Annotated in this window: 53 protein-coding genes (2 of these 53 running past the window's edge); 22 read left to right on the forward strand and 31 right to left on the reverse strand. The window is 69.9% G+C overall.

The features are described from left to right. A protein-coding gene (locus ACIBG8_RS18965) for an MFS transporter (protein WP_397344132.1) crosses the window boundary here: on the reverse strand, positions 1–615 show its start. The gene continues 678 nt to the left of window position 1, outside the view; 615 of the gene's 1293 nt are visible here — the first part of the coding sequence; it begins with the start codon at positions 613–615; its stop codon lies off the left edge, out of view. 104 nt (positions 616–719) lie between these two features. Between ACIBG8_RS18965 and ACIBG8_RS18970 the strand changes: the two genes are divergently transcribed. Beyond that, positions 720–1457 carry an SAM-dependent methyltransferase gene (locus tag ACIBG8_RS18970; protein WP_397344133.1) on the forward strand — a complete coding sequence of 246 codons (738 nt, stop codon included), beginning with the start codon at positions 720–722 and terminating at the stop codon, positions 1455–1457. Here the strand turns inward: ACIBG8_RS18970 and ACIBG8_RS18975 are convergent. Beyond that, a complete protein-coding gene (locus ACIBG8_RS18975) occupies positions 1395–1727 on the reverse strand; it encodes an ArsR/SmtB family transcription factor (RefSeq protein ID WP_397344134.1) in 333 nt (110 codons plus the stop codon). The genes ACIBG8_RS18970 and ACIBG8_RS18975 overlap by 63 nt on opposite strands. 65 nt (positions 1728–1792) lie before the next feature. Between ACIBG8_RS18975 and ACIBG8_RS18980 the strand changes: the two genes are divergently transcribed. Beyond that, entirely contained in the window at positions 1793–2788 is a 996-nt protein-coding gene (locus ACIBG8_RS18980; RefSeq protein WP_397344135.1) for a zinc-dependent alcohol dehydrogenase family protein, read from the forward strand. Here ACIBG8_RS18980 and ACIBG8_RS18985 read toward each other — a convergent pair. From ACIBG8_RS18985 to ACIBG8_RS19015, 7 genes are all read right to left on the reverse strand, one after another. Further along, on the reverse strand, positions 2785–3369 hold the full coding sequence (locus tag ACIBG8_RS18985; RefSeq protein WP_397344137.1) for a GTP-binding protein: 585 nt from the start codon (positions 3367–3369) through the stop codon (positions 2785–2787). The two genes, ACIBG8_RS18980 and ACIBG8_RS18985, sit on opposite strands and share 4 nt — an antisense overlap. Next, positions 3350–3712, reverse strand: a complete 363-nt coding sequence (locus ACIBG8_RS18990) for a DUF742 domain-containing protein (RefSeq protein ID WP_397344138.1) — start codon at positions 3710–3712, stop codon at positions 3350–3352. Before ACIBG8_RS18990 ends, ACIBG8_RS18985 begins: the two co-directional genes overlap by 20 nt. Positions 3713–3727: 15 nt before the next feature. Beyond that, complete coding sequence (locus ACIBG8_RS18995) at positions 3728–4141, reverse strand: roadblock/LC7 domain-containing protein (protein ID WP_397346142.1); 414 nt, start codon at positions 4139–4141, stop codon at positions 3728–3730. A 76-nt stretch (positions 4142–4217) separates the two neighbouring features. Next, positions 4218–7082: a nitrate- and nitrite sensing domain-containing protein gene (locus ACIBG8_RS19000; RefSeq protein ID WP_397344139.1), complete on the reverse strand. Its 2865-nt coding sequence runs from the start codon at positions 7080–7082 to the stop codon at positions 4218–4220. A 197-nt stretch (positions 7083–7279) separates the two neighbouring features. After that, positions 7280–9508 carry a [protein-PII] uridylyltransferase gene (locus tag ACIBG8_RS19005; RefSeq protein WP_397344140.1) on the reverse strand — a complete coding sequence of 743 codons (2229 nt, stop codon included), beginning with the start codon at positions 9506–9508 and terminating at the stop codon, positions 7280–7282. Further along, entirely contained in the window at positions 9505–9843 is a 339-nt protein-coding gene (locus tag ACIBG8_RS19010) for a P-II family nitrogen regulator (protein ID WP_397344141.1), read from the reverse strand. The genes ACIBG8_RS19005 and ACIBG8_RS19010 overlap by 4 nt, the downstream gene beginning before the upstream one ends. After that, entirely contained in the window at positions 9840–11192 is a 1353-nt protein-coding gene (locus tag ACIBG8_RS19015) for an ammonium transporter (RefSeq protein ID WP_397344142.1), read from the reverse strand. Before ACIBG8_RS19015 ends, ACIBG8_RS19010 begins: the two co-directional genes overlap by 4 nt. A 264-nt stretch (positions 11193–11456) precedes the next feature. Between ACIBG8_RS19015 and ACIBG8_RS19020 the strand changes: the two genes are divergently transcribed. After that, positions 11457–12380, forward strand: a complete 924-nt coding sequence (locus ACIBG8_RS19020) for an ABC transporter substrate-binding protein (protein ID WP_397344143.1) — start codon at positions 11457–11459, stop codon at positions 12378–12380. On the opposite strand, the gene ACIBG8_RS19025 is transcribed toward ACIBG8_RS19020, so the two are convergent. Next, positions 12377–13123 carry an MOSC domain-containing protein gene (locus ACIBG8_RS19025; protein ID WP_397344144.1) on the reverse strand — a complete coding sequence of 249 codons (747 nt, stop codon included), beginning with the start codon at positions 13121–13123 and terminating at the stop codon, positions 12377–12379. The two genes, ACIBG8_RS19020 and ACIBG8_RS19025, sit on opposite strands and share 4 nt — an antisense overlap. Then, positions 13120–13695 carry a CGNR zinc finger domain-containing protein gene (locus ACIBG8_RS19030; protein ID WP_397344145.1) on the reverse strand — a complete coding sequence of 192 codons (576 nt, stop codon included), beginning with the start codon at positions 13693–13695 and terminating at the stop codon, positions 13120–13122. The genes ACIBG8_RS19025 and ACIBG8_RS19030 overlap by 4 nt, the downstream gene beginning before the upstream one ends. 55 nt (positions 13696–13750) lie before the next feature. Between ACIBG8_RS19030 and ACIBG8_RS19035 the strand changes: the two genes are divergently transcribed. The 7 genes from ACIBG8_RS19035 to ACIBG8_RS19065 all read left to right on the forward strand — a co-directional run bounded on the left by ACIBG8_RS19035 (position 13751) and on the right by ACIBG8_RS19065 (position 19429). Then, positions 13751–14104, forward strand: a complete 354-nt coding sequence (locus ACIBG8_RS19035; protein WP_397344146.1) for a nuclear transport factor 2 family protein — start codon at positions 13751–13753, stop codon at positions 14102–14104. A gap of 131 nt (positions 14105–14235) precedes the next feature. Continuing rightward, positions 14236–15357, forward strand: coding sequence for an extracellular solute-binding protein (locus ACIBG8_RS19040; protein ID WP_397344147.1), 1122 nt, complete (start codon positions 14236–14238; stop codon positions 15355–15357). Then, positions 15354–16211, forward strand: a complete 858-nt coding sequence (locus ACIBG8_RS19045) for an ABC transporter permease (protein ID WP_397344148.1) — start codon at positions 15354–15356, stop codon at positions 16209–16211. Before ACIBG8_RS19040 ends, ACIBG8_RS19045 begins: the two co-directional genes overlap by 4 nt. Next, complete coding sequence (locus ACIBG8_RS19050) at positions 16208–17005, forward strand: ABC transporter permease (RefSeq protein ID WP_397344149.1); 798 nt, start codon at positions 16208–16210, stop codon at positions 17003–17005. The genes ACIBG8_RS19045 and ACIBG8_RS19050 overlap by 4 nt, the downstream gene beginning before the upstream one ends. Continuing rightward, entirely contained in the window at positions 17002–18015 is a 1014-nt protein-coding gene (locus ACIBG8_RS19055; RefSeq protein ID WP_397344150.1) for an ABC transporter ATP-binding protein, read from the forward strand. Before ACIBG8_RS19050 ends, ACIBG8_RS19055 begins: the two co-directional genes overlap by 4 nt. Then, on the forward strand, positions 18012–18767 hold the full coding sequence (locus ACIBG8_RS19060; protein ID WP_397344151.1) for an inositol monophosphatase family protein: 756 nt from the start codon (positions 18012–18014) through the stop codon (positions 18765–18767). The genes ACIBG8_RS19055 and ACIBG8_RS19060 overlap by 4 nt, the downstream gene beginning before the upstream one ends. Further along, positions 18764–19429, forward strand: coding sequence for a glycerophosphodiester phosphodiesterase (locus ACIBG8_RS19065; RefSeq protein WP_397344152.1), 666 nt, complete (start codon positions 18764–18766; stop codon positions 19427–19429). Before ACIBG8_RS19060 ends, ACIBG8_RS19065 begins: the two co-directional genes overlap by 4 nt. Here ACIBG8_RS19065 and ACIBG8_RS19070 read toward each other — a convergent pair. Both ACIBG8_RS19070 and ACIBG8_RS19075 read right to left on the reverse strand, forming a co-directional pair. Further along, positions 19347–19838, reverse strand: coding sequence for a methyltransferase family protein (locus ACIBG8_RS19070; RefSeq protein ID WP_397344153.1), 492 nt, complete (start codon positions 19836–19838; stop codon positions 19347–19349). The two genes, ACIBG8_RS19065 and ACIBG8_RS19070, sit on opposite strands and share 83 nt — an antisense overlap. Continuing rightward, a complete protein-coding gene (locus tag ACIBG8_RS19075) occupies positions 19831–20622 on the reverse strand; it encodes an alpha/beta fold hydrolase (protein ID WP_397344155.1) in 792 nt (263 codons plus the stop codon). Before ACIBG8_RS19075 ends, ACIBG8_RS19070 begins: the two co-directional genes overlap by 8 nt. 78 nt (positions 20623–20700) lie before the next feature. Here ACIBG8_RS19075 and ACIBG8_RS19080 point away from each other — a divergent pair, with 78 nt between their 5' ends. Then, positions 20701–21267: a TetR/AcrR family transcriptional regulator gene (locus tag ACIBG8_RS19080; RefSeq protein WP_397344156.1), complete on the forward strand. Its 567-nt coding sequence runs from the start codon at positions 20701–20703 to the stop codon at positions 21265–21267. Positions 21268–21379: 112 nt separating this feature from the next. Here ACIBG8_RS19080 and ACIBG8_RS19085 read toward each other — a convergent pair whose 3' ends face one another. From ACIBG8_RS19085 to ACIBG8_RS19105, 5 genes are all read right to left on the reverse strand, one after another. Then, positions 21380–22315: an RNA polymerase sigma factor RpoD/SigA gene (locus ACIBG8_RS19085; protein ID WP_397344157.1), complete on the reverse strand. Its 936-nt coding sequence runs from the start codon at positions 22313–22315 to the stop codon at positions 21380–21382. A gap of 122 nt (positions 22316–22437) precedes the next feature. After that, the gene (gene hutI / locus ACIBG8_RS19090; protein ID WP_397344158.1) at positions 22438–23586 is read right to left on the reverse strand and encodes an imidazolonepropionase; all 1149 of its coding nucleotides are present in this window, start codon (positions 23584–23586) and stop codon (positions 22438–22440) included. A 5-nt stretch (positions 23587–23591) separates the two neighbouring features. Next, positions 23592–24929, reverse strand: coding sequence for a formimidoylglutamate deiminase (locus ACIBG8_RS19095; protein ID WP_397344159.1), 1338 nt, complete (start codon positions 24927–24929; stop codon positions 23592–23594). Continuing rightward, positions 24920–26077, reverse strand: a complete 1158-nt coding sequence (locus ACIBG8_RS19100) for an allantoate amidohydrolase (RefSeq protein WP_397344160.1) — start codon at positions 26075–26077, stop codon at positions 24920–24922. The genes ACIBG8_RS19095 and ACIBG8_RS19100 overlap by 10 nt, the downstream gene beginning before the upstream one ends. 26 nt (positions 26078–26103) lie before the next feature. Next, complete coding sequence (locus tag ACIBG8_RS19105; RefSeq protein ID WP_397344161.1) at positions 26104–26922, reverse strand: helix-turn-helix transcriptional regulator; 819 nt, start codon at positions 26920–26922, stop codon at positions 26104–26106. An 88-nt stretch (positions 26923–27010) separates the two neighbouring features. On the opposite strand from ACIBG8_RS19105, the gene ACIBG8_RS19110 reads away from it, so the two are divergent. Together ACIBG8_RS19110 and ACIBG8_RS19115 are read left to right on the forward strand one after the other, a co-directional pair. Next, positions 27011–28597 (forward strand): MFS transporter, encoded by a 1587-nt coding sequence (locus ACIBG8_RS19110; RefSeq protein WP_397344162.1) that lies wholly within the window; start codon positions 27011–27013, stop codon positions 28595–28597. Further along, on the forward strand, positions 28594–29112 hold the full coding sequence (locus ACIBG8_RS19115) for a cupin domain-containing protein (RefSeq protein WP_397344163.1): 519 nt from the start codon (positions 28594–28596) through the stop codon (positions 29110–29112). The genes ACIBG8_RS19110 and ACIBG8_RS19115 overlap by 4 nt, the downstream gene beginning before the upstream one ends. Here ACIBG8_RS19115 and ACIBG8_RS19120 read toward each other — a convergent pair. Beyond that, a complete protein-coding gene (locus ACIBG8_RS19120; protein WP_397344164.1) occupies positions 29102–29779 on the reverse strand; it encodes an SDR family oxidoreductase in 678 nt (225 codons plus the stop codon). The genes ACIBG8_RS19115 and ACIBG8_RS19120 overlap by 11 nt on opposite strands. Before the next feature lie 56 nt (positions 29780–29835). Between ACIBG8_RS19120 and ACIBG8_RS19125 the strand changes: the two genes are divergently transcribed. From ACIBG8_RS19125 to ACIBG8_RS19135, 3 genes are read left to right on the forward strand one after another with little or no spacing between them, the layout of a single operon-like run. After that, entirely contained in the window at positions 29836–30366 is a 531-nt protein-coding gene (locus ACIBG8_RS19125) for a PadR family transcriptional regulator (protein WP_397344165.1), read from the forward strand. Positions 30367–30384: 18 nt separating this feature from the next. After that, a complete protein-coding gene (locus tag ACIBG8_RS19130) occupies positions 30385–31329 on the forward strand; it encodes an ATP-binding cassette domain-containing protein (RefSeq protein ID WP_397344166.1) in 945 nt (314 codons plus the stop codon). Continuing rightward, positions 31326–32075 (forward strand): ABC transporter permease, encoded by a 750-nt coding sequence (locus ACIBG8_RS19135; RefSeq protein ID WP_397344167.1) that lies wholly within the window; start codon positions 31326–31328, stop codon positions 32073–32075. The genes ACIBG8_RS19130 and ACIBG8_RS19135 overlap by 4 nt, the downstream gene beginning before the upstream one ends. Here the strand turns inward: ACIBG8_RS19135 and ACIBG8_RS19140 are convergent. Genes ACIBG8_RS19140 through ACIBG8_RS19150 form a run of 3 tightly spaced genes read right to left on the reverse strand, consistent with a single transcriptional unit; the run spans position 32064 to position 36270 of the window. Next, positions 32064–32858 (reverse strand): MurR/RpiR family transcriptional regulator, encoded by a 795-nt coding sequence (locus tag ACIBG8_RS19140; RefSeq protein ID WP_397344168.1) that lies wholly within the window; start codon positions 32856–32858, stop codon positions 32064–32066. The genes ACIBG8_RS19135 and ACIBG8_RS19140 overlap by 12 nt on opposite strands. Positions 32859–32882: 24 nt before the next feature. Beyond that, positions 32883–34532 carry a urocanate hydratase gene (gene hutU, locus ACIBG8_RS19145; protein ID WP_397344169.1) on the reverse strand — a complete coding sequence of 550 codons (1650 nt, stop codon included), beginning with the start codon at positions 34530–34532 and terminating at the stop codon, positions 32883–32885. Positions 34533–34587: 55 nt separating this feature from the next. Beyond that, positions 34588–36270 (reverse strand): ABC transporter ATP-binding protein, encoded by a 1683-nt coding sequence (locus ACIBG8_RS19150; RefSeq protein WP_397344170.1) that lies wholly within the window; start codon positions 36268–36270, stop codon positions 34588–34590. Between the two features lie 311 nt (positions 36271–36581). Here ACIBG8_RS19150 and ACIBG8_RS19155 point away from each other — a divergent pair, with 311 nt between their 5' ends. The 3 genes from ACIBG8_RS19155 (at position 36582) to ACIBG8_RS19165 (ending at position 41664) form a co-directional block, all read left to right on the forward strand. Further along, positions 36582–37973: a DUF4331 domain-containing protein gene (locus ACIBG8_RS19155; protein WP_397344171.1), complete on the forward strand. Its 1392-nt coding sequence runs from the start codon at positions 36582–36584 to the stop codon at positions 37971–37973. A 533-nt stretch (positions 37974–38506) separates the two neighbouring features. Further along, positions 38507–39733: a tetratricopeptide repeat protein gene (locus ACIBG8_RS19160; RefSeq protein ID WP_397344172.1), complete on the forward strand. Its 1227-nt coding sequence runs from the start codon at positions 38507–38509 to the stop codon at positions 39731–39733. Continuing rightward, entirely contained in the window at positions 39730–41664 is a 1935-nt protein-coding gene (locus ACIBG8_RS19165; protein ID WP_397344173.1) for a nickel/cobalt transporter, read from the forward strand. Before ACIBG8_RS19160 ends, ACIBG8_RS19165 begins: the two co-directional genes overlap by 4 nt. A 430-nt stretch (positions 41665–42094) precedes the next feature. On the opposite strand, the gene ACIBG8_RS19170 is transcribed toward ACIBG8_RS19165, so the two are convergent. The 9 genes from ACIBG8_RS19170 to ACIBG8_RS19210 all read right to left on the reverse strand — a co-directional run bounded on the left by ACIBG8_RS19170 (position 42095) and on the right by ACIBG8_RS19210 (position 52637). After that, positions 42095–42631, reverse strand: a complete 537-nt coding sequence (locus tag ACIBG8_RS19170) for a hypothetical protein (RefSeq protein WP_397344174.1) — start codon at positions 42629–42631, stop codon at positions 42095–42097. An 864-nt stretch (positions 42632–43495) separates the two neighbouring features. Next, on the reverse strand, positions 43496–44251 hold the full coding sequence (locus ACIBG8_RS19175; protein ID WP_397344175.1) for a hypothetical protein: 756 nt from the start codon (positions 44249–44251) through the stop codon (positions 43496–43498). Positions 44252–44424: 173 nt separating this feature from the next. Continuing rightward, positions 44425–45021, reverse strand: coding sequence for a hypothetical protein (locus tag ACIBG8_RS19180; RefSeq protein ID WP_397344176.1), 597 nt, complete (start codon positions 45019–45021; stop codon positions 44425–44427). Positions 45022–45384: 363 nt separating this feature from the next. Further along, positions 45385–47463, reverse strand: coding sequence for a right-handed parallel beta-helix repeat-containing protein (locus ACIBG8_RS19185; RefSeq protein WP_397344177.1), 2079 nt, complete (start codon positions 47461–47463; stop codon positions 45385–45387). 21 nt (positions 47464–47484) lie between these two features. Further along, positions 47485–48441 (reverse strand): hydroxyacid dehydrogenase, encoded by a 957-nt coding sequence (locus ACIBG8_RS19190; protein WP_397344178.1) that lies wholly within the window; start codon positions 48439–48441, stop codon positions 47485–47487. Positions 48442–48482: 41 nt separating this feature from the next. Beyond that, complete coding sequence (locus ACIBG8_RS19195; RefSeq protein WP_397344179.1) at positions 48483–49316, reverse strand: carbohydrate ABC transporter permease; 834 nt, start codon at positions 49314–49316, stop codon at positions 48483–48485. Continuing rightward, the gene (locus ACIBG8_RS19200; protein WP_397344180.1) at positions 49313–50182 is read right to left on the reverse strand and encodes a carbohydrate ABC transporter permease; all 870 of its coding nucleotides are present in this window, start codon (positions 50180–50182) and stop codon (positions 49313–49315) included. Before ACIBG8_RS19200 ends, ACIBG8_RS19195 begins: the two co-directional genes overlap by 4 nt. Before the next feature lie 16 nt (positions 50183–50198). Beyond that, positions 50199–51497: an ABC transporter substrate-binding protein gene (locus ACIBG8_RS19205; RefSeq protein WP_397344181.1), complete on the reverse strand. Its 1299-nt coding sequence runs from the start codon at positions 51495–51497 to the stop codon at positions 50199–50201. A gap of 96 nt (positions 51498–51593) precedes the next feature. Further along, positions 51594–52637, reverse strand: coding sequence for a substrate-binding domain-containing protein (locus ACIBG8_RS19210; RefSeq protein ID WP_397344182.1), 1044 nt, complete (start codon positions 52635–52637; stop codon positions 51594–51596). A 147-nt stretch (positions 52638–52784) separates the two neighbouring features. On the opposite strand from ACIBG8_RS19210, the gene ACIBG8_RS19215 reads away from it, so the two are divergent. From ACIBG8_RS19215 to lanKC, 3 genes are all read left to right on the forward strand, one after another. Next, positions 52785–54500: a DUF2264 domain-containing protein gene (locus tag ACIBG8_RS19215; RefSeq protein WP_397344183.1), complete on the forward strand. Its 1716-nt coding sequence runs from the start codon at positions 52785–52787 to the stop codon at positions 54498–54500. Between the two features lie 25 nt (positions 54501–54525). Continuing rightward, a complete protein-coding gene (locus ACIBG8_RS19220; protein ID WP_397344184.1) occupies positions 54526–55218 on the forward strand; it encodes a sensor histidine kinase in 693 nt (230 codons plus the stop codon). Positions 55219–55381: 163 nt separating this feature from the next. Further along, positions 55382–55751 carry the 5' portion of a class III lanthionine synthetase LanKC gene (gene lanKC / locus ACIBG8_RS19225; protein ID WP_397344185.1) on the forward strand. It continues 2117 nt past the right edge of the window, so the window shows 370 of its 2487 coding nt (coding positions 1–370); its start codon is at positions 55382–55384; its stop codon lies beyond the right edge, outside the window.

Consider the following 55751-nt stretch of genomic DNA (forward strand, 5'->3'; position numbering starts at 1 on the left):
GCTCGGCGACAGCGTGAACCGCAGCGCCAGCGCGCCGAGCAGCACCAGGGCGGCCACGACGAGGAACCCGGCGCGGGCGGCGGCCGTCGGGTCCATGCCGCCCTTCTCCAGCATGTTGGGCAGCCTGACGAGCACCAGCACGGCGATCATCGCGCCGACGCCGCTGAACAGGCCCAGCCAGCCGTACGCCTTGCCGCGGGCCGGGTCGCGCACGTAGTCGGCGGTGATGGCGGACATCGTGACGTGCAGCGCCGCGATGCCGAGCGCGAACACCACGCGCAGCGCGATGAGGACGACCGTGTTGCCGGCGAACGGATAGAGCGCGGCGCCCACCGCGCAGAGCACCAGCCCGGCGACCGCGATGGGCCGCCTGCCGATGCGGTCGGCGAGCGCGCCGTACCACAGGAGGCTGAGGATCAGCGCGACCTCGGCGGCGATCTGCAGGGTGCCCGTGGTCCTGCCGAGCTCGTCCGAGGACAGCCCGAGGACCTCGCTCAGGATGTACGGCTGGCCGGCGGGAAGAAAGGTGATCACCGCGGTACCCAGGAACCCGAGCCCCATACAGGCCCAGAGGTTGGTCTTGCTGATGCCGGGTGCCGCGTGGAGACCTAACATGCCTGCGATCATCGCAACACAAGCTATAGATCGTCTAGGTTTGCCCCATGACCTCCGAGCGAGTGCCTCCGGGTATCAGCGCCTCTGTGCCCAATGTGGCGCGAATGTACGACTATTACCTGGGCGGCAAGGACAATTTCGAGGTGGACAGGCAGGCGGCGGAACGCGTCCTGTCCCTCATCCCCGAGGTCCGGGGCGACGCCAGGAACAGCAGGGCCTTCCTGCAGCGCGCCGTGCGCCACCTCAGGACCCTCGGCGTGGACCAGTTCCTCGACATCGGCTCCGGCCTGCCGACCGCGGGTCACGTGCACGAGGTCATCGAGGGCTCGAAGGTCGTCTACGTCGACAACGACACCGTCGTGCTGACCCACTCCCGCGCGCTGCTCGGCCACTCCCCCGACGTCACCGTCCTGGAGGGCGACCTGCGCGAACCGGAGAAGGTCGTCGCGCAGGCGGCCGAGGTGCTCGACCTGACCAGGCCGGTGGCCCTGCTGGTCGTGTCGCTGCTGCACTTCATCACCGACCTGGAGGACCCTGCGGGCCTCATCGGCCGCTACCGCGACCTCCTGGCGCCCGGCAGCTACCTCGTGGTGACCCACGTGGCGCCGGACACGATGCCGGAGAAGGCGGACGCGGTCAGCGCCGTGTACCAGCGCGCCACCTCACCGTTCATCCCGCGCCGCAGGGCGGTGTTCGAGCGGTTCCTCGACGGGTTCGAGCTGGAGGAGCCGGGGATCGTCAACACCCGCGAGTGGCGTCCCGACGCGACGACCGACGAGTCACGCATCGAGGGCGACTACCACCTGTGCGCGGTCGGCCGCTCGGGTCAGCGCGTCCAGTAGGCCGGGGAAGGCCTCGTCCATCTCGGCCCTGCGCAGGGAGTTCATCCGCGAGGTGCCCACGTAGTGCTGCCTGATGAGGCCCGCCTCGCGCAGCACGTTGAAGTGGTGGGTGGCGGTGGACTTGCTGACCGGGAGGTCGAAGCCGCCGCAGGCGATGTCCTGGCCCGAGGCGTCGAGCTGGTTGACGATGCTCCGCCGTACGGGGTCGACGAGGGCCTCCAGGACACGCTGGAGGTCGAAGTGGTCCGGGTGAGCCGGCGTGCGTCCCATGGACCAAGAGTACGACACTCATCGAAGTTTGACAGCCATCGTACTTCTTCGCCACAGTGGACCACATGACGAAGACTGTGCGGTTCCACGAGCTCGGCGGCCCTGAGGTGATGGTTCTGGAGGACCTGGAGGTCGGCGAGCCGGGACCAGGCGAGCTGCGCATCCGGGTGGAGGCGATCGGGGTCAACCGGGCCGAGGCGCTCTTCCGCAGCGGCACCTACATCGAGGAGGTCAGGAGTTTCCCCGCCAAGCTGGGCACCGAGGCCTCAGGGGTGGTCGAGGCCGTCGGTCCGGGCGTGACCGGGTTCGCGCCGGGCCAGGCGGTGAGCACCGTGCCCGCCTTCTCGCAGAACGACTACGGCGTCTACGCGGAGCGGGCGATCGTCCCCGCGGCCGCCGTGCTGCACCGGCCGGACGGGGTGGACGCGGTGTCCGGCGCCGCGGTGTGGATGCCCTACCTGACCGCGTACGGCGCGCTGGTGGAGGTGGGCGGGATGCGCGCGGGCGACACGGTGGCGCTGACCGCCGCGTCCAGCAGCGTCGGCCTGGCCGGGATCCACACGGTCGCGCGCGCCGGCGCCACGCCGATCGCGATCACCCGCACGGCGGCGAAGAAGGAGCAGCTCCTCAAGGAGGGCGCGGCCGAGGTGATCGTCTCCGACGAGGAGGACGTGCCGTCCAGGCTGCTCGACCTGACCGGCGGCCGGGGCGTCGAGCACGTCTTCGACGCGGTCGCCGGGCCTGGGGTGACCGGGCTGGCGCGGGCCGTGGCCCCCGGCGGCACCCTGTTCCTGTACGGCGCGCTGAGCGGGCAGCCGACCCCGTATCCGGGGTTCGACCTGGGCATGCCCGCCCTGAACCTGCGCACCTACACCGTGCTGGAGACCACCAGGGACCCGGAGCGGCTGCGCAGGGCAGCGGCCTACGTGGCCTCTGGCCTGCGCGCCGGAGCGTTCCGGCCCGTGGTGGACCGGGTGTTTCCCCTGGAGGAGATCGTGCGCGCCCACCACCACATGGCGTCGGGCACGCAGATCGGCAAGATCGTGGTCACCGCCGGCTAGGCCGGCGCCCCGTAGGTGGCGCGGATGCGGACGACGTGCTCCACCAGCGCGATCAGCGTCGCCTTGACCGAGTCCCTGTTGCGCGCGTCGGTCCGCACGATCGGCACGTGCGCGGGGAGCGCCAGCGCCTCCCGCACCTCGTCCTCCGAGTGCGGGAACTGGCCGTCCCACCCGTTGACGCCCACGACGAAGGGCAGCTTGGCCTCTTCGAAGTAGTCGATCGCCGGGAAGCTGTCGGCCAGGCGGCGCGTGTCGAGCAGCACGACGGCGCCGATGGCGCCGCGCACGAGGTCGTCCCACATGAACCAGAACCGGTGCTGTCCGGGCGTGCCGAACAGGTAGAGGATCAGGTCACGGTCGAGCGAGAGCCGGCCGAAGTCCATGGCCACGGTCGTCGTCTGCTTGTTCGGCGTGAGGCCGAGGTCGTCGATGCCGGCCGAGGCATCGGTCATGACGGCTTCCGTGGTGAGCGGGAGGATCTCGGACACGGCACCCACGAACGTCGTCTTGCCGACGCCGAAGCCACCCGCGACGACGATCTTCGTCGACGTCAAGCCGGGGCTAGAGCCTGCGAAGTCCACTGAGCACCCTTTCGAGCATGTTGAGGTCTGGCTGTCCCTGCTTGAGCTGCGGCTGGTGCAGGCGGACAAGTCCTTCGTCGGACATGTCCGCTACGAGCACGCGCGCCACGCCCAGCGGGACCCGCAGAAGGGCCGAGATCTCGGCAACCGACCGGAAGGTACGGCAGAGCTGCATGATGGCTTCCTGCTCGGGGGTGAGCAGGGCCAGCTCGTCGTCAGGGATCGACATCGAGGAGACCAGCGTCTCCAGCGCCAGGTGGTAGCGCGGTTCCGATCGGCCACCTGTGACAGCGTACGGGCGGAACAGGGGCTCGTCGTCCCCTTCACCGCCGTACACGGTCAACGCCCATCGCTAGCATCACCGGGTCCTGGCAGCCTGAAGTTCGGCGCGGAGCGCAGGAGTGAGTGCCTGACCTGCCCGGTCGACGAGCAGCGTCATCTGGTAGGCCACGAGCCCCATGTCGCAGTCGGGCGCGGCGAGCACGGTGAGCACCGAGCCGTCGCTGATCGCCATGACCAGGAGCAGGCCGCGCTGCATCTCGACGACGGTCTGCGTCACAGCGCCGCCCTCGAACACGCGGGACGCGCCCACGGTCAGCGAGAGCAGTCCGGCGGACACGGCGGCGAGCTGGTCGGCACGGTCCGGCGGGAAGCCCTCGGAACTGGCCAGGCAGAGGCCGTCGGCCGAGACGCATACCGCATGGGCCACACCGGGGGTGTTCCTGACGAAGTCAGTGATCAACCAGTCAAACCTATGGGCCTCATGGCTCATGGTCGTCACGCTGCCTCCTCCGTCGGTCGCGTGACGACTATGTCGGCGCGCCCATTGGCTCGCTCGCTGCGCTCACTCACGCTTTGTCCTCCTGTTCACGTACTTCCGCACGTCCGCGGCGCACGCCTTGCTGGTAACTGGCCAGCCGGTTGCGTACCCGTTCCGCCGAAAGGGGCGGTGCCGGGGGTGGCGGCGTTGCCGCCTGCTGGGCCGGCTGGGTGGCCGTCCCAGGCACCAGGTTCGCCTTGGGGGTGCGCTTGGGCAGCCCCGCCGAGGTGATTCCACCCAGGCTGGGGTCCTTCGCGGCATCCGCTGCACGCCAGCCCGCATCGGCCGCCGTGCCCCAGATGTCCTCCCCTGAGGGTACGGCCTGCGCCTCGGGCATGACGTACTTGGGCGGCTCCTCGCCCGTAGCCGCGGGCGGCGGCTCGGCGGCGAGCTTGGCCTCCTGCGGCCGGCGGAACCACGCCGACTCCACCGAGGCGAAGATCGGGAGGAACTCCTCCTGCTCCGGTTCCATCGGCGAGACGTTCACCGACGGCGGCGGCTGCTCGGTGATGGGCGGGCGGCGGAACTGGCCGCTGCCGAAGGAGTCGAACGAGCCCGTGTTGTACGGCGGAGCCGCCGGGGGCGCCGGTGTGGGCGCTGCGAACGTCTCGCGCCTGGGCAGCGGCTTCCGCTCCTGCGACGGCCAGTCCTGCGCCTGGCGGTCCTGCGACGGCCAGTCCTGGCCGGGCATGGACTGCTGCGGCCCGGCCTGCTGGGGTCTCGCCTGCTGGGGCCTCGCCTGCGGGTCGAGCGACGGGAACGACGGGTAGGACCCGGTGTCCGTCGGCCCGACCGGCTCCGAGGTGTAGCCGCCGCCGGTGTCCGCGCTGAACGCGCCGAGCCCCTGCCTGACCGGCCCGGAGTCGGCGCCGAACCCGGCGGAGTCGTAGGTGTCGAAGCTGCCGAACGAGCTGAACTGCCCGTTCTGCGCCGGTGCGCCGAAGGCGGGAGCCGTACCGCCACCGAAGGCGGGACGCTGGGCGACGGGCTGCGGCTGCGTGCCGTCCGGCAGCAGCGCCGGGGGCAGCAGGACCATGGCGATCAGGCCAGCGCCGTCGCCGCGGCGGAGTTGCACGCGGATGCCGTGGCGCAGCGCCAGGCGGCCGACCACGAACAGGCCCATGCGGCGGGAGACCGACACGTCGACGACGGGCGGCTCAGCCAGGCGCCTGTTGGCCTCGCCGAGCTCCTCCTCGGTCATCGAGATGCCGGAGTCGCTGACGGACAGCAGAGCCCCGCCACCTTCGATGACGCTGCTGGAGACGGTGACCTGGCTGTTCTTGGGCGAGAACTGGATGGCGTTCTCGACCAGCTCGGCGACCAGGTGGACGAGGTCGTTGGCCGCGCTGCCGACCACGGAGGTGGCGCGGTGCACCTTGACCTGCACCCGCTCGTACTCCTCGACCTCCGACAGCGCGGCGCGCACGACGTCGACGAGCTTGGCGGGCTGGCTGCGGCGGCGGGTGGGCTCGTGCCCGGCGAGGACCAGGAGGTTCTCGGAGTTGCGCCGCATGCGGGTGGCCAGGTGGTCGAGCTTGAACAGGTCGGACAGCCGTCCGCCGTCCTGCTCGCCCTTCTCCAGACCGTCGATCAGCGAGATCTGCCGCTCGACCAGGGTCTGGGTGCGGCGGGAGAGGTTGACGAACATCGAGCTGATGTTGCTGCGGAGCTCGGCTTCCTCACCGGCGAGCCGTACGGCCTGGCGGTGGACCTCGTCGAAGGCCTGCGCCACTTCACCGATCTCGTCCTTGCCCTGGACCGCGATCGGCTGGATGTCGGGCGCCGTCGCGTCGCCTGAGACGCGCAGCTTGCGCACCACGTCGGGCAGGCGGGAACCGGCGATGTCGAGCGCCTCGGTGCGCAAGCGGCGCAGCGGGGTGACCATCGAGCGGGCGACGGCCACGGTGAAGAGCAACACCAGCAGGAGCAGCGCGAGGATGGTGACACCCGCGACGATCGCGGCCCGCACCTCGGCGTCGCGCAGGTCGCCGGTCCTCTTGAGGACCGCGGCCGACACCTCGTCCTCGACCTTGCGCATGAGGTCGACGGCCTTGGAGTTGTCGTTGAACCACTGGGTGTTGTCCGGCAGCAGGTTCTGGCGGAACGACAGGCCCGCGCCCTGCTTCTTGTCGCCGGCGAGGACGACCGCGCGCTCCTTGGTGAGCGCGGCGCGGTAGTACTCGGTGACGTACAGGGTCGTGTGCAGCTTCCCGGCGAACACGCCGCCGGCCTCGGCGCCGAAGGCGTCCTGCTCGTCCTGCTGCCTGGCGCGGGAGGCGATGAAGTCGGCGACCTGCTGGGCGTTGACGTCGTCCTCGTAGGCGGCCTGCAGCAGCTGGACGCGCTGCTTGGAGACCTCCTCCTTGGCCTTGGCCAGGCGGCTGAGCCCGCGCATCTCGCCCAGGATCTGCGGGTCCTGGTTGATGAGGCTGAGCTCCTCGTGCAGGCGCAGCAACGACTCGATGAGCGGGTCGTACTTGTCGGGGTTGCCCCGCTCGCCGCGGTAGTCGGCGAGGTGCGGCATGGAGCTGGCGGCGAGCTTGACCTGGTCGACGACGCGCTGGCCGTACGACTCGTCCATCGTGGTCATGTCGCTCTTGACCGTCTTCATCAGCACGTCGACGGCGCTCTTGCTCTGGTCGACGTTCTTCTTCAGCTTGGCCTTCGACTTGCCGCTGAGCAGGTCGTACCAGCCGGTCGTGTCACGCTCCAGACCCAACGCCTGCAGCAGGCTCCTGATGTGCGCCGCCTGCTCTGTGGCGACGGCGGAGCGGTCGTAGGCGCCGACGCTGTCGACCGAGGCGACGACGCGCGCACCGGCGAGGCCGACGCCCGCCACCGTGGGCACGAGAATCAGCGCCGTGAGGCGCCATCTGACGCGCCAATTACGCAAGCCGAATCTTGGCAGCGACCGCTTCCCGCGGTCCCGCCTTGCGGCTCGGCCGCCGTCGGAATTCCCCGTAGTCACCGCTGCTCGTAACCCCTCATTCATCCCGTATGAAACGGGTCGTAAGACGTCCACAAGGTATCCGCAGCAACTCGCGTACCAGGCAAAACGGGCGCAATCGTTACAAATGTGACCGCAGTTGGTTATCGCAGCGCTGCAAGCACTTGATCGCGAACTTGGGCTCGCTGCGCGCCGTCGCTGAGGGGGCGTCCGGCGCGGTCTACCACATAGAAGACGTCGACCGCCTCCGCGCCGAGAGTCTCTACGCGAGCGGCTCTCACGTCAAGCCCACATTCACCAAATGCTCTACCAATTCGCCACAATAGCCCCGGGCGGTCGTGCGCGCGTACTTCGATCACCGTGGCCGTCGCCGATGCGTCGTCGACCAGCGTCACCCGGGGCGGCGCGACCGGCACCTTCGACGCCCGCATCGACCGCGTACGGCGGGCAAGCCGCTGCTCGATGTCGAGCCTTCCGGCCAGGACGAGGCGCAGATCCGCCTCCAGGGTCGCCGGATCGGGCGGCGTGCCGTACTCGGGGACGACGGAGAACTCGATCACCGCGGTCGCCCCGGCGGCTGCCGACGAGGCGGAGCGGACGACGAGGCGGTGCGCCGACAGCACCCCTGCCGCGCTCCACAGCAGTCCGGGCCGGTCGGGCGCGACGACGGTCACGCTGGCCCCGTTGACGCGTACAGCCCCGCCCCCGTGCCTGGCCAGCGCCGTGTGCGCGGGCGACAGGCTCGGCGCGTGCGGCGGCGGAGCGCCGGACAGCACCGAGCGGACGCGGCGCACGAGGTCGGCGACGAGCCCGGCCTTCCAGGCGTTCCACGCGGCAGGACCGGTGGCGTTGCCGTCGGCCGAGGCTAGCGCTGCCAGCAGTTCGAGCACCTGGCGCGAGCCGACAGCGCCGGCCACCTTCTCGATCGTGACCGGGTCGTCCAGGTCGCGCCTGGTGGCGGTCTCGGGCAGCAGCAGGTGGTGGCGCACCGCGGTGGCCAGCACCTCGACGTCGGGCGGCGACAGCCCGATGCGCGCGCCGATGTCGCGCACGACGACCTCGCCGGTCGCCGAGTGGTCGCCGGGCCAGCCCTTGCCCACGTCGTGGAAGAGCGCGGCGATGAGCAGCAGATCCGGCCTCGATACCTCCCGGGTGTATGCGGCCGCGTTCGCCGCGGTCTCGATGAGGTGCCGGTCGACGGTGAAGCGGTGGATGGGGTTGCGTTGCGGCCGGTGCCGCACCCGCTCCCAGTCGGGGATGAGCTTGACGAGCAGTCCCGCCTGGTCGAGCTCCTCCCACACGGGCACGGCGGCGCGCCCGGCGCCCAGCAGCGCCACCAGCGCGTCGCGGGCGTCGTCCGGCCACGGGACCGGCATCGGCGGCGACTGCGCGGCCAGCACCGACACCGTCGCGGGCGCCAGCGGCAGCCCGGCCTCTGCGGCGGCAGCGGCGGCGCGCAGGACGAGCACCGGATCGTTGCGCGGGTTCACCCCGCGGGCCAGCACCACCTCGCCGCCGTGCTCGACGACGCCGTCGGCCAGCGGGCGCCGCCCGCGCGGCACCGGGCCTGACAGGAGCCTGTCAACCGTGCGCCAGGTGGCGTCGAACGCGTGCGAGATCGTCCGGCCCGCCTCGGCCAGGAGGCGCATGAGCGCGTCCGCGTCGAGCAGGCCGAGCAGCCCCGCCACCGCGTCCTGCTCCTGCAGCACCAGCCGGTCGGTGCCGCGCGCCGTCACCACGTGCAGTGCGTGCCGTACGTCGAGGATGAGCTCGTAGGCCTCGCGGACCCGCGGGCCCGGCGCCGAGGCCACCCACGCGGCGGCCACCGCCTGCATGGCCTGCACGTCACGCAGGCCGCCGCGGCCGTCCTTGAGGTCGGGTTCGAGGAGGAAGGCGAGCTCCCCGCTGGTCTCCAGCCGGGCGTCCGCCGCCTCGCGGAGCTCGACCAGGCGGCGCCGGGAATCGGCGCGCCACTCGGCCAGCACCGCCTCCCTGGCGCGCTTGGTCAGCTCGGGATCGCCCGCCACGTGCCTGGCCTGGATGAGACCGAGCACCGCCTTGAGGTCCTCGCGGGCGACCTTGACAGCCTCGTCAACCGTGCGCACGGAGTGGTCGAGCCCGACGCCGGAATCCCAGATCGGATACCAGATGCGGTCGGCCACCCTGGCGATGTCCTCGCGGCCCTCGTGCAGCAGGACGAGGTCCAGATCGCTGCCCGGGGCCAGCTCGCCGCGGCCGAGGCTGCCGACCGCGACGAGGGCCACACCTTCTCCTCCCGCGCTCGCCGTACGCAGGAGGTCTTTCAACCATCGGTCGTTCTCCGCGGTCCGTTCCTTGCGAACCGCGGAGTACGAGCGCACCTCAGACCTCACAGGGCTTCTGGACCGCGCTCTCCGGTGCGTACCCGGATCACGGTGTCGACGGGGACGGACCAGACCTTGCCGTCGCCGATCTTGCCGGTCTGGGCGGCCTTCACGATGACGTCGATCACGTCCTCCGCGTCGTCCTCCTCGGTCAGCACCTCCAGCCTGACCTTGGGGACGAGGTCCACCTGGTACTCGGCGCCGCGGTACACCTCGGTGTGGCCGCGCTGCCTGCCGTACCCGCTGGCCTCGCTCACTGTCATGCCCTTGATGCCGAACTGCTCCAGCGCGGCCTTCACGTCGTCGAGCTTGAAGGGCTTGATGACCGCTGTGATGAGTCTCATGCGTCCACCTTCTTGGCCGCGGCCACCGGACCGTTGGGAGAGACCATGCCTGAGGCGTGGACGCTGCCGAGGTCGTAGCCGGTCTCTGCGTGTGCGGTGATGTCGATGCCGGTGACCTCGGCCTCTTCGGCGATCCTGAAGCCCATCGTCTTGTCGATGATCTTCCCGATGATCCACGACATCACGAAGGAGTATCCGCCCACCGCGATCGGGCCGAGCACCTGCAGCCCGAGCTGGGAGAGCTGGCCGCCCTCGAGCAGGATGCCCTTGTTCTGGCCGGGCAGGAACGGGTAGGCGGCGACGAAGCCCAGGGAGACGGCGCCGATGACGCCGCCGACCAGGTGCACGCCGACCACGTCGAGGGAGTCGTCGAAGCCGAGCCTGTACTTGATGCCCACGGCGTACGCGCAGCCGACACCGGCCAGCAGGCCGATGACCACGGCCGCCCAGGGGTCGACGAAGCCGCAGGCGGGGGTGATGGCGACCAGGCCGGCGACCGCGCCGGAAGCGACGCCGAGCGTGGTGGCGTGGCCGTCGCGCAGCTTCTCCACCAGCATCCAGGCGCCGGCCGCGACGGCGGTGGCGATCTGGGTGTTCATGAACGCCAGGCCCGCCGTCTGGTCGGCGGCGAGCTCGGAGCCCGCGTTGAAGCCGAACCAGCCGAACCACAGCAGGCCGGTGCCGAGCAGGACGAGCGTCAGGTTGTGCGGGCGCATGGGCTCCTTGCGCCAGCCCTTGCGCTTGCCCAGCACGAGCGCCAGGGCCAGGGCCGCGGCTCCCGCGTTGATGTGGACGACCGTGCCTCCGGCGAAGTCCTCGATGCCGAGCTGGCCCAGCCAGCCGCCGCCCCACACCCAGTGCGCCACGGGGAAGTAGACCACGGTGGCCCAGACGAGGGAGAACAGCACCCAGGCGCCGAACTTGGCGCGGTCGGCGATCGCGCCGCTGATCAGCGCGACGGTGATGACGGCGAAGGTCAGCTGGAAGGCGGAGAAGACCATGAGGGGGAAGTTGTCGGCCGACGCGGCGACCTTGTCGACGCCGTTGCCCTCGACGATGAGGTTCTCGTAGACGGCGTTGACGACGCCGCTGAGGCCCACGTAGTCGAGCCCGCCGACGATCTTGTTGACGATGCCGGTGCCGTCGCCGGCGGTGTCGAACGCGAGGGAGTAGCCGTAGAACACCCAGGCGACGGTCACGACGATGATGCTGACGAACGACATCATCATCATGTTCAGGACGCTCTTGGCCCTGGTCATGCCCCCGTAGAAGAACGCGAGGCCCGGAGTCATCAGCAGCACCAGGGCGGTGCATACGAGCATCCAGGCGGTAGTGCCGCTGTCGATCATCGAAGCGACCCTCCTTTTAGTGGCGTGTGGCCCGTTGGTACGTGTGGCAGTGATCGCCTCCAGGACTCCGTTGACCGGGCTGCGCACTGACGCTGGTTGGAAGCGTGTTCTTCTGCCGTTTCAGCGCTCGACCGGGTGTGTTTCACATTCGTGAATCTCGCCGGGTGGGTGTTTCGTGCTTGTTTCGGCCAGCTCACTTCGGACCTTTGGCTCATATGGGGCCTATAGTTAGGTTTGCCTTACCTATTCGACGAAGGATCCTGGATGCGCCCGGCTCTCGCCTTTCTCCTGTTGTTCGCCCTCACCGCGTGCGGTTCTTCCGGCACTCCAGCCGCAGACGGGCCGACGCGGACCGTCAAGCACGCCATGGGCGAGACCAAGGTGCCCGAGGCGCCCAAGCGGGTGGTCGTCCTCGACACCGACAAGCTGGACACGATGGTGTCGCTGGGGCTGGCCCCGGTGGGCGCGGCGCAGGCGGGCGAGAACCAGAAGTGGCCCGCGTACCTGGGCTCGTCGCTGTCGGCCACCAAGCCGGTCGGCACCCTCCAGTCGCTCAACCTCGAGGCGATCATGGCGCTGAAGCCCGACCTGATCCTCGGCTCCAAGTTCCGCCAGGCCGCCTTCTACGACAAGCTCTCCCGGATCGCGCCGACGGTGTTCACGGAGAAGGTCGGGGTCACGTGGAAGGAGAACTTCCTGCTGGACGCCGAGGCGCTGGGCAAGAAGGACCAGGCGGCCTCCCTGCTCTCCGCCTACACCACCCGGGCGTCGTCGTTCGGGGCGAAGTTCGGGAAGCTGAAGGTGAGCATCGTGCGCTTCATGCCGACGGAGATCCGGATGTACGGCCCGCAGTCGTTCAGCGGCATCGTGGTCGGGGACGCGGGGATCGGGCGGCCGGAGGTGCAGATGCTGGCGGCGCAGGAGGACAAGCGGTTCGGGAAGCTGTCCCAGGAGAACATCGCCCAGGCGGACGGCGACGCCTTGTTCTACTCGGCGTACGGCGCGGCGGCGGCGGAGTCCCAGGCGACGATCACCGGCGGCCCGCTGTGGAAGAACCTCGGCGCGGTGAAGTCAGGCAACGCCCACAACGTGGACGACGAGGTCTGGATGACCGGCATCGGCGTCACGGCCGCCGGGAAGATCCTCGACGACCTGGACACCAAGCTGACCTCACTGACCAAGGGCTAGAGGAGCACGGGGTCGCCTGGGCGGATGGTTCCGGGGTTCTGTACCCGCGCGTAGACACCGGCGCAAGCGCGCTTGCCGAGGTCGAGAACCTGCACGAGGTTGTGTTTGGCGACCATGCGCAACGCGTCGGTGTCACGGGGGAGGTCGCCGTGGGCCAGGGTCGGGACCGAGCACCGTGGGCTGGGCACGATGACCTCGATGACCAGGTCTTCCCCGATGTGCAACGTCCCGCCCACCCAGGCGTTCTCCACGAAGCCCTCTTCAGGGGTGCGGATCACCAGGTTCGGGCGGTAACGCACGACCTCCACACCCACACTCTCCACGGTGGACGTCGTGATCACGTGCAGCGGCGCGAAGTCGAAGAACGTCCCAGGCGCCGCGGCCCCGATCCGGCTGATCGTCATCCCGACCTCCGCCGCGATCCCCTTCTCCAGCACCTCCTCAGGCACCGACCGCTCCAGCTCCGCCCCCTCCGGCGGCACGTCGGCCAGCCGTACCTCCCGCCCGAACATCCGCGACAGGGCAGCGTCGTCCGGCGGCGCCGTACCGTCGAGCGTCAGCAACCCCGCCCACAGCCGAGGGTTCTTCGCGCTGGCGACCTTGCCCGTCGCCACGTCGATCACGGCCCTGGCCCGGTCGCCCGCCACCCCGCGCTCGCCCACGTCCGCGACCGCGAGCTCCTCCCCCAGGAGAGATTTGACCGGATACCGATAGAGCGCGTCGATCGTCCCCACTTGCCTCACGGGGTGATCGTAGCCCGGCCGCGCCGGGTCTTGAGCTTGCTCCTGTTCCCGCACCGGTCCATCGAGCACCACCTGCGCGCCCCCGGCCTGGACGTGTCGTAGAAGATCAGCGCGCACCGGTCACCGGCGCACATCCGCACCCGGTCCAGCCGCGACCCGCCGAACAGGTCGATCCCGTCCCGCGCCACCGCGGACAGATACTGCGTGGCCGTCACCGGCGACGCCCACCCCCGCCGCAGCTCCGCCCCCAGCACCGGCACCACCGTCGGCGCAGCCGCGAAGGCGTTGAGCACCTCCACCGCCGCCCCGGGGAGGGCTTCGCCAGCGACCGCAGCCTCGGCGAGCGTCTGTACGGCGGAGCGCAGCCGTTTGGCCGCCTCGAGGTCACCCTCCTCGACCGCGACGGGCTCCGTCACCCCGAGGCTCGACCGGCCGATCCACGCCGCCAGGTCGGCCGGCTGGTGCAATTGCTCCCACGGATCCACCGCCCCGCTGAGCAGGAACTCCAGCGAGAACGCCCCGGCGTCGAACCGGAACGTCGGGGTCAGCGCGATTGCGCCGGTCGTCAACATACGCCTAGGGTAACCTGACACCGGTTAAACCGGTGTCAGACGAACAGGAGAAATCATGGACGAGATCATCGAGCTGACCGAGCAGGCCTGGGCCGCCAACAGGAACGGCGACGCCGCCTTCTACGACCGCCTCCTCACCGAGGAAGTGATCAGCGTCTCCCCCTGGGGCGTCATGACCGACCGGGCGGCGATCCTGCGCATGTTCGAGGCCAACGAGAACCCCTACACCCGCACCGAGCAGTCCGGCCACCACGTGCTGCGGCTGACCGACGACGCCGTCCTGCACACCAGCACGGTCGAGATCGACTCCCCCAGGGGCGGCACGATGCGCGTGCTCGCGACGACGTCGTTCGTCCGCAGGGACGGCGCGTGGAAGGCATCCCTTTTCCAGATCACACCCGTGCAGTAACGGAGGTTACGGTCCTCCTAAATCGCGGCGTCCAAACGAGTCAACCTGTGGTGTATATGCCCGTATGTCTGTACATTCGGAGCAAGTCTTGATCGCCACCCTGCTGTTGGCACGTCGCAAGGGGAGCACCGATGACCAAGAAGACCATCCCGTTAGTCGCACTCGCACTCGCCGTGCTCACCGCCTGCGGCGGCAATGGCGGCACCGCGGCGGGCGGCGGAAACACCCTGACCGTCTACGTGTCGGGCGATGTGAACGTTCGCGACCTCTACCAGAAGACCCTGATCCCCAGCTTCGAGAAGGCCAACGCCGACATCAAGGTGAACCTGGTCTTCTCCGAGCACGGCCAGAACGACTCGGCCATGCTCAACCGCCTCGGCGCGTCGGTGAAGACCAACTCCGACGCCCCGTTCGACGTCGTCGACTCCGGCATCGTGAAGAACGCCGCCAGGGGCCAGCTCGCCGACACCCTGGACAAGTCCAAGATCCCGAACCTGGCCGGGGTCAACGAGCAGCTCCTGGTGCCGGTCGACCATCGGGCCATGCCGTACCGGGGATCGTCGGTCGTGCTGGCCTACGACAGCACCAAGGTCGCCACGCCGCCCAAGACCATGGCCGAGCTGCTGGCCTGGATCAAGGCCAACCCCGGCAAGTTCACCTACAACTCGCCCAACACCGGCGGGTCGGGCGACGCCTTCCTGAACACGGTCCTGACCATGCACATGGACCCGGCCGCCGCCCAGAAGTCCTCCCAGGCGTACGACAAGTCGATCCAGACGCAGTGGGACAAGGGCCTGGCCGAGCTCAAGAGCCTGACCCCGATGATCTACCAGAACGTCTACCCCAACGGTAACCAGGAAGTGCTCAATCTCCTGGGCAAGGGGCAGATCGCGATGGCGCCGGTCTGGTCCGACCAGGTGCTCGCGGCCAAGCAGAGCGGCCTGATCGGGGAGAGCGTCAAGCTGGCCCAGATCACCGACCCGCCGTTCAGCGGCAGCCCGACCTACGTGGGCGTCGCGGTCAACAGCAAGCACAAGGACCAGGCGGCCAAGTTCCTCGACCACCTGCTGAAGCCCGAGACCCAGGCCGAGATCGTGCGGAAGATGTCCGGCTACCCGGCGATCGGGGCCGACAAGCTGCCCGCCGACCTCCAGGACAAGTTCAAGGGCCTCGACACCACCAACCTGAGAGCCGGGTTCGAGACGCAGACCGACGCCGACGCCAAGCAGGCGTGGCAGAAGACGGTTCCATGAGGGTTCGCGGCTTCCTCCTGGCGCTCCCCCCGATCCTGGTGATCGCCTTCTTCATCGGCCTGCCGGTGATCGCCGCGGTCGCCTACTCCTTCGGCTACGACGGAAGCATCAACTCCGTCGTGGCCTCGCTGGCCCAGAAGCAGCACCTCGGGGGCAGCCTGGGCGCCTACGAGGACGTGCTCGGCGACCCGTCGTTCCGCACCGACCTGGCGGTGACCGTCGGGATCACCGTGGTGTCGGTCGCCGTGGTGCTGGTGCTGAGCTGGGGCATCGCCCTCTACGCGCGCTTCTCCGACGGGATCGCGGCCAAGCTGGTCACGGTCCTGTCGATCGTGCCGATGTTCATCCCCGTCGTGATCGCCTCGTACGCGATCCTGACGTTCTACTCCACCGACGGCTTCACCAGGACGGTCTTCCACCTGCTCGGCTGGGAGGACTCGCCGGTCCTGGCGTACAAGCTGAGCGGCGTGGTCGTCGGGCAGGTGTGGACGCACCTGCCGTTCGGGGTGCTGCTCATCTCGTCGGGACTGGCCTCGGTGCCCGACACGCTCATCGACGCGGCCCGCGACTCGGGAGCGTCGATGGCGCGGGCCGTACGGAGCATCATGATCCCGATGGCCGCCCTGCCGACGATCATCGTGGCCACGTTCACCGGCATCGGGGTGCTGGGCAGCTTCACCGTGCCGTACCTGATCGGGCCGAACGCGCCGAACATGCTGGGCGTGACGATGACGCAGTATTACCAGTCGTTCAACCAGGCGCAGCAGGCCGTCGTGATGGCGGTCGTGGTGTTCGTGCTCGCGGCCGGGATCGGGTACTTCTACGTCCGCGCCAACGCCAGGTCGGCGCGATGAGGCGGGTCGGGTCGAGCCTGCTCGTGCTGGCGCTCATGGGGTTCGTGCTCGGGCCGCTGGTGTGGTTGTCGCTGCGCGCCTTCGCCCAGTCGTGGGAGTATCCGCGGCTGCTGCCGCAGGAGTGGACGCTGCACTGGTGGCGTACCGTGCTCGACGACGCGCAGCTCGGCGGGTCGATCAGGCTGAGCTTCGTCTTCGCGCCGGTGACCGTGCTGATCTCGTCGGTCATCTGCCTGCCGGCCGCCTACGCGTTCGCGCGCTACGACTTCCCCGGTCGCCGGATCATGCTGCTCTCGTTGTTCGCGACCAACGCCTTCCCCAAGATGGGGCTGTTCGTCACGATCGCCGGGCTGTTCTACAGCCTGAAGATCATGGGGACGTTCACCGGCGTGGTCGTCGTGCATGTGCTCGGCACGCTCGTCGTCATGACCTGGATCCCGGCCGCCGCGTTCGCCGCGGTGCCGCGGAGCTTGGAGGAGGCGGCGCGGGACGCGGGCGCCGGCCCGATCCGCACGTTCTTCAGCGTGACGTTCCCGATCGCCGCCCCCGGGATCCTGGTGGCGATGATCATGGCGTTCCTGGCCTCGTTCGACGAGGCGCAGGGCACGTTCCTGGTCGGGACGCCGACCTACATCACGATGCCGACGGAGATGTACACGCTGGTGCTCAACTATCCGGAGCAGGCGGCGGCGGTGTTCTCGATCATGTTGTCCGTACCGTCGGTCGTGCTCATGCTGCTGGTGCGCAAGCACGTCATGGGCGGCAGGCTAGCGGAGGGTTTCCAACTGAGATGAGTCTGCACATCGAGTCGGTGAGCAAGGTGCTCGGCGGCAGGACCATCGTCGACGACATGGACCTCGTGGTCGAGACCGGGCAGCTCGTCTCGCTGCTCGGCCCGTCGGGGTGCGGCAAGACGACGACGCTGCGCATGATCGGTGGCTTCCTGAAGCCGGACTCCGGGCGGCTCCTGATCGACGGCCAGGACGTCACCGGGATCTCGCCGGAGCGCAGGCCCACGGCGATGGTGTTCCAGAACTACGCGCTGTGGCCGCACATGACGGTGTTCAAGAACATCGCGTTCGGCCTGCGGTTGCGCAAGCTGCCCAAGGCGGAGATCAGGGCGAAGGTGGAGGAGGTGCTGAACACGGTCAACCTCTCGCACCACATCGACAGCTACCCCGGCCGCATCTCGGGCGGCGAGCAGCAACGTGTCGCCCTGGCCAGGGCGCTGGTGCTGGAGCCCAAGGTGCTGCTGCTCGACGAGCCGCTGTCCAACCTGGACGCGAAGCTGCGCGAGCGGGTGCGCGACGACATCAGGGAGATCCAGCAGCGCGTCGGCATCACCACGGTGCTGGTCACCCACGACCAGGACGAGGCGCTGTCGATCTCCGACCGGGTGGCGGTGATGACGGGCGGCAGGATCGACCAGTACGACCCGCCCGCCGTGGTCTACCGGGCCCCGCGCACCAAGTTCGTCGCCGACTTCGTGGGCACGATGAACCTGCTGACGGCGACCGTACACGGGGACCAGCTCGCCGTCGGCGAGGTCAAGGTGGCGTTCCACGGCGAGGCCGAGGACGGCGAGCAGGAGATCGGCGTGCGGCCCGAGGACGTGAAGGTCTCGGCGGACGCGGACGGCCCGGCGACGGTGACGCGGGTGATCCACCGCGGCCACTACACCGAGCTGGTGCTCAGCCTGGGCGAGGAGCGCCTGCGCGCGTTCGTCTCCACCGGGGCCGAGCTGGTCGAGGGTACGGCGGTGCGGGTCGAGATCGCCCGCGCCGCGGTCTGGGAGGCCTCATGAGGTGGGAGACGCTCGCCCTCGACCTGGCCGAGCAGGCCTGCGCCCGCATGCGGCAGGGTTACGCGGCCGGCGAGACCAAGAAGGACAGGGCCGACTGGGTCACCGACGCCGACCGCGAGATCGAGCAGCTCGTACGGCGCAGCGTCCAGGAGGCGTTCCCCGGCCACCGGGTGGTCGGCGAGGAGTTCGGCGCCACCGGGGACGGCGAGGTGACCTGGTACGTCGACCCCGTCGACGGCACCACCAACTTCGTGCACGGCCTCGGCTGGTCCTCGTTCAGCCTGGCGGTCGCCGACCGGCAGGGCGCCGTCGTGGGCGTGGTGGCCGACCCGTGGCGCGGCGAGGTCTTCAGCGCCGTGCGCGGCGGCGGGGCGCGGCTGGACGGCCGCGTGGTCCGCTGCTCCGACGCCGACGACCTGACCGGCGGGGTGGTGCTGACCGAGCTCAAGGGGACCGAGGTCTGGCCGGGCATGCCGGAGCTGATGGCCTCGCTGGCCGAGGCCCAGTGCGTCACCCGGATCATGGGCTCGACCGCGCTGGCGCTGGCCAGCGTCGCGGCGGCCCGGTGCGTGGCCATGGTGTCGCACGCCTACAACACCTGGGACGTGCTCGCCGGGGCGCTGATCGCCCGCGAGTCCGGCGCGGTGGTGCTCGCCAAGGACGGCACGCCGTGGACGGACGGCGACATCCCGCCCGACGGGCTGGTCGTCGGGCCAGCGGCGCTCGCCAGAGCGGTCTGGGAGATGGTGTGAGCGCCGCGATCTCCGCCCACGCGGGCCACCCCTGCACCTGGGACTCCTACGAGGCCGCCGTGAACAGCGGCGCCGAGTACGCCGAGTTCGACATCAGGCGGACCAGCGACGGCGTCTACGTCGCCCACCACGACCCGATCGGCGGGCTGTCGTACAAGGAGCTCTGTTCCAGGCTCGGGTTCGAGGCGCCGCGCATCCCTGAGCTGATGGCCTTCCTCGGCGGCAAGCTCAAGGGGCACCTGGACCTGAAGGAGACCGGTTACGAGCTGGAGATCGTCGAGATGGCGATCGACAGCTACGGGATGGACGGGTTCGTGGCGACCGGGCTGACCGACGCCGCGATCCCCGAGGTCAAGGCCGGGTTCCCCGAGACACTCACCGGGCTCTCGCTGGGCGAGGAGTTCTCGATCGAGAGGATCCTCGCCTGCGGGGCCGACTGGGTCGCGCTGCGGCACACCCTGGCCGACGCGGACGCCCTGGACGCCTGTGCGCGACACGGGATCGGCGTGATGCTGTGGACCGTCGACGATCCCGCCCTGATGGCCGGGTTCCTCGACGATCCCCGCGTCGACGTGCTGATCACGAACCTGCCGAGGGTGGCCGTGGCAACCAGGCGGGAACGGCCCGGCGGTAGTCCTCGTAGGCCTGGCCGTACCGCCTGAGAAGCACCGGCTCCTCGTAGACCTTGACGAACCCGGCCATGACCGCCCACGCGACCAGGCCCCACCACAGCAGCCCGAGCTGGCCGAACAGGAGCGCCTGGCCGAGGATCACCGCCACGACGGCCACGTACATGGGGTTGCGCACCCAGCGGTAGAGCCCGCCGACGACCAGGTTCTCGGTGGGCGCCACCGGCGCGGGCGTGCCCAGCCCCTCCATGACGAACCTGGCGAACGCCTGGACCAGCAGCACGGTCCCGGCGGCCACCACCAGCCCGCCCACCACGCGTAAGGGCAGCCACATCGGCTCGAACCGCCATCGGCTGATCCACCAGGGCACGAGCCCGGCGACCGTGCCTGGCGCGAGGGCGAAGAAGATCGACGAACCCGTCGCGGCGGCTGACCTACGCATAGCTGGCGAAGTGCCTTCTCAGGTGCGGCACGAGCTCGGCGGCGCGCTCGTCGGGGAAGAAGAGCCTGCCGCCCTCGATCTCGACGACCTCCTTGACCCCGGGGATGGTGTCGCGCAGCCACCGCGCCCACTCCAGGGGGAAGAACACGTCGTCGGTCCCCCACACCACCAGCGTCGGTACGGCGAGCACGGTCAGCCGCTCCTCGATGTCGAGCATGTCCTTGGCGTTGATGCCCGCCACCATACGCTCGAAGGCCAGCGCGCTCTCCTCCGACTTGAAGATCGGCCGCAGGTAGTGGTCGACGAGCTCCTGCGGGTTGAGGTTCTCGTAGCCGGGGCCGAAGGCGGTCTGGGCGAGCACCTCGGGCTGGTCGAGCAGGGACCTGGTGAGCGGGACGAGCTGGCCCTGCTGGGCGAGCTCCACGGTGCCGCGGAACGCCTCCGGCGGGGTGTTCTCGTGCACGTCGCAGTTGGTGAGCGTCAGGGTGCGCAGCCTGCCGGGGTACTTGACGGCGAAGAGCTGCGCGATCGCGCCGCCGCTGTCGTTGGCGACCAGGTCGACCTTGGTGTCGAGCCCTGCGCAGAACTCTTCGAGGGCGTCGGCCAGCGCCGGCAGGGACATGTCGTCCTGGGGTTCGCTGGCGCCGTGTCCAGGCAGGTCGACGGCGACGCACCTGCGCTCGCCCCGCAGCTCGGCGATGACGTTGCGCCACAGGTAGGAGCTGGTTCCCACGCCGTGGAGGAACAGGGTGACCGGGCCTTGACCTACGTCTGTCGCGTGCATGAGCTCTCCTCACGATTACAAACCGACTGTCGGTCTACATAATGACCGACCGCCAGTCGGTATGTCTAGAGTGGTCTCATGAACCTCAAGGCAGAGCGCGGCGCGGCCACCCGGGAACGGGTCCTGGCGATCGCCACCCGGCTGTTCGCGTCCCAGGGCTACGAAGGCACCTCGATCGAGGCGGTGCTGCAGGAGTCCGGGCTCAGCAGGGGGGCGCTCTACCACCACTACGCGGGCAAGGACGCGTTGTTCGAAGCGGTGCTGGAGGGCGTCGAGAGGCAGGTGGGGCGGCGCATCATGGACGCGGTAAGCGGGCTGGGCGACCCGGTGGAGGCGCTGCGGGTGGGGGCGCTGGCCTGGGTGCGGATGACCGGTGACCCGGTGATCAGGCGCATCGTCCTCATCGACGCGCCCGCGGTGCTGGGGTGGGAGCGGTGGCGGGCCATGGAGGAACGGCACGCGTTCGGCATGCTGAAGGCGGCGCTGAAGGCGGTGGACGCGTTTCCCGAGGAGCAGGTGGACATCCAGGCCCACATCCTGCTGGCGGCGATCAACGAGATCGCCCTCCTGACCGCCCGCACCGGAAGGACCACGGAGGCGGAGGCGGCGATCGAGGAATTCCTCAACCGCCTCCTCGGCGCGTGACACACCGCAGTGACGGCGGCCCGCCGTCCCCTCCCGAGTGCCATGGAAAAGGGACGGCCACCCACGTCGGCGGGTGGCCGTCCCTTGGCGTCAGCCGTACAAAAAGGGGTCTTCAGGCCGCTGTCGTGGCCATCTTCCTGAGACGGGCCAGAGCGTCGCGTTCGATCCTGCGCGCCCGGTCGCGACCGATGCCGTAACGCTCGCCGACCTCGGTCAGCGTGTGCTCCCGCCCGTCCACCAGCCCGTAACGCCACCGCAGCATGTCCCGCGTGTCGCCTTCGAGCCCGGTGAGCCACTGGTCGAGGCGCTCCTTCTCCAGGATGTCGATCGCCTGCTGCTCCGGGTCCGCCCACGTCTCGTCGGCGATCATGTCACCCAGCTCGGTCTCGTCCTCGTCCCCCACGCCGAGCTGCAACGACACCGGGTCGGAAGCCCACCTGCGCAGCTCGCGCACCCGCTCGATCGGCAGTTCCAGCACCGCCGCGAGGTCCTCGTCCGTCGGCTCCACGTCGAACTCGGCCAGCATGTCGCGCCGCACCCGCATCAGTCGCGTCATCTGCTCGCCCGCGTGCGTGGGCAGCCGCACCGGCCGCGCCTGCTCGTGGATCGCGCGCCCCACCGACTGCCTGATCCACCACGTCGCATACGTCGAGAACTTGTAGCCACGCCGGTAGTCGAACTTCTCCACCGCGCGCACCAGCCCCAGGTTCCCCTCCTGGACCAGGTCGATCAGCGGCATCCCGCGCCCCGAGTACTTGCGCGCCACCGCGACCACCAGGCGCAGGTTCGCCTGGATGAACTCGTCCTTCGCCCGCTGCCCGGACACGGCCAGCGTGCCCAGCTCCTCGTCGGCCGCGTCGCCGAACTTCGGCTCCGTGCCCCCGCGGTCCAGCAACTGCTCGGCGAACAGCCCCGCCTCGATGCGCTTGGCCAGCTCGACCTCCTCCTCGGCGGTCAAAAGCGGCACCCGGCCGATCTCAGCCAGATACGTCCCAAGCAGGTCGCGATCTCCGACCTCCTGCGTGCGATTCCCCGTAGGCCTTGCCATCCCCAGGCACCTCGTTCCCGCAGCCGTCTATACCCCGCCAACGTTCGGTCCGAGGCAAAGATTCCCTAAAGCACTACGACCGCGGGACGGTTCTGGATGTCCTCCTGAGGGATGAGAAACCCTTAGACGACCCTGAGTCCGTCGCGCCAAACCTGCTGCACCAGGGGCACTCCGGGGCGGTAGGCGAGGTGCACGTAGGAGGGAGCGTCGAGGACGACGAGGTCGGCGCGCGACCCCGCGCGCAGCACCCCGATGTCGTCGCGGCGCAGCGCCCTGGCTCCGCCGTACGTCGCGGCTCTGACGGCCTCGCGCGGCGTCATCTTCATCTCGCGCACGGCGAGCGCGACGCAGAACGGCATCGACGAGGTGAACGACGAGCCGGGGTTGCAGTCGGTCGCGATCGCGACCGTCGCGCCCGCGTCGATCAGCCTGCGCGCGTCCGGGTACGGCGAGCGGGTCGAGAACTCGGCGCCGGGCAGCAGCGTGGCCACCGTGTTCGACCCGGCCAGCGCTTCGACGTCCGCGTCTGTCAGGTGCGTGCAGTGGTCGGCCGAGGCCGCGTCCAGCTCCACCGCGATCCGCACGCCCGGCCCCTCGGTGAGCTGGTTGGCGTGCACCCGCGGCATCAGCCCCGCCTTGATCCCGGCGAGCAGGATCTCCTTGGTCTGGTCGCCGTCGAAGGCGCCGCGCTCGCAGAAGACGTCCACCCACTTGGCGTACGGCACGCACGCCTCCAGCATCTCCCCCGTCACCGTCGCCACGTAGTCGTCGGCCGGGATACCGGCCGGGACCACGTGCGCGCCGAGGAACGTCGTCTCGTCGGTGAACCCGGTGGCGATCTCCAGCGAGCGCCGCTCGTCGGCCACGCTCAGCCCGTAGCCGCCCTTGATCTCCACGGTCGTCGTGCCCTGCGCGAGCATCTCGCTGACCAGCTCCGCCGCGTGCGTGGCCAGCTCGGCGTCGCTCGCCGACCGCGTCGCCTCCACCGTCGTCCTGATCCCTCCCGCGGTGTACGGCCGGCCGGACATGCGGGCGTTGAACTCCGCCGTACGGTCACCGGCGAAGATCAGATGCGCGTGGCTGTCCACGAACCCGGGGATCACGCACCGCCCGTCGAGGTCCACCCGCTCGTCCGCGTCCGGGGCCCGGGACGACGGCCCCGTCCAGAGGACCTGGCCGTCGACGACGACCATCGCGGCGTTCTCGACCTCCTCCTGGGCGGGGTCACCGGTGTACAGCAGGCCGATGTGGTCGAAGAGGGTGGCAGTCATGGGGTTCATCCTTGCGCAAGGGAGATCGAGGATCGGAGCAGCGCGCCGACGTCGCCGAGCGCGTGCGCGCCGTCCTTGACGACGCGGCGGCCGCCGGACACGACGCTGTGCACGTCGGCGGCGGTGGCGGCGAAGACGACGGTCTCGGCGGCGCTGTGCCTGGTGGCGCCCGCCGTACGGACCGAGTCGAGCCGGACGGAGACCAGGTCGGCCCACGCGCCGGGGACCAGCAGCCCGGCGTCGGGGAAGCCGAGCGAGGCGTGGCCTGCGGCGGTCGCCGCGGTGAGCAGCTCGGCTGCGCGCCAGTGGCCGCGGCGCTCGCTGGCCAGGCGCTCGTTCAGCTCGACCGCGCGGGCCTCCTCGAACAGGTCGATCACCGCGTGGCTGTCGGAGCCGAGCGTGACGGGCGAGCCGCGGTCGAACAGAGCGCGGGCCGGGCCGATGCCGTCGGCGAGGTCGCGTTCCGTGGTGGGGCACATGCAGATGTGCGTGCGCGACTGGCCGAGCAGCTCGATGTCCACCTCGGTGAGGTGGGTGGCGTGCACCGCCGTGGAGCGCGGGCCGAGCGCGCCCCGCTCGTGCAGCACCTGGACCGGCGTGGCCGCGTACATCTCGACGCAGGCGGCGTTCTCGGCGCGCTGCTCGGAGACGTGCGCGTGCAGCGGGGCCGCGTGCCGGTGGGAGAACTCGGCGACCGTGCCCATCTGCTCGGCGGGCACGGCGCGCACCGAGTGGATGGCCGCGCCGATCTCCACGTCCGCCTGGCCCTCGTAGGCGGCTGCCAGCGCCTCGGCGCGGGCCGCCCAGCGCTCCGCGTCGCCGTCGCCGAACCTGACCTGCGCCCCGGCCAGCGCCGTACCGACGCCGCCGGTCAGGTAGCAGGTGTCGAGCAGCGCGATCCGCAGGCCCGCCTCGCGGGCGGCCTGGATGAGCGCGTGCCCCATCGCGTTGGCGTCCTCGTACGGCACGCCGCCCGGCGCGTGGTGCAGGTAGTGGAACTCGCCCACGCAGGTGACGCCCGCCATGGCCATCTCGGCGTAGGCGGCTCTGGCCAGGGCGAGGTAGGAGTCCGGGTCGAGCGTGGCGGCCACGCCGTACATCTGGTCGCGCCAGGTCCAGAAGTCGCCCTTGCCGGTCTGGGTGGCGCCGCGCAGCGCCCGGTGGAAGGCGTGGGAGTGGGCGTTGGCCAGGCCGGGCAGGGTGAGCCCTGCCAGCCTTTCCGCCCCGTCCGGCCCGCCGTGGCCGACGCCGGTGATCCGCTGCCCGTCGACCTCGATGACGACGCTTTCCGTGACGCCCTCGGGCAGCCAGGCGTACTCGCACCAATACCGCTCTACCGGCACAGCTCCTCCAGGACGTTCGCGAGGGCGACGACCCCTGCTTCGCAGTCTTCCCGCTCGGCGTGCTCCTCGGGAGAGTGCGAGATACCCGTGGGATTACGGACGAAGAGCATCGCGCTCGGCACCCCGGCGGACGCGAGGATCCCCGCGTCGTGCCCCGCCCCGGTCGGCAGGACAGGGACGTTCCGGCCCGCGGCCTTGGCAACCCTGTCGCGCAGGGCTGCGCCGAACTCCACGATCGGCGTCCATGACTCCTCGCTGACCTCGTGCCCTGCGGACAGCTCCTCGACCAGCGCCCTGACCTGTGCCTCGCCCGGCCCGCGCGCGTCCAGCCACGCGGCGACCAGGCCGGGGATGGCATTGGCGTTGTTGGGCGAGACGCGGACCTTGCCGAAGGTCGCCACCACCTGATGCTTCACGGCCGCTTCTCGCGCGTCGAGCACCTTGCGGGCGTAGGCCAGCATCGGGTCGTCGCGGTCCTCCAGCCGGGTGGTGCCCGCGTGGTTGGCCTGGCCGCGGAAGTCGAACCGCCACCGCCCGTGCGGCCAGATCGCGCTGGCGACCCCCACGGCAGCACCCTCGTGCACGAGCCCCTGCCCCTGCTCGACGTGCAGCTCCACGAACGTCGCCACCTGGGCGAGCGTCTCGTCGTCGCGCCCGAGGTCGTGCGGCTCGCGCCCGGCCTTGGTCAGGACGTCGGCCAGCGTCTCGCCCTCGTCGTCGGTGAGGGCCAGCGCCCGGTCCGGGTGCAGGACGCCGGTGGCCAGGCGCGAGCCCATGCAGGGGACGCCGAACCTGGCGCCCTCCTCGTCGGTGAAGCACGCGATGCCGAGGGGCCTCCTCGGCAACAGACCCCGATTTTTCAGGATGTCGAACGCCTGGAAGGCGGACACGACGCCCAGCGGGCCGTCGAACGCGCCGCCCTGCCGTACGGAGTCGAGGTGGCTGCCGGTGACCACGCCCGGTTCGCTCGACGGGTCGCCCCACCAGGCCCACATGTTGCCGTTACGGTCCTCGCGCAGGTCCAGCCCGCGCCTGGCGGCCTCGCCGCGGAACCACTCGCGCAACTCCATGTCGGCGACCGACCACGCGTCCCTGACATAACCGTTGGTGGCAGGATCCCGACCGATGTGCGCAAGTTCCTCAATCATCCCCACACCTTATTGAATAACTTCATTCATCCGAGAAGCGAGCCCACCCGGGCGCGGTCGTCGGCCGTGACGGGAACCTGCATCGTGAGGATGAGATCGGGGTGCTCCAGCGGGCGGAGCTGGAACAGCTCCAGCGCGATCATCCCGGCCTCCGGGTGGTCGATCGGGATCGTCGTCGGCACGAACCCGCGCACCGGATAGTCCGCGTACCACTCGCGGAACTCCTCGCTGGCCGCGCTCAGCGCCTCGACCAGCTCGCCGAAGCGCGGGTCGTCGGCCCGCTCCCCCGCGGCGGCGCAGAACTGGCCGAGCACCGAGCGGGCGGCCTGTTCCCAGCGCGGCATCCGCGCTTTGACCTCGTCGTGCGTGAACAACATCCAGAGCAGGTTGCGCCGGTTCTCCGCGGCCGACGCCGGGTCATGCCTGATGCGGGCGTAGGCGGTGTTCCATGCCAGGTAGTCGAAATGCACGTCGTAGACGGCGGCCGGGGCGGGCGAGGCGGAGTCGACCAGCCGCTGCAGCCTGGGCATCGCCTCGGGCGTCGGCGGTTCAGGCGCGATCGGCGGCAGGTCGGCCAGCACGCGCAGGTGCCGGTACTGGTCGGGGGTGAGCAGCATCCCCTTAGCCAGCGCGTCGATCACCCGCGCCGAGGCCGGGATGTCCCTGCCCTGCTCAAGCCACGTGTACCAGGTCAGGCCCACCCCGGAGACGTGCGCCACCTCCTCACGCCGCAACCCCGGCGTACGGCGCGGGCCGGGCGGCGGGGTGAGTCCCACGTCCTCCGGCTTCAGCCGGGACCGCTGGGCCTTCAGGAAGGCGGCTAACTCACCGCGGCGGGAGGACATATGTGCGCGTGACCCCCGGGTGGTAATGGTGATACCAGGACCAAAGTAGATCTGGCTGGATGATAACGGACACGGGATCATCGGCGACATGGATGCGTGGTCTCCGCTGCGCCACCGCGTGTTCAGGACGTTGTGGCTGGGCGGGCTCATTTCGAATGTCGGCACCTTCATGCAGGTGGCAGCGGCCGCCTGGGTGATGACGAGTCTCACCAGCGAACCCTCGATGGTCGCCCTGCTGCAGACGGCGGTGGCGCTGCCCACCTTCGCGCTCGCCCTGTTCGCCGGGGCGCTGGCCGACGTCCTGGACCGGCGGCGGCTGCTGATGACCACCCAGGCGCTCGGCGCCCTGGTCGCCAGCGCGCTCGGCGTCGCCACGCTGACCGGGGTGGTCACGCCCACGCGGCTGCTGGCCTTCACCGCCGCGATCGGCGTGGTGGCCGCGCTCAGCCAGCCCGCGTGGATCTCGATCACGCCCGAGGTCGTGCCGCGTCCCGAGCTCGCACCGGCCTCGGCGCTGGGGTCGCTGTCGATCAACCTCTCCCAGGCGATCGGGCCCGCGCTCGGCGGACTCATCATCGTGGCGGCCGACCCGGGCTGGGTGTTCCTGCTCAACGCGGCCAGCTTCGTGGCGGTGATCGTCGCCGTGCGGTCGTGGCGGCCCGCGGAGCGGGGCGGCGGGCTGCCGCCGGAACACCTCTTCGGGGCCATGCGGACCGGGCTGCGGTACGTGCGCAACTCGCCCTCGCTGCTCGTCCTCTACGCGAGGCTCGCGCTGTTCGCGTTCTGCAGCAGCTGCCTGCCCGCGCTGCTGCCGCTGGTGGCCAGGGGGCGGCTGGGGCTCGGCGCGGCGGCGTTCGGTCTGCTGTTCGGGGCGCTGGGACTGGGCGCGGTGCTCATGGCGGCCGCGCTGCCCAGGCTCAGGGCGCGCCTCGGGCCAGACGCCGTGGCCGCGGTGGGGGCGCTGGGGTACGTGGTGGCGTTCGTCGCCATCGCGCTGGCCACGCATCCGGCGGTCGTCCTGCTCGCGCTGGTGGTGGCGGGGGCCGGGCTGATCTCCGTACTGACCACGATCACCGCGACCGTGCAGGCCGTCCTGCCCAACTGGGTGCGCGGGCGCGGGCTGTCGGTCTTCTGGCTGGTCATGCAGGGGTCGATGGCCGGTGGCGCGTTCACCTGGGGCGCCGTCGCCGGGGCGTGGAGCGTCCAGACGGCGCTGCTCGCCGCTGCCGGAGTCACGCTGCTGATCGCGCTGGCCGCCGCCCCGATGCGGCTGGCCGGGCGGGCCGAGGTCGACATCCGGCCGGACACCTACCCGACGCCGCTGGAGCCGATGCTCACCTTCGACCGCTCGTCCGGGCCGGTGCTGATCACCGTCGAGTGGCGGGTCAAGCCGGAGGACGTGCCGCGGCTGGCCGCCGTGATGCGCGACATCGAGCGGGAACGGCGGCGCAACGGCGCGATGACGTGGCGTCTGTACGAAGACGTCGACGATCCAGGGCGGGTGGTCGAGGCCTACACCTGCGCCACCTGGGCCGAGCACGAACACCAGCACCAGCGCGTCACCGCCGACGACAGGAAGGCCGAAGGCCAGGCGGTCGCGCTGCTCACCGAACCACGGCCGGTCGTCACGCATCTGATGGCGGTCAGGAATCTGCGAGAAAGCGAGCAGTCATGACGGATGGACTGATCATCCCGCCGGGTGCGGGCAGGCAGCTCCAGGCGGGCGGGATGACGCTGAAGGTCGGCGAGGGGGTGTCGACGGTGTGGTCGTTCTTCGAGGTCGTCGTGGCGCCCGGGTTCGACGTGGGGGCGCACCGGCACGGGGAGGCCGAGGAGCTGTTCTACGTGCTGGAGGGCGAGCTCGACCTGCTCGCCTTCGAACCCACGGTCCGTACGGCGGGCGACTGGCAGGCGTGGCAGTCGGCGTCGGGCGAGAAGGTGGTGCGCGGCGGGCCGGGGAGCACGATGTTCGTGCCGGCGGGCTGCCCGCACGCCTTCTCCAACCCGGGCTCGACCCCTGCCCGCATGCTCTTCCAGGTGTCCCCACCCGGCCACGAGAATTACCTGGAGGAGGTGGGCGAGTTGCTCTCCCGCGGCGGCGCGCCGGACCCCGAGGCACTCACCGCCCTCCGCCTACGCCACGACATGGAGCCCCTGACCCCGATGAGGATCCTTCCCCCTACGCTCTGAAGCCTCGGGGGCGGAGGGTGAGGTCGGTGAGGTGCGCGTCGGGTCCCGCGTTGATCGCGGCGAGCACGGCGCGCGCCACCGTCTCCGCCTCCAGGTACTTCTCGCTCTCGAAGGCCCCGCCCTCCTGGTCGCGGACGCCTCGTTGCATGTCGGTCGCGATCCGCCCCGGGTAGACCGTCGTCACCCGGAGCGCGGGTTCCTCCTGGCGCAACGCGTCGGCGAAGGCGCGCAACGCGAACTTGCTGGCCGCATAGGACCCCCATGACGGGTTAGCCTGCAACCCCGCCCCCGAGTTCACGCACACGACATGCCCCCGCGCCGCACGCAGCGCGGGCAGCAGCCGGCGGGTCAGCTCGACGGCAGCGACCACGTTGACCTCGAAGGTGTCGCGCCACACCGCGGCAGGCGTCTCGGCGACCGTTCCCAACGTCACCACCCCCGCGCTGTGGACGAGCACGTCCAGCCGCTCAAGCGCGGGCGCCTCGAAACCCCCGGTCAGCTCGGCGGCCCACACCTCGGCCGACGGCAGCGACGCGGCCACCTCCTCAAGGGCCGCCGCGTCACGCCCGCCCAGGACCACGTGATAGGTCAGCGCGAGCGCCCGCGCCGTGGCCGCGCCGACGCCCCGAGAAGCCCCCGTGACCAGCGCGATCGGTCGTTCAGTCATGAACCAACACTATCCAGGCTTGACGCGTACTCAAATTTGCATACAAACTTGAGTACATGTCCTCGACACGCGTGCTGATCCTCGGCACCCTCCTCGACGGCCCGCTCCACGGCTACCAGGTACGCCGCCAGCTGGAGCTCATGGGCGCCGACTTCTGGGCGAACGTCGCCTACGGCTCGATCTACCACGGCCTGTCGAAGATGGCCGACGAGGGCCTGCTCGACATCGTCGAGAGCGGCAAAGCGGGCAAGACGGTCTACCAGCTCACCGAGGACGGGCGGTTCGAGTTCTACCGCCTGCTCATGACCTACTGGTACGAGATGAAGCCCATCGTCGACCCCTTCCAGGTCGCGATGACGTTCATGGACCGGCTGGATAAACCTTCGCTTCTCGGCGCGCTGCGTGGCAGGATCGACCAGCTCAAGATGTCGATAGCCATGACAGAACGGGCGCTCGGCGGCAAGCAGCGTTACGGCGCGCCCCGGCACATCGACGAGAACCTCAAGCTCAACATCGGCATGCTCCAGGCCCAGCTGTCCTGGTGCGAAGAGGCGTTGACGAAGGTCGAGGACGACGAACTCCCCTAACGCAAGGAGAGCCCCCCAATGATCATCTCTGCGCAGGACCTGCGCAAGACATTCATCACCAAGGGAAGGAAGAAGCAGACCGTCGAGGCCGTCAGGGGCGTCGACCTGGAGGTGGAGAAGGGCGAGATCTTCGGCGTCCTCGGCCCCAACGGCGCCGGCAAGACCACCACGATCCGGATGCTCGCCACGCTGATCACCCCTGACTCCGGCTCCGCCACCATCGCGGGGCACGACCTGTTGAAGGATCCCGCCGGCGTCCGGCGCAACCTGGGGTACGTCAGCCAGGAGGGCGGCGTGGACGAGCAGGTCACGCCGCGCACGCAGATCCTGCTGGCGGCGCGGCTGAACAGCGTTCTCGACCCGGCCGGCCGTACGCAGAAGATCCTGGACGAGATGGAGATCGCCGACCTGGCGGACCGGCCCGGCCGTACGCTCTCGGGCGGCCAGAAGCGGCGCGTGGCCATCGCGCTCGGGCTGGTGCACAGCCCGCCGCTGATCTTCCTGGACGAGCCCACCACCGGGCTCGACCCGCAGAACCGCGCCAACCTGTGGGAGCGCATCAAGGGCCTGCGCGACCAGGGCACCAGCGTGCTGCTGACCACGCACTACCTGGAGGAGGCCGACGTCCTCTGCGACCGGCTGGCCATCGTCGACCACGGGCTCGTGGTCGCGCAGGGCACCCCGGCCGAGCTCAAGCGCGAGGTCTCCGGCGACGTGGTCACCCTGCGCACGTCCGCGCCGGTCCAGGCCGAGGAGGCGCTGCGCCCACTGTCCAAGGACGTGCGGGTGGACGGCGACGTGCTGCGCGTCTACGTCGACGACGGCGAGCACGCGCTGCCCGGCCTGCTCAACGCGCTCGAAGGCATCGGGCTGACCTCCATCTCGCTGGAGCGCGCCACGCTCGACGACGTCTTCCTCGCCCACACCGGCCGTTCGCTGCGAGACACCGGAGCAGACGCATGATCCGCGACACGATGTTGTTCCTCGGATACGAGACCAAGAAGGCCTTCCGCAACCCGATCTGGCCGCTGTTCGGCATCATGCAGCCGGTGCTCTACCTGCTGATGTTCGCGCCGCTGCAGAAGTCGCTGTTCCCCGGCGGCACGACGGAGGAGGCGCTGCGCTCCTTCACCCCCGCGGCGATGATGATGATCGCCCTGTTCGGCTCGATGTTCACCGGTTTCGGGACGATCGCCGACCTGCGTTCCGGCGTGCTGGAGCGGCTGGCGGTCGGCCCGGTCTGGCGGCCGTCGATCGTGCTGGGCAGGGTGCTGAAGGACGTGCTGGTGCTGGTCGCGCAGGCGGTCGCGGTCATGGTCGTGGCCACCCTGATGGGGCTCAGCATCGGCATCGGCGCGCTGCTCCTGATGCTCGTGCTCATGGCGGCGACCGGACTGTTCGCCTCCAGCCTGTCGCAGGCGCTGGCACTGTCGCTGCGTGACGAGAACGCCATCTCGCAGACGATCAACCTGTTCCTGCTGCCCGTCATGCTGCTGTCCGGGATGCTCATCCCGATCGCGTTCGCGCCGGACTGGATGAAGGCGATCGCGCCGGTCAACCCGCTCTACCACGCGGTCGAGGCGGGCCGGGCGCTGTTCGCCGGCGACCTGTCGAACTCGGCGATCCCGGTGGCGTTCGCGGTGTTCGTCGTGCTGGCCGTACTGACCGTGACCTGGTCCATGCGGTCGATGCGCAAGCTAGCCGGGTAGGAACGTCCCGGTCTCGTCGGTCATCCGCTCGTACTCCTCCAGCCTGGCCTGGGTGCGCAGCGGAGCGGCGTCGGCCATGGCCTCCACCAAGGCCATGGCCAGCGCCAGCGGCGCGGCGTGCGAGTCGAAGACCAGCCGGTCACCGACGGGCGCGTCCAGCGTCACCTCAGCGGGCAGGCCCGGCCGGTCGGTGATCACCGCCGTCCGCAGCCCCAGCTTGTCGGCATATTCCAGGGCCTGTACGGCTTCCGCCGGATAGCGCGGCAGCACCACGGCCAGCACCCACTCAGCGCCCGCCCTGCGCGCCGCGTGCAACCCGTCGACCAGCTCCGACCCGCCGTGGGTCAGCAGCCGGACGTCGGGATGGATCCGCCTGGCGTAGTAGGCGAACGTCGTGGCCAGCCCGCACGAGACCCGCAGCCCCAACACGGGCAGCGGCTCGGTGGCCGCAAGCGCCTCGCCCAGCTCCTTCAGCGGGAGCGCGGCGAGGCGGTCGCGGACCACGGTGAGATTGCGGATCTCGCTGTCGATCGCCCCTTCGATCACGTTGGCCTGCGCCGGGCCGCCCAGGACGAGCGGCCGCAGCGCCTGCCGCAGCTCCGGATAGCCGGTGAAGCCCAGCACCATGGCGAAGCGGGTCACCGAGGGCTGGCTGACGCCGGCCCGTTCGGCCAGCTCCACGCTGGACAGGAAGATCGCCTCGGACAGGTGCTCCGACAGGTAGTGCGCGATCCGCCGCTGGACCGGGGAGAGCCTGCGCCCTTCGAGCAGTCCGTCGATCACACTCTCTCCAACACCGGGGATCGCTCAGGATTCCCGCATGGGGATACGAACTCCGCGCTCGTCCGCCACGGCGACCGCCTCGTCGTATCCGGCGTCCACGTGGCGCATGACGCCGGTGCCCGGGTCGTTGGTGAGCACCCGGTTGACCTTCTCCCTGGCCAGCGCGGTGCCGTCGGCGACGGTGACCTGGCCGGAGTGGATCGAGCGGCCGATGCCGACGCCGCCGCCGTGGTGGATCGACACCCAGGCGGCGCCGGAGGCGGTGTTGAGCATGGCGTTGAGCAGCGGCCAGTCGGCGATGGCGTCCGACCCGTCGGCCATGGCCTCCGTCTCGCGGTACGGCGAGGCGACGCTGCCGCTGTCGAGGTGGTCGCGCCCGATGACGATCGGCGCCTCGAGCTCACCCGAGGCGACCATGTCGTTGAAGCGCTCGCCGGCGAGGTTGCGCTCGCCGTACCCGAGCCAGCAGATCCGCGCGGGCAGTCCCTGGAAGTGCACCTTCTCCTGCGCGGCCCTGATCCAGCGGTGCAGCGGCTCGTTGTCGGGGAACAGCTCCAGGACCGCCTTGTCGGTCTTGTGGATGTCCTCCGGGCTGCCGGACAGCGCCGCCCAGCGGAACGGGCCCTTGCCCTCGCAGAACAGCGGCCTGATGTAGGCGGGCACGAAGCCGGGGAAGTCGAAGGCGCGGTCGTAACCGGCCAGCTGCGCCTCGCCGCGGATGGAGTTGCCGTAGTCGAAGACCTCGGCGCCCGCGTCCTTGAAGCCGACCATGGCCTCGACGTGCTTGGCCATCGACGTCCTCGCGCTTTCGGTGAACCCGCCCGGGTCCTTGTCGCGCTGGGCGCCCATGTCCTCGAAGGCGACGCCGATCGGCAGGTACATCAGCGGGTCGTGCGCCGAGGTCTGGTCGGTGACGATGTCGATCTCCGCGCCCTGTGCCAGCAGCTCGGGCAGGGCTTCAGCGGCGTTGGCGACCACGCCGATGGACAGCGGCCTGCGCGCGTCGCGGGCCTCGTAGGCCATGCGGAGCGCCTCTTCGAGGCTGTTGGCCTTGACGTCGAGGTAGCGGTGCTCGATGCGCCGGTCGATGCTGCGCGGGTCGCAGTCGATGCAGATCGCGACGCCGCCGTTCATGGTGACGGCCAGCGGCTGGGCGCCGCCCATGCCGCCCAGCCCGGCGGTCAGCGTGATCGTCCCGGCCAGGGTGCCGCCGAACTTCTTGGCAGCGACGGCCGCGAAGGTCTCGTAGGTGCCCTGGAGGATGCCCTGGGTGCCGATGTAGATCCACGAGCCGGCGGTCATCTGGCCGTACATGGTCAGGCCCGCTGCCTCCAGGCGGCGGAACTCCTCCCAGTTCGCCCAGTCGGGCACCAGGTTGGAGTTGGCGATGAGGACGCGGGGCGCCCACTCGTGCGTACGGAACACGCCCACCGGGCGGCCGGACTGCACGAGGAGCGTCTCGTCGTTGTCGAGCGTGGTGAGGGTCCTGGTGATCGCGTCGAAGGAGCGCCAGTCACGGGCCGCCTTGCCGGAGCCGCCGTAGACGACGAGCTGCTCGGGGTGCTCGGCCACCTCGGGATCCAGGTTGTTCTGGATCATGCGGAGCGCGGCTTCCTGTGACCAGCCCTTCGCGGTGAGCGTGCTTCCACGCGGCGCGCGCACGATCCTGCTCATACGAACCCTCCTGAATGAACCTATTCAGCGATATCTCTCGAAGAGTACAACGCTCTCAGGTGGTCAGGAACTGGGTGGCCGCCAGCTCGCGGTAGAGGTCGTCGGCGCCGACGAGTTCGGCATGGGTGCCGACCGCGCGCACGCCGCCCGCCTCCATCACCACGATCCGGTCGGCGTTGGTCACCGTGGACAGCCGGTGCGCGATCACCAGCACGGTCGTCTCCTGCGCCGCCTCGGCGATCACCTCGCGCAGCCGCAGCTCGTTGACCGCGTCGAGCTGCGAGGTCGCCTCGTCGAGCAGCAGCAGCCGGGGCTTGCGCAGCAGCGCCCTGGCGATCGCCACCCGCTGGCGCTCCCCGCCGGACAGCAGCACCCCGCGGTGACCGACCGCCGTCTCCAGCCCTTCAGGCAGGCGCGCGACCAGATCGTCCAGCCTGGTACGGCGCAGCGCCTGGTGCATCTCCTCCTCCGTGGCGTGCGGGGCGGCGAACAGCAGGTTCTCCCTGAGCGTTCCCGCCAGCACCGGGGCGTCCTGCTCGACGTAGCCGAGCGCGGCGCGAAGCTCGCCCAGCGGCCAGTCGCGGATGTCGCGGCCGCCGACCGTGATGGCGCCGTCCTGGTGCTCGTAGAACCGCTCCAGCAGGGCGAACACCGTCGACTTGCCCGCGCCGGACGGGCCGACGAGCGCGGTGAGCCCGCCGGGCGGCACCTCGAAGCTGACCCCGTCGTGCACGATCGGCCGGTCGTCTCCGTAGCGGAACACGACGTCCTCGAACCGCACTCCGACCGGCGCCTCGGCCATCGGCGCCGCCACGGCGATCGGCTCGGCGGGCAGTTCCTCGATCTCCTTGATGCGCTTGAGCGCCGCCAGGCCGTTCTGCAGCTGGACCGCGCCCTCGACCAGCTGGCCGATCGGGGCCACCAGGTAGAACAGGTAGAGCAGGAAGGCGATCAGCCCCGAGATGGCCAGCGAGCCTGAGGCGACGCGGGCGCCGCCGACGGCCAGCACGCACAGGAAGGCGATCTGGACCGCCATCCAGGTGGCGACCCCGGCCAGCGACGTCCACCCGGCCACCTGCAGGCCGCGGTCGCGGGCGCGCTCCGCCGCCTCGCCGACCACCCGCACCTCGCGCTCCTCGGCGCCGCTCGCCTTGACCGTGCGGTAGGACTGCAGCGCCCGGTCGAGCACCGAACCCATCTCGCCGACCGCGGTCTGCGCCTGGAGCTGCGCGCGCTGGATCTTCGGCATGATCGAGGCGACCAGGCCGCCGATCACGACCACCACGAGCAGGGTGACCAGCAGGAGCACGCCGTCCATGAACGCCATCATGACGATCGCGCCGACCAGCATGAAGATCGCGCCGATCGAGTTGACGATGCCGTTGGTCAGCACCGAGCGCAGCAGCGTGGTGTCGCCGGTCACGCGGGAGAGCAGGTCGCCGGGCTTGAGCCGGTCGACGTCGGCGACCTTGAGCCTGAGCAGGCGGCCGACCAGTTGCCTGCGGGCGCCCAGGACGATGTTCTCGCCCGTGCGCTCCATGAGATAGGTGCCGCCCGCCGAGACCACGGCGCCGACCAGCACCGCGACGGTGAGGCCGATCAGCGGGCCGGCCAGGGACCGGTTCTCGCCGAACGCGTCGACGACGTATTTCGCCAGCAGGGGCATCGCGAGCCCGGCCGCCGAGCCGATCAGGCCCAGCAGGCCGCCGAGCGCCAGAACCCCCCGATGCGGCCTCACGTAGGTGAGTAAGGCGCGGAACGGCGCCCTCTCACCCCTGTCGAGGCCTCTTCTTTGCTCAGGCTCCACTGTGGTGTCCCCTCTCCACGACCATCCTTCATCGCCAACGAACGGCGTGCGCGATCTGCACCCGGTCAATCTAAGTTGACGACCAAAGTATGTCAACTTTCGTTGACGCGGCAATCCGCTCGGCACGCGGCTGCGAATAGGGCGACGAGGAACCCGGCCGGAACCTCCTCAGCGGGCTCCGTTGGCTCTGCCTACGGCCCGCGTCCCGAGGACCGAACACTTCAGCTGTGAAAGGACCGAACATGGAGCTCCGGATCAACCGGCGCGCTCTTGTCGGACTGGGCGTAGCGGCGGCGTTGACCGCCTCCTCGTTCGCACTTCTGCGTACCGACACCGGCACGGCCTCCTCGCACCGCGAGGCCCCGATGATCGCGGGTGACCCGCGCAACGACAACACCGACGTCTACGCGTTCGTCAGCCCCGACAAGGCGGACACCGTCACCCTGCTGTCCAACTGGATCCCCTTCGAGGACTCCCAGGGCGGCCCGAACTTCTACACGTTCGACACGAACTCCCGCTACAACATCAAGATCGACAACGACGGTGACGCCAAGCCCGACATCACCTACCAGTGGACGTTCCGCAACGAGGACCGTCGCGGCAATGGAACGTTCCTCTACAACGACGGCCCCGTCACCTCGCTCGACGACCCGAACCTGCTGTTCAAGCAGCGCTACACGCTCAAGCGCATCACCCCGGGCGGCAGCAAGACGCTGGTCTCCAACGGCATCGTCGCCCCGTCCAACGTCGGGCCCGCCTCGATGCCCGACTACGGCACGCTGCGCAGCCAGTCGCTGGCCAAGCTGCCCGGTGGCGGGCAGGCGTACGCGGGGCAGTCGGACGAGGCGTTCTTCCTCGACCTGCACGTCTTCGACCTGCTGTACGGCGGCGACCTGTCCGAGGTCGGGCAGGACACCACCAAGGGCTACAACGTGCACACCCTCAGCGTGCAGGTGCCGTCCAGCGACCTCGCGCTCAAGGGCGACGTCAAGCGCAACCCGGTCGTCGGCGTGTGGTCCACCACGGACAAGGGCGGACCGAACGGCTACGTCCAGGTCTCGCGCCTGGGGAACCCGCTGGTCAACGAGGTCGTGCTGCCGGCCGGGCTGAAGGACGCCTTCAACTCGCTGCCGCCGGCGAAGGACGCCGACATCCCCGCCGTCGTCCAGCGCGTCACCTCGCCCGAGGTGCCTCGCCTGCTGGAGAAGATCTACGGCCTCAAGGCGCCGGCCACTCCGCGCGACGACCTGGTCGAGATCTTCCTGAAGGGCATCGCCAAGGCCAACGGACCCATCAAGGCCGACCTGAACTCGCAGATCCTCAACAAGGACGCCGGCAAGCTGCGTCCGTCCGAGATGCTGCGGCTCAACATGGCGATCCCGCCGTCCAAGGACCCGAACCGGCTCGGCGTGATCGGCGGCGACCTGCAGGGCTTCCCGAACGGGCGGCGACTGGCGGACGACGTGGTCGACATCGAGCTCCAGGCTCTGGCGGGGGCGGCGTTGACCGGCAAGATCGTGCCGGCGCTGGCGGCCGGGGACAAGGTGGACGCGAACGACAAGCCGTTCCTCAAGTCGTTCCCGTACATCCCGCTTCCCACCAACGTGTCGGTGAACCAGGCGAACCTGCGCTGACCTCGTAATGAGCGGCCGCCCGCCCGTTCTCCCAGGCGGCCGCTCACCCCTCGGCGGACCCCTCTCCCGGTCCGCCAGGTGGGGCGCCCGGCCACCCACCCGCGACCGGCGCCCCACCCACAGCCATTCCAGCCCCGCCTCTCACCCCATCGAGCCCCGCCCTTCCAGGCCCCGCCTCTCACCTTTTCCAGCCCGCCTCCTCACCCCCTCGCCCTCCCTCCCAGGCCCGCCCCCACACCCCTCGCCCTCCCTGCCAGGCCCGCCCCACACCCCCTCGCCCTCCCTTTGAGCCCCCGCCCCCACACCCCCTTCCAGTGCCGTCACTCACCCCACCCACGCCGTCCCTCCCCCGCCGCTCTCCACGACCTCTCACCCGCAGCCTCTCCGCCCCACCACCCGCTGTGTTCCACCCGCCCCTTGCTCTACAGGCTCAAGCGCTTTGGCCCTAGACCCTCCGAGCCCGCGCACCGCCCCGCATGACTCCCCACCAAGAGCGCCACCCACCAGACCCGACCAACGGACAGGAGACCGGCATGCGAGCGCTCCTCATCAGCGGCGGTGTGGTCGCCGCAGCCGCCGCGATCTTCACCGCTGTGGCGATCTCCGCGCCCCCCGCCACAACCCCCACCGACCACCCCACCCAGCCCCAGGCAGAAACCCTGCAAACCAGGCTGAAGCGCCTCCCCCGCGACCACCGCTCCTGGGCCCAGCTGACCCTCCAGTACGTCGACCAGGCCAGAACCACCGGCGACCCGACCTACTACACCAAGGCGGAACAGGCCCTGAAGACCGCCACCCACCTGGCCCCGGAGGACGACGCCGTACTCACCGGCACAGCCGCCCTGGCCGCCGCCCGCCACGACTTCACCAACGCCGTCAAAACCGCCAAAAAAGCCATCAACGCCAACCCCTACGGCCCCACCGCCTACGGAGTGCTGGCCGACGCGCAGACCCAGCTGGGCGACCTCCCAGCCGCCACCCGCACCATCGACCGCCTGATGTCCCTCCGCCCCGGCGTACCGGCGTTCACCAGGGCGTCCTACGCCGCAGAACTCCGCGGCGACCTCCCAGAAGCCCGCAAACTCCTCACCTACGCCCTGAACGACGCCTTCACCCCGTCCGACCTCGCCTACTGCCGCTACTACCTGGGCGAACTCTCCCTGAGGTCGGGCGACCTCACCCAAGCCACCACCTGGTACGCCAAGGCCCTGGAAGCCTCCCCCGCGTTCACCCCCGCGATAGCAGGCCAAGCCCGAGTACTGGCCTTGTCCGGACAGATATCAGAATCTGTCAGCCGCTATCAAACAGTCGTCGAACGACTGCCCCTTCCCCAATACCTGGTCGAGTACGGCGAAGTCCGCATCAAGGCAGGCCTCACCCCCGACTGGACCCTCCTCCGCGCGGAGCAGCAGCTCCTCAAAGCCGCCGGAGTGCAGGACGACCTCACCTGGGCCGAGTTCGAGGCCGACCACGGGACAGCGGCGGCAGCCGTACGGCATGCCAGAGCCGAATACGCCAAGCACCCGAACGCCGTCGCCGCCGACGCCCTCGCCTGGGCCCTGCACCGCTCGGGGCGCGACGCAGAGGCGCTGCCGTACGCCAGGAAGGCCACCTCGACGGGGTGGCGCAACGCCTTGCTGTACCACCACCGGGCGGAGATCGAACGTGCCCTCGGCGTCCGCGGGACGGCGGCGTCGCTGGTGAGCCGGTACAACCCCCGCTTCGACCCGACCCTCCCCGCCCTCGCGAGGTTCTCATGAGACTGATCAGACTCGTCCTGGTGTCCGTCATGACGGGCCTGGTGCTGTCACTCGCCACGACCATCCTGCTGGTAACCCTCCCCGCCATAGCCCAAGCCAGCACCCTCCCGAAGCCCACCTCCCCCCTCACCACCTCCCCCTTCGCCACCTCCACCTCCACGACCGCCCGCCTCACCCCGTCCGCCCAGGCCACATCCACCCTGGCCGCCTCCACGACCGTCGCCTCGCTCACGCCCGCACTGGCCGCCGCTCCCCTAGCCACAACCCACGTCATGGGGCAGGGCACGAGGACCTCGTCACTCCGCCTCGACGCGGCACGCACCACCTCTGACCTCACCATCACTCGCCTCGCTGCTCTTACGACGGGTGGGGTGGCTGGGCGGGCTATGCATCCGCTGGGGAACTTCACCGTGAACCACTACAACGGCCTGCGTGTGTTCCCCGACCGGGTGGAGAGCACGGCGGTGGTGGATGCGGCCGAGCTGCCGACCCTCCAGGCCAGGCCCTCCGTACGGCCAGCCGGACAGCAGTGCGCCACCCTCGCCTCAGCCCAGCGCCTCACCGTCGACGGTGCGGCCGTGGCGTGGCGGGTCAGGTCGGCGCAGTTCGTGTACGCCCCAGGCCAGGGCGGGCTAGAGACCAGCCGGTTGACCTGCGAGCTCGTCGCCACCGCGCGCCCGTCGAAGGTCGTGGAGTTCGTGGACGGGTTCGAGCAGGAGCGCATCGGCTGGCGCGAGACCACGGCGTCGGGCAAGGGCCTGCGGGCCACCGTACCCGCCGAGAGCGTCAGCCATGAGCTGCGCACCTACCCGGACGACCTGCTGGCCAACCCGCTCGACCAGCGCACCGCCACGATCCGCCTGGACGGCCCGGCCATGGCGCCCGCACCGAACACCGCGCCGGTGGGTGGGCCGATCGGCGAGGCGCTGGCGTTCGTGGACAGGACGTTCACCGGGCTGGTGGGGGCGAATTCACTGACCGTGCCGCTCGGGCTGCTCGCGCTGGCGTTGGCCGCTGTGTTGGGCGCCGGTCACGCGCTGATCCCCGGGCATGGGAAGACCATCATGGCCGCCTACCTGGCCGGCCGCCGGGGCCGTCCCCGGGACGCGGTGGTGGTGGGCGCCACCGTCACGGCGACCCACACGGCGGGGGTGATCGTGGTCGGGGTGGTGTTGTCGGCGTTCTCGGCGGTGGCGGGCGAGTCTGTGCTGGGGTGGCTGGGGGTGGCCAGCGGGCTGCTCATCGCCGCAATAGGCCTCCACCTCCTCCTCACCAACGGCCGAACCTCGCTCCATGGTCACGGCCACGGCCACGGCCACGGGCATGGGCATGGGCATGGGCATGGGCATGGTCACGGCCACGGCCACGGCCACGGACATGGGCAGGGGCACACTGACGACATCGAGCCGGGGCGCGAGGACCACCGCGCCCATGACCTCACCCACACGCACGAGCACGACCCCAAGCGCGAGCACGCGCACGCGCAGGGGCATGACCACCTTCACGAAGATGAGCAGCAAGGTGGCGTCGCCGTACTCCTCAGTGAGGACGGACGCTCGGCCCAAGAGATCCCCTGTGATGCGGTGGAGCGGGGTGGCAAGAGGTCGTCTCGGCGGGCGTTGGTGGGGTTGGGGGTTGCGGGAGGGTTGGTGCCGAGTCCGTCGGCGCTCATCGTCCTGCTGGGCGCCATCGCGCTGGGCCGTACGTGGTTCGGCATCGCACTCGTCACCGCGTACGGGCTCGGCATGGCCGCCACCCTCACCGCCACCGGCCTGCTGCTGGTGAAGTTCGTCGATCGTTTGGAACGGCGGGCGTCGACGGGGAGTCGGTTGGCCGCACGCCTGTCAGCATTCGCGCCCACCGGGACGGCCGTCATGGTCGTCCTCCTGGGCGCGGGCCTGGCCCTCCGCTCAGCCTCCGGCGTCCTCTAACAGCCTTCCATTGGGGGCCGCAAACAGCGCACGCCAGCCCGAGGGCAGGCCAGGTCGCTTCCAGCGCAAAGCAACCCGGCCTGGGGCGATGCACGCAGAGCGGCCCAGAGAAGTAGAGCGGAGCGAAGGTAGGTGGGGGCGCTGTCAGGTGGGGCGGGCGGACGTGGAGCCTGTTGCGGGCGGCGGCTTGGCGCGGGTGACGAGTGGGCGCGGGCGTGGCGCGCGCCGACGTGGCGCAGGTGGCAGGCGGGCAGGGGGCGGGTAGCGGTTGTGGGCGGGCGAACGTGGGACAAGGAGCGGGCGGGGGTCGGTGAAGGCGGGTGGGTGAAGGCGCGCGGGGCAAGGCGCGCGGGGCAAGGCGCGCGGGGCAAGGCGCGCGGGGCAAGGCGCGCGGGGCAAGGCGCGCGGGTGAAGGCGGGCGGGTGAAGGGTCAGTCGATGTGAGGGAGGTCCGGGTCGTCGTAGTCGACGTCGCCCTCCTCGGCTCGGCGGAGTTTGATGTCCTCCACCCACGCCCCCGCGAACCGGCGCACCTCCACCCCCACGTCCATGGAGTCCACGAACTCCAACCGCGTCAACAGCTCATGTACGGAGAACCCCTCGTGATGCCCCTGTCCCAGGGTCTCCAGCTCCCGATACGAGTACAGGTGCGCCACCGACGCCACGCCCATCACGTCCTCGGCCAGCCCGCGGTCGTGGAGTGACCGCATCTTCAGCCCCACCGCGTCGTCCAGCCCCACGACCAGCAGATCACCACAAGCCACGGCCGGTCGGCGCAGGGATTCGCGAAGGATGGACAGCTCGCACCGCTGCCACGTCACCGGCTCCCCCACCAGGAACCGCGCCCGCCGCGGGGTCGACTCGACGACCACGGTGTCCAGGTCGGCCGCGTCAAGAGCCGCGACGAGCACCCCGGGCGGAGGCAGCTCACCCGCGGTGGCCAGCGTGACATCCTCGCCCCGCCCCACCAGACTCCCCAGCGAACCCAACGAACCGTCGCCGCTCCACGGACCGCCGCCATCGGCCGCGCCTCTGGAGACGACTTCCCTCCAGGCAGCGTCCCAGGCGTCGAGGTTCCGCGAGGAGCCGCCCTTCCGCCCCGTGTCTGACCTCGCGCGCTCTCGCGAACCACCGCGCTGGGAGCCGGCGGAGTCCCCCGGGGGACCACCCCTCTGGGTGCCGTCCGGCCAGGGCGCGTCCCTCGGGTCGCCGTCTCGCCGCGTCTCATCCGGCCGCGGCCCGCCCCCTCTCAGTGCCCCGTCGAACCACGGAGCACCGCCCCGCCACCGACCGGTCGGGAGCCCGCTGTCTCCCAACGCCCTGTCGAGCCACCCGCCCGGCGGAACGCTCCCCGAGCCGTCACCGATGCGCCCCTCGCCGAACGACGGAGCGTCCCGTGTGCCGCCACCTCTGCGCGCCTCATCGAACGACGAGGCGTCTTGCGGACCGTCGCCTCTGCGCGTCCCGCCGAGCCACTGAGCGTCTTGCGGACCCGCGCCCCTGCGCGCCTCGCCAAAGGACGGACCGTCGCCCCTGCGCGCCTCGCCAAACCACGGAGCGTCCCGTGCACCGTCGCCCCTGCGTGCCTCATCGAGCCACGGAGTGCCCCGTGAATCGTCGCCGTAGAGCCACGGGGCTTCGCGTGAGCCGTCGGCTCGCCAGGCGCCGTCTCTCCAGGTGCCGTCCTGGGTGGGGGCGGTGGTTCTGGCCGAGGTGTGGCGGGGCGGGGGGTAGCCGTGGGCGCGCAAGGCCGCGTCGCCGGCAATGACCAGTCCGTACGGCGAGCAGACCGGCAACACCGCCCGCAGCACCCGATCTTGGAAGGACATCTCCTAAGTATGCCCGCGCCGCTTACGCGTAGAAGGCAGGTCGTGACGCCCCGAGACGAACTCCTGGAACGCGATCTTGACCCGGATCACCGGACGCCGCCACCGTTCCTCGCGGTGGATGGCGCGGGCGAGCTTCCGAGGTGAGCGCCCGGCGAAGAACCAGTGGGACCAGGGCGATCCGGGCCGAGCCAGCCGTACGGCGCCGACCAGCAGGAGGGGCGGGACGAAAAGGCCCACCAGGCCGGTCCAGATCTTGCCCTTGAGGAGGGTCACGACAGCCAAGGCCAGATTTGTCACCAATATGCCCCAGGGGGCGACGAATCCGGCGATGTCGATGGACAGCGGGCGCAGGCCGATGAGGAGCAGGCCCGTCACGCCGACCGCGATGAACACCGCGTCGACCGAGGCCCGGCCCTCCTCCTCCCAATACACGTCGTGCAGGTGGAGGATCAGCGCGAACTCGTCCAGCACCAGCGCTGACCCGATCCCGAACACCGACGCGGCGACGGCGTACCAGACCTGCGACCCCGCGGACACGACGAGCCCCGCCACGCCGCTGACCAGCATCAGGACGACGCCGAAGACCACGTGGTGGATGTGCATCTCGCCCACGTTGACGTTGCGGAACCAGCCGATCTTGGCGCGGATCAGGCGGACGTTGATGCGGGTGCACACGAAGGCGACGATGAGCGCGACGAAGAAGCAGAACAGCGGAAGCCGTCCCGTATCGACGATGCGATCCTGCAACCAGTTCCCCATGACGTAGAACCTGATGCTACGAGCCTTTTGCGCACCGCCGCGCCAGACGCGGGGTGAACGGCCGGCCAAGCGTCACGTTCGGCTGCGGATTCATCCCGTCCCCGGTCGCCGGTCGGGTCACCGCGGTGAGCTGTCCGGGGTTGGCGAGGGGGATGAATCCGCGGCAAAGATTCCTAGGAGGCTCGGGCGCGCAATGCCTTCTGGTACTCCTGGATGATCAGTGCTTGGCGGACGTTGTCGCGGGCCTGGTCGTACGGCGGGGCGTCCTGTCCTGCCATGAGCTTGTACTGCTCGCGCAACCGGCGTTCCGAGAGGTCGAGCTTGGAGGCGTAGAGCTTGCTGAGCGCGGAGTCCAGCTCTGCGCCGCGCACCTGCGCGTAGGTGTACTGGTCGTAGGAGGGCACGCCTGGGAGGGGTCTGCCTGCGGCTGCGGCCTGCGAGCGGCGGGCGTTCTGGGTGGAGAGCTCTTGCTGGAAGGCCTGTTCTGTGACGTCGGTGATGAGTCCGGCCTCTCTGGCCCACATCCGTCGCGCCATCTCCAGTACGGCGGCGCCCACGGCCTTTTCTCTCAGCGCTTGCCGGGGGTTGGTGCCGTCGCGTGGCCGATCCCAGAAGCCGGGCCCGAGCTGCGTGCCGTACGTGGAGATGACCTCGCCGCGGAGGGTTTCCGCGGCACGCAGCACGGCGGCGCCGACGATCGGCTCGCCGTGGAGGGTGGTCACGGTCTGGTCAGGCGTGATCCCCAGGACCTGCGCGACGGGCGCGGACACGGAGAGCCCAGCGGGCGGGGAGCTGCTGGGAGCACCCGTTGCCTGCCCGCACCCCCCGAGCGCCAACACGCCCACGGCGACAAGCCCCACGCCCCACCACGCTCGCCACCGACGACGGATCGCGGAGAAGCCCCTAGGAGAGGAGGCGGGATGGGTCGGGGGCGTGGATGGACGTGATGTTGGCGGCGTGAGTGGGGCTGCCCGGTGGTTGGTTGGGGCTGGGTGTCTGGGCAGGGCTGGGGGTGAGGGCGGGGCCGCCCGGTGGGTGGGTGGGGGTGCCCAGCGGGCGGATGGGGGTGGGGCTGCCCGGCGGGGGGTTGGGGGTTGGGGATGTGTGGTGTGGCGCCGGGAGCCCCTCATGGGTCAGCCTGCGATCTGGAGGTCGAAGACGTGGAAGCCCGCGTCCGCCAATGGGCTGCCCGCCGGGAAGGTCACCGAGGCGACCTCCTTCCCCGGGTCCAACGGCACCGCGTACCCGAACACCGACACCCCCGACTCGGTCGTCTGCCCGGTCGCCGGGTTCTTGTAGCTGGTCTGGGTCCTGTTGTGGTAGCTCGCCCGAGCCACCACCACCCCACCGGCAGGCGCGGAAGCATCCCACTGGTCGCCGAAAAGCACCGTCTGCACAGCACTACTGCCATCCGCATACGTGACGGTGAAGTCGGCTGATCGAGCCTTCAGGCCACCGGCGCCGAGGAACACCAGCTTGCTCCCCCGCCCCACCACCCGAACGGTCTGACCAGCGGCCTTGACGTTGTCCGGCGTGCCGTACGCCCCGGGGTGCCACACGAAGTCGGCCCCAAGGACGGAAACACGCCCCCCAGGCACCAGACCCGCCTGCTCCAGCCCCTGCCCCGAGTAGGACCGCCCGGAGGTGGAGAACCCCCCGGTGTTCGGGTTGAGGTCGGACGAGACGCCGACGTTGTTGTACGCCGCCGAAACCGACGGGAAGACGACGGGAGCCACCGGAGCCCCCGAGTAGGCCCCACGAGAAACAGTGCTCACCGGGTTGCCCCAGTAGTCCTGACCACCCAGATCGTCGAGGAAGGTGCCGGTGCCGAGCGCAGGAGACCCGGCCAGCAGCTTGTACCCGTCCACGTCACCAGCACCGGTCGCCGTGCCCGGCGCGGCCAGCCCCGGATCCGTCACCACGGCCGACGCGTCAGCGGACGACGGGGTGACACCACCGAAGTACACGTTCGAGGCCACCGAGATACCAGGAGACGAAGGCAAGGCTCCGGAAGGCGCGTAGAAGATGTTGTTCACGATCTTGGAGTCCCCGGTCGGCACCGCGACGTCCAGCTTCTGCGAAGGGCAGAAGAACGTGTTGTTGTACAGCCGCAACGGACTCTTGTTGTCACCAGAGGCGTTGCCCACGATGCGGCAGTCGTCCTGCGCGATGTTGTACCGCAGGATCGCCGTCGCCTTGTAGTTGGGGAACTCGGTGCAACTCTGGCACCCCAGATAAAACCCGCCCGCATTGTCGTGCGAGTAGTTGTACTGGTAGACGCAACTCCCCTTGATCCCGCCGTCGCAGTCCCAGGCGGTGGAGTCGAAGATGGTCGGCCGCTGCCGAGTGACCTCGTTGTACTGAAAAATCGGGTCAATGGAGTTGATAGGCCACATCCCCGCGAAATTTCCGTCGACGTAGGGGTACTTGCCGGCCCCGCCCTCGTCGAACAGATTGTGCTCCACCAGCGGTCGGTCAGAGGCGTGCACCACGATGCCGTCCCCACCCACTGCCCTGATGGTGTTACGCGCGATGTACACGTTGCGGTGGTAGTCGTTGCCCTTGCGGCTGATCTTGATCCCGCCGCCACCGGTGTCGTGGATGTAGTTCCCGGTGATCGTGATGCCGTCGATCGGCCCAGGCCCGTTGTCCGGCGTCGCCTGGATGCTGATCCCCGCAGAATAGGCGAACCACGACGAGTTGGCCCCCGTCTTGTTCCCCCACCCGGCGACGTCGGAGATCTCCAGGTCCCGCAGGACGATCCCCGCCTTGGCCGCGGAGGTCGTCGAGTTGTACTGCACGCCGGTGCGCCGCGCCGTGGTGGCCGCCGGGTTGGTGACGTGCAGCTTCTCCAGCGTCAGGTAGCTGTTGTCGACCAGGTGCACGGCCCACTCGCCGCCGTCGCCCTGGATGATCGGCTTGGGCCCGTCGCCGTAGGAGGTGTAGGTGACGGGATGCTCCGCCGTACCCGATCCGACGGGTTCGAGGCGGCCGACGCAGACCGTCCCTGCCCGGAACTTGATCATGTCCTTGGCCCGCAGCGCGATGGCGTTGACGTCGGCGAGGGTGTTGAGCGGCTGGGCGGCATTACGGCCAGAGCCACCGGAGGCGGCCTGGCAGTCGACGAAGAAGTTGCGCGCCGCGGCCGCCGAAGCGGGCGTGGCGAACCCGAAGAGCATGACGACGAGGGCGAAGAGCGGGGCTAAGCGCATGTTTCCTCTCCCGGAGGGGGGTCAGGCGGAGCGGGACAGCGTGGCCGGAGAGACCTCGAAAACGAACGGCAGGCCGCGCGCGTAACGAGCCAGCTCGTCCAGCGCGCAGTCGGCCATCCTGGCCAGCTCGCCGCCGAGCGAACCGGCGATGTGCGGCGTCACCAGGACGTTGGGCAGGCCGTACAGGGGTGAATCGGGCGGCAGGATCTCGGGCTCGGTGTGGTCGAGCACGGCGTGCAGCCGTCCTGCGACCAGCTCGGCGGTGAGCGCGTCCTGGTCGACCAGCGCGGCGCGGGCGGTGTTGATCAGCGTGGCGCCGTCGCGCATGAGCGCCAGGCGCGCGGCGTCGATGAGGTGCCTGGTCTCCGGCAGGGCGGGCGCGTGCAGGCTGACCACGTCGCTCCTGCGGACGAGCTCGTCGAGCTCGACCCTGTCCACCCCCAGGTCTTCTTGCAGGTACGGATCACTGACCAGGACCTCCAGGTCGAAGGGGCGCAGCAGCTCGATCACCCGCCGGCCGATCCTGGAAGCGCCGACGACGCCGACCACCCGCCGGTAGTTGCCGAACCCCGGGAACCGGGCGTCCCAGTCGAAGGCACGGCGGTCCGAGGAGTAGGAGCGGGCGATCTCCAGCACGCGCTTGTTGGCGAACAGGATCGCCGCCAGCGTGAACTCGGCCACCGGCTCCGCGTTGGCCGCGGCGGCCGTCGAGACGGCCAGGCCGCGCTGCCAGGCCGCGTCGGTCACGTGGTGCTTGACCGAGCCCGCCGCGTGCACGACGGCACGCAGCCTGGGCGCCCCGGCCAGCACCTCGGCGGTGATCGGCGGGCACCCCCACGAGGTGTAGAGGACCTCGGTCTCCCGCAGGTCGGCCGTGGCGAAGTCGTCCACGACCAGGTCGAGGTCGACGTCCGCGATCGCCGCCAGCCGCGCACGGACGGGCTCGCTGAGCAGTCGAACGGCCACGCTCCGTGACATGGCAATGACGGTCTTGGGTCTGTACACAGCTTCCCCCGAAATCACTTGACGCTGCCCGCCGTCATCCCGGCCTTCCAGAAGCGCTGCAGCGACATGAAGACCACCAGCAGCGGCACCACGGACAGCAGCGATCCGGTGATCACCAGGCTGTGGAACTCGGGAAAGGCGTTGCCCTGCTTCTCCCAGGTGAACAGGCCCAGGCTGAGCGGGTACAGCTGCTGGTCGTTGAGCATCACCAGGGGCAGGAAGAAGTTGTTCCAGATCGCGGTGAACTGGAACAGGAAGATGGTCACGAACGCGGGCAGCAACATCGGCAGCGCCACCCGCAGGAAGGTGCGGATCTCGCCCGCGCCGTCCGACCTGGCCGCCTCGAGCACCTCGCCGGGCACGTAGCCCGAGGACAGCACCCTGGCCAGGTAGACGCCGAACGGGTGCACCAGCACCGGGATGAAGACCGCCCAGAACGTGTTGACCAGGCCGACCTTGGAGGCCAGCAGGTAGAGCGGCAGCGCGGTCGCCGTCGTCGGCACGAGCACGCCGAGCAGGACGACGCCGAACAGCTTCTCCTTGCCCCACCAGTGGTACTTGTCGAAGGCGTAGCCGCACATGACGGTGATGAAGGCGCTTGCCGCGGCTCCGACGCCCGCGTACAGGATGCTGTTGAGGTACCAGCGGAAGAAGATCCCGCCGTTCTCCGCGCTGACGTTGGCGATGTTGGCGAACAGGTTGAAGTCGCCGAACGCGAAGCCGGGCGTGGAGTAGAGGTCGGACTGCGACTTGGTGGCGGCGAACACCAGCCAGGTCAGCGGCATGAGGGTGTAGAGGGTGGCGACGATCAGCAGGACGTTGACCGTCGCGCGGGACATCCATCTCATCGTTTGCTGCTCCACCGGGTGACGAAGAAGGACATGAGGGCCGCGAGCAGCGCGAGCATGATCGAGGCAGCGCCGGCCTGGCCGTAGTCGTTGTTGCCGAACGCCTCGTTGTAGGCGTACATGTTCGGCGTCCAGGTGCTGACGATGCCGTCGCTGGCGTTGTCGAGCACGATCGGCTCGGTGAACAGCTGCAGCGAGCCGATGATCGTGAACAGGACGGTGGTGACCACCGCGCCGCGGATCAGCGGCACCTTGACCGACAGCGCCGTCCTGATCGGGCCGGCGCCGTCCATCCTGGCCGCCTCCAGCACCTCGGCCGGGATGGCCTGCAGGGCGGCGAAGTAGATGATCATGTTGTATCCGATCCACTCCCACAGCGCGATGTTGACCACCGCGCCGAGAGCGTGGTCACCGCCGAGGAGGTTCACGCCGCCGAGCAGGTCCACGATGGGGCTGATGCCGGGCAGGTAGAGGTAGAGCCAGATGAGCCCGGCGATCACCCCCGGGATGACGTGCGGCATGAACAGGGCGAGCTGGAAGAACTTCTTCGCCCTGGCCATGCCGGAGTCGAGCAGGAGCGCCAGGGTGAGCGCCCCGCCGATCATCAGCGGGATGTAGAAGACGCAGTAGCCCAGGATGACCAGGAAGCCGTCGGTGAACGCCCGGTCCTTCAGCGTCGCCAGGTAGTTGCCGAGCCCGACGAAGACCGTCTCCGCGCCGCCGAACCCGAGGCCGGAGGACTGCTCGCTGAACAGGCTCAGGTAGACCGCGTACGCCAGAGGCGCGATGATCACCGCCGCGAACAGCACGAAGAAGGGCCCGACAAACAGGGCGATGGCCCCTCTTCTCCGCCAGGTCTCTCGCATACCTCTCCCCAAGCCTCTACTGCTGAGCGACGTTGAGGCCGCGGCTCTTGATCTCGGCCACCGTCGCCGTCTGCACGGTGTCCAGCACGTCGGGGATCGTCGTCCCGCCCGTGGCCACCTTGCCCAGCGCGTCCTTGAACGAGGTCAGCGTCGCCACCATGCTCGGCCCCCACGCCCAGCCCGGCTGGATGGTGCCGTAGGACTCGGAGAACAGCGCGTAGATGTCCTGCCCGCCGTAGAACGCGGCGTCGAAGCTCTTGGAAGCCACCGGGACCAGGTCGGCGATCGCGGGGAAGCCGCTGGAGGTGCCCGACGACAGGCGCGCCGTCCAGGCCTCGGGCGAGCCGGTGAGCCACTTGATGACCTCGACGGCCGCCTTGGCGTTCTTGGAGTTCTTGGAGACGCCGAACGTGGTGCCGCCGAGCATGCCGCTGGCCGGGGTGCCCCAGTTGGGGACGGGCGCGATGGCCCACTTGCCCGCCTGGCCCGCGTGGTTGCCCTTCATGACGCCCGCGCCCCAGTTGGCGCCGACGTAGCCCCACAGCGAGTCGTCCTCGAAGGAGGCGTTCCACTGGTCGCTGAACGACGGCTGGACCTTGACCAGGTCGTCCTTGACCAGGCCCTGCCAGTAGTCGGCGACCTTCTTGGTGGCGGCGTCGTTGATGTTGACGCTCCAGGCGTCACCCGAGGTGCCGAACCACTTGGCGCCCGCCTGCCACGACAGCGCGGTCAGCACGCTGGGGTCGTCGGGGAAGAAGGTGGCGATGCGCGCCTTGGACGAGGCCTTCTTGACCTTCTCGGCAGCGGCCTTGAAGTCGTCCCACGTCTTGGGGACCTCGATCTTGTTCTTCTCGAACAGGTCCTTGCGGTAGAAGAAGACCTGCGGGGCGGCGTCCATCGGCAGCGACCAGGTCTTGCCGCCGAGCTCGACGAGGCTGAAGACGTTGGCCGGGTACTTGCCCTTGACGTCGGCGGTGTCGGCGGAGATGTCCTGGAGCGCGCCCTGGTTGACGAAGTCGGGCAGCTGCGGGTACTCGATGGACATCACGTCGGGGGCGTTGCCCGCCTTCACGGCGTTGGCGAACTTGGCGTAGCCGCCCGCGTTGCCCGACGGGACTTCCTCGAACTTGATCTGCACGTCCTTGTGCGTCTTGTTGAAGGCGTCGACGACCTGCTGCGTCCCCTTGGCCCAGCCCCAGAACGTCACCTGTGCCGGCTGGCCGCTCTCAGCGGAAGGAGCCCCACCACAGGCCGCGAGCAGGGTCATACCGGCCAGCAGCCCGGCCATGCCGGCGGCGGCGCGCTTTCGTTCCATGATTGCTCCTCATCGTTTCCGATCGCTAGAGCATCATTCGCTCAAAAGCGAAGCTCTGTCTAGGTTTCGATCAGTAACGAAATGAACGCGAAACAATCAGCGCAGCGGCGCGGTCGACTCGCGAACCCTGAGTTCAGGCAGCAAGGCTACGTGCCTGACAGGACTGCTCGACCCCTGCTCGATCCGGCGAACCAGCAGGTCAACCGCGCTCCGGCCCACCGCGGCCTTGGGCGGCGCGACGGCGGTCAGCGGCGGGTCGCTGAGCGCGGCCACCTCGTCGTCGTAGGCGACGATCGACACGTCGTCCGGGATCCGCACCCCGGCGATCCGCAGGTGCTGCACCAGCAGCAACGCGTCCTCGTCGTTGTGCACCAGCAGCCCGGTCACCCGGCCGGCCCCGATCGCCTCGACGACGTCGGAAACCTGCTGGCCGGACGGCCCTTCCTGGTCCACGCCGAACTCGCCGGGCACCTCCAGCCCCAGGTCGGCGACCGCGGACAGGAACCCGTGCCGCACCCTGGGCGCGGTGGGGCTGCGCCGCGTCACCATCGCCACCCTGCGGTGCCCGAGCTCGGCCAGGTGCCGGGTGCCGAGGAACGCGCCGTGCGCGTGGTGCGAGGCGGCCGCGTCGAGGAGCGAGGCGGATCCGCCCAGCTCAGCCCGGCGTTCGACGAGTACGGCAGGCACTCCGAGCCCGGCCAGCCACTCGGCGTGCGAGGCGTCGGGCTGCCTGCTCGGCGTGAGCAGCAACCCCTCGACCCCGCCGTCCACGAGCTGCTGGGCCTGCTTGCGGTCCTCCAGGTCGTCATAGCGGGAGACGCCGAGCACCAGCCGGGCGCCGAGCCGTTCCGCCTGCTCACGGGCGCCCCGGATGACGCTGGGGTAGTAGTAGGTCGCCGAGGGCACCAGCATGCCGATCGTCAGCGATCGATCGCTCGCCGGACGGGGCGTCTCAGCGGCGGCGGGCAGCGTGATCCCGCCGTGCACCCGGTGCACCAGACCCTGTCCCGCCAGCGTTTCCACGTCCCTGCGCAGGGTGACCATGGAGACGCCGAGCCGGTCGACCAGCTCGGCCAGCCGGACGGATCCGCGCTCGCGAACCTCGCGGAGGATGAGTTCATGGCGCTGCTCGACGAACACGGGGCTCCTTCGATCGGTGGACCGGACCGATCCTAACGGACGCGCTTTCGTTTATGAACGTTTACTTTCATTCGATCAACCCTGCTTGACGGGCAAGGCTCGCGGCCCTAGCGTTCGGAAAGCCCTTTCCAAACGCTCGGAGTCGCGATGTTCCCCCTGCCAGAAGAGGACCGCACGCTCAGCCCCCTCACCGGCTGGACCCGCAGGCACTGGGCGGCGGTGGCCGACGGCCTGCTGGCCGCGGTGGAACCCTATCGTTCGGCCGACGGCGCGGAAATCCGTCTTCCCGGGCGGGCGAGCTGGACCGAGTGCGACGGTATGGAGGGTTTCGCGCGCACGTTCCTGATCGCCGCGTTCCGGGTGGCGGGTGGCGGCCCTTCCGCACTGCTGCAGCCGTACAGGCAGGGGTTCGTCACCGGGCCTGACGTCTGGCCGTCTGTGGTCGAGAAGCACCAGCCCATGGTCGAGGCGGCGTCGCTGGCGCTCGGCCTGTGGCTGACCCGCGAGCACCTGTGGGACACGCTCTCCGACGGCGAGCAGGAGCGGCTGGCCGCCTACCTGGCCACGGCGTTCGACCGCGAGCCCGTCGACAACAACTGGTGGCTCTTCCCGGTGACCGTCGGCGGCTTCCTGGCGAGCGTCGGGCGACACCAGAAGGCCGCCCGCGAGGCGATCGAGCGCGGGCTGGCCAAGATCGAGCCGTGGTACGTCGGCGACGGCTGGTACACCGACGGCGCGCGCCGCTCCTTCGACCACTACAACGGCTGGGCGATGCACCTCTACCCGGTCCTGTACGGCCTGCTGTCCGGCACCGCGATGCCGGAGCACCGGGCCAGGCTGCGCGAGTTCCTGGGCAGCTTCTCCCTCATGTTCGGCGCCCACGGCGAGACCCTCTACATGGGCCGCTCGGTCACCTACCGCTTCGCCTCCGTCGCCAGCCTCATGCTGGGCGCCGTCACCGGCGACACCCCGCTCTCCCCCGGCGCGACCCGCCGCCTGGCCTCCGGGGCGGTCAAGCACTTCCTCGAACACGGCGCGCTGTCGCCCGAGGGCCTGCTGACGCTCGGCTGGTACGGCCCGCACGAGCCGTCGCTGCAGGACTACTCGGGCTCCGGCTCGCCGTACTGGGCAGCCAAGGCCTTCGTGGGGCTGCTCGCACCCGCCGACCACCCGCTGTGGACCGACGTCGAGGAGGCGGCGCCCGAGGGCGTGCTGCCCGTCCCCGGCGCCGGGCTCATCGCCCAGAACGCCGGCGGCATCGCCAGGGTCGTCAACCACGGCAGCCAGCACCACGTGGGCGACCCGCTCTACGACCGCTACGCCTACTCCACCCACACCGCGCCGACGACCGCCGTCGCGGACAACCACTTCGGCCTCGTGCGGGAAGACGGTACGGTCACCCCGCGCGGCACCATCACCCCGCGCGGAGCAGGGCGCGCCGGCGAGCTCGTCTGGGCGGCGTCCTCCTCCTCGGCCGGCGTCGACAGCGTGAGCGTGGTCAGGGGCGCGGTCGAGGTCCGCGCCCACCGCGTGCCGCCGGGCTCCGCCGTACGGCAGAGCGGGTGGGCCATCACCGGCGAGGAGCTGACGTCCGTCCTCCTGCCGCTGTACGGCTTCGCCGAGGAGAAAGTCGAGCTGGTCGAGGACGGCAGCGCATTTGGAGCTCCCGCTTTGGTACCCACACTTACCGGGACAACCCCGACAGGATGGGCCATATCTGCCGCAGTTCTGGCCACGCGGGGCGCAATTTACGGCGAGCCGCCTGAGGTGAATGTGAGCGACCATATCGTTCTCACGTGGCCGGACGGAATCCGAATCGCTTTCCAGTGGGATAGCCTTTTCCCGGAATTCACTACCCAATAAGGGATATTCGCGCAATGGTGGGATAATGCAGTACGACTTTCCCTCCATCCTCGCTCTGGGCATTGTGGCGGCGTCCCTGAGCCTGTCGGCCGTACTCGGCCTACGCCTGCGCCGCCTCCAACTCCATCAAGACGACGCGGTCGCCAGAGCACGCGACCGCTTCGCCCGCGACGCCCACGACCTCGTCGGCCACTGGCTCATGCTGGCCAGCATGAAAGGCGAGCTGGTACTCCAGCGAGCCGGCGCCGACCTCACGCCCGACCTCGCCGACATGGTGCACGCCGTCAGGTCCGCAGCCGGTGAACTGCGCGACCTCACGTCCACCTACCGCGGCATCTCACTCCGGGAGGAGGCGAGCAGGGCCGGTGAGGTGCTGGGTGACTTCGGCGCCCCCTGCGACGTCCAACTCCCGGAGGAGGAACTGTCGCGGGAGCACAGCTCGCTCCTGGGAACGGTGGTGCGCGAAGGGGTGACGAACGTGTTGCGCCACAGCCGCGCCACCCACTGCTCCATCAGGGTTTTCAAGGACCACGGATGGGTCTGCCTCACCATCGAGAACGACGGGGCCGACACCGTACGATCGCGCTCCGGCCAGGGGTTGGGCAATCTCGACAGCCGCGCCGGCGAGCTCGGCGGGCGAGTCACCACCGACCTCCAGAAAGACGGACATTTCCGCCTGACTGCCCAGATACCTCCTGGTAGGCGGGCCTGTCAATAGTGCATTACTCATACCCGACCGATGCATTTTGTCACTAGGAACCCCGGGGGTTATCCGCAATTCTTGCCTCTAAGCGAGCAATAGAGGAGGCAAGGTGTTTGAACAGTACGAACTCCACTGCCTTGCCAACCCCATGTTTTATGACGCTTTTTCGCAGGAACAGATGGAACGTGCAGACTTTCCGATCTGCTCCCGTTCTGTCCCCGAGGGATGGGCGCACCAGCCGACCGACACGTGGATGCACTACGCCCCCGACGGCCATCAGACGCCGTCGCAGGGCTGGAAGATCCACGTGTCCGCCGGCCTCGACGACGCCGAGCGCGCCCTGGACGTGGTCTGGGAATACTGCGTAACCCACGCTGTGCCGTTCAAGTTCCTGCGCAGCCGCCCGGTGATGACGATGCTCAACTCCAAGTCGGCGGACCGCGCCTCCAGCGGGAAGCTCGTCACCGTCTACCCGTCGGACACAGCCCAGTTCGAGACCGTTCTCAAGGAGCTCGACGCGTTACTCGCCGGGGTGAGCGGGCCGTACA

This window comes from Nonomuraea sp. NPDC050556 (genome assembly GCF_044457355.1).
Classification (GTDB): Bacteria; Actinomycetota; Actinomycetes; order Streptosporangiales; family Streptosporangiaceae; genus Nonomuraea.

What these genes read in the sequence shown, in the direction of transcription:
- ACIBG8_RS18970 (WP_397344133.1), top strand. Translation starts at nt 720, where the DNA reads ATGTACGACTATTACCTGGGCGGCAAGGACAATTTCGAGGTGGACAGG.
- ACIBG8_RS18975 (WP_397344134.1), bottom strand. Translation starts at nt 1,727, where the DNA reads ATGGGACGCACGCCGGCTCACCCGGACCACTTCGACCTCCAGCGTGTC.
- ACIBG8_RS18980 (WP_397344135.1), top strand. Translation starts at nt 1,793, where the DNA reads ATGACGAAGACTGTGCGGTTCCACGAGCTCGGCGGCCCTGAGGTGATG.
- ACIBG8_RS18995 (WP_397346142.1), bottom strand. Translation starts at nt 4,141, where the DNA reads ATGAGCCATGAGGCCCATAGGTTTGACTGGTTGATCACTGACTTCGTC.
- ACIBG8_RS19010 (WP_397344141.1), bottom strand. Translation starts at nt 9,843, where the DNA reads ATGAGACTCATCACAGCGGTCATCAAGCCCTTCAAGCTCGACGACGTG.
- ACIBG8_RS19015 (WP_397344142.1), bottom strand. Translation starts at nt 11,192, where the DNA reads ATGATCGACAGCGGCACTACCGCCTGGATGCTCGTATGCACCGCCCTG.
- ACIBG8_RS19020 (WP_397344143.1), top strand. Translation starts at nt 11,457, where the DNA reads ATGCGCCCGGCTCTCGCCTTTCTCCTGTTGTTCGCCCTCACCGCGTGC.
- ACIBG8_RS19030 (WP_397344145.1), bottom strand. Translation starts at nt 13,695, where the DNA reads ATGTTGACGACCGGCGCAATCGCGCTGACCCCGACGTTCCGGTTCGAC.
- ACIBG8_RS19035 (WP_397344146.1), top strand. Translation starts at nt 13,751, where the DNA reads ATGGACGAGATCATCGAGCTGACCGAGCAGGCCTGGGCCGCCAACAGG.
- ACIBG8_RS19040 (WP_397344147.1), top strand. Translation starts at nt 14,236, where the DNA reads ATGACCAAGAAGACCATCCCGTTAGTCGCACTCGCACTCGCCGTGCTC.
- ACIBG8_RS19045 (WP_397344148.1), top strand. Translation starts at nt 15,354, where the DNA reads ATGAGGGTTCGCGGCTTCCTCCTGGCGCTCCCCCCGATCCTGGTGATC.
- ACIBG8_RS19050 (WP_397344149.1), top strand. Translation starts at nt 16,208, where the DNA reads ATGAGGCGGGTCGGGTCGAGCCTGCTCGTGCTGGCGCTCATGGGGTTC.
- ACIBG8_RS19055 (WP_397344150.1), top strand. Translation starts at nt 17,002, where the DNA reads ATGAGTCTGCACATCGAGTCGGTGAGCAAGGTGCTCGGCGGCAGGACC.
- ACIBG8_RS19060 (WP_397344151.1), top strand. Translation starts at nt 18,012, where the DNA reads ATGAGGTGGGAGACGCTCGCCCTCGACCTGGCCGAGCAGGCCTGCGCC.
- ACIBG8_RS19070 (WP_397344153.1), bottom strand. Translation starts at nt 19,838, where the DNA reads ATGCGTAGGTCAGCCGCCGCGACGGGTTCGTCGATCTTCTTCGCCCTC.
- ACIBG8_RS19075 (WP_397344155.1), bottom strand. Translation starts at nt 20,622, where the DNA reads ATGCACGCGACAGACGTAGGTCAAGGCCCGGTCACCCTGTTCCTCCAC.
- ACIBG8_RS19080 (WP_397344156.1), top strand. Translation starts at nt 20,701, where the DNA reads ATGAACCTCAAGGCAGAGCGCGGCGCGGCCACCCGGGAACGGGTCCTG.
- ACIBG8_RS19085 (WP_397344157.1), bottom strand. Translation starts at nt 22,315, where the DNA reads ATGGCAAGGCCTACGGGGAATCGCACGCAGGAGGTCGGAGATCGCGAC.
- hutI (WP_397344158.1), bottom strand. Translation starts at nt 23,586, where the DNA reads ATGACTGCCACCCTCTTCGACCACATCGGCCTGCTGTACACCGGTGAC.
- ACIBG8_RS19100 (WP_397344160.1), bottom strand. Translation starts at nt 26,077, where the DNA reads ATGATTGAGGAACTTGCGCACATCGGTCGGGATCCTGCCACCAACGGT.
- ACIBG8_RS19105 (WP_397344161.1), bottom strand. Translation starts at nt 26,922, where the DNA reads ATGTCCTCCCGCCGCGGTGAGTTAGCCGCCTTCCTGAAGGCCCAGCGG.
- ACIBG8_RS19110 (WP_397344162.1), top strand. Translation starts at nt 27,011, where the DNA reads ATGGATGCGTGGTCTCCGCTGCGCCACCGCGTGTTCAGGACGTTGTGG.
- ACIBG8_RS19115 (WP_397344163.1), top strand. Translation starts at nt 28,594, where the DNA reads ATGACGGATGGACTGATCATCCCGCCGGGTGCGGGCAGGCAGCTCCAG.
- ACIBG8_RS19120 (WP_397344164.1), bottom strand. Translation starts at nt 29,779, where the DNA reads ATGACTGAACGACCGATCGCGCTGGTCACGGGGGCTTCTCGGGGCGTC.
- ACIBG8_RS19125 (WP_397344165.1), top strand. Translation starts at nt 29,836, where the DNA reads ATGTCCTCGACACGCGTGCTGATCCTCGGCACCCTCCTCGACGGCCCG.
- ACIBG8_RS19130 (WP_397344166.1), top strand. Translation starts at nt 30,385, where the DNA reads ATGATCATCTCTGCGCAGGACCTGCGCAAGACATTCATCACCAAGGGA.
- ACIBG8_RS19135 (WP_397344167.1), top strand. Translation starts at nt 31,326, where the DNA reads ATGATCCGCGACACGATGTTGTTCCTCGGATACGAGACCAAGAAGGCC.
- hutU (WP_397344169.1), bottom strand. Translation starts at nt 34,532, where the DNA reads ATGAGCAGGATCGTGCGCGCGCCGCGTGGAAGCACGCTCACCGCGAAG.
- ACIBG8_RS19155 (WP_397344171.1), top strand. Translation starts at nt 36,582, where the DNA reads ATGGAGCTCCGGATCAACCGGCGCGCTCTTGTCGGACTGGGCGTAGCG.
- ACIBG8_RS19160 (WP_397344172.1), top strand. Translation starts at nt 38,507, where the DNA reads ATGCGAGCGCTCCTCATCAGCGGCGGTGTGGTCGCCGCAGCCGCCGCG.
- ACIBG8_RS19165 (WP_397344173.1), top strand. Translation starts at nt 39,730, where the DNA reads ATGAGACTGATCAGACTCGTCCTGGTGTCCGTCATGACGGGCCTGGTG.
- ACIBG8_RS19175 (WP_397344175.1), bottom strand. Translation starts at nt 44,251, where the DNA reads ATGGGGAACTGGTTGCAGGATCGCATCGTCGATACGGGACGGCTTCCG.
- ACIBG8_RS19185 (WP_397344177.1), bottom strand. Translation starts at nt 47,463, where the DNA reads ATGCGCTTAGCCCCGCTCTTCGCCCTCGTCGTCATGCTCTTCGGGTTC.
- ACIBG8_RS19190 (WP_397344178.1), bottom strand. Translation starts at nt 48,441, where the DNA reads ATGTCACGGAGCGTGGCCGTTCGACTGCTCAGCGAGCCCGTCCGTGCG.
- ACIBG8_RS19195 (WP_397344179.1), bottom strand. Translation starts at nt 49,316, where the DNA reads ATGAGATGGATGTCCCGCGCGACGGTCAACGTCCTGCTGATCGTCGCC.
- ACIBG8_RS19200 (WP_397344180.1), bottom strand. Translation starts at nt 50,182, where the DNA reads ATGCGAGAGACCTGGCGGAGAAGAGGGGCCATCGCCCTGTTTGTCGGG.
- ACIBG8_RS19205 (WP_397344181.1), bottom strand. Translation starts at nt 51,497, where the DNA reads ATGGAACGAAAGCGCGCCGCCGCCGGCATGGCCGGGCTGCTGGCCGGT.
- ACIBG8_RS19215 (WP_397344183.1), top strand. Translation starts at nt 52,785, where the DNA reads ATGTTCCCCCTGCCAGAAGAGGACCGCACGCTCAGCCCCCTCACCGGC.
- ACIBG8_RS19220 (WP_397344184.1), top strand. Translation starts at nt 54,526, where the DNA reads ATGCAGTACGACTTTCCCTCCATCCTCGCTCTGGGCATTGTGGCGGCG.